Source organism: Pokkaliibacter plantistimulans (genome assembly GCF_003194385.1).
Taxonomy (GTDB): Bacteria; Pseudomonadota; Gammaproteobacteria; order Pseudomonadales; family Balneatricaceae; genus Pokkaliibacter; species Pokkaliibacter plantistimulans.
Genome location: NZ_LAPT01000092.1, coordinates 1 through 51262 on the forward strand (window position 1 = coordinate 1; position 51262 = coordinate 51262).

At 55.7% G+C, this 51262-nt stretch carries 47 protein-coding genes, 1 tRNA gene and 2 pseudogenes; 31 read left to right on the forward strand and 19 right to left on the reverse strand.

Going from position 1 to position 51262, the window contains the following annotated elements:
• Window positions 1–279: 279 nt before the first annotated feature.
• The 4 genes and pseudogenes from WH50_RS27285 to guaB all read right to left on the reverse strand — a co-directional run.
• Window positions 280–849, reverse strand: a pseudogene (locus WH50_RS27285) (IS3 family transposase); the annotation flags it as partial.
• Window positions 846–1118: pseudogene (locus WH50_RS27290) on the reverse strand (transposase); the annotation flags it as partial. The pseudogenes WH50_RS27290 and WH50_RS27285, both read right to left, overlap by 4 nt.
• Window positions 1119–1567: 449 nt before the next feature.
• Window positions 1568–3148, reverse strand: a complete 1581-nt coding sequence (gene guaA / locus WH50_RS18055; RefSeq protein ID WP_104156619.1) for a glutamine-hydrolyzing GMP synthase — start codon at window positions 3146–3148, stop codon at window positions 1568–1570.
• Between the two features lie 181 nt (window positions 3149–3329).
• Window positions 3330–4799, reverse strand: coding sequence for an IMP dehydrogenase (gene guaB / locus WH50_RS18060; protein WP_110188721.1), 1470 nt, complete (start codon window positions 4797–4799; stop codon window positions 3330–3332).
• Window positions 4800–5018: 219 nt separating this feature from the next.
• Between guaB and xseA the strand changes: the two genes are divergently transcribed.
• From xseA to WH50_RS18085, 5 genes are all read left to right on the forward strand, one after another.
• Window positions 5019–6419, forward strand: coding sequence for an exodeoxyribonuclease VII large subunit (gene xseA / locus WH50_RS18065; protein ID WP_110188722.1), 1401 nt, complete (start codon window positions 5019–5021; stop codon window positions 6417–6419).
• A 383-nt stretch (window positions 6420–6802) separates the two neighbouring features.
• A complete protein-coding gene (locus WH50_RS18070) occupies window positions 6803–7111 on the forward strand; it encodes an ArsR/SmtB family transcription factor (protein WP_104156622.1) in 309 nt (102 codons plus the stop codon).
• Window positions 7112–7220: 109 nt separating this feature from the next.
• On the forward strand, window positions 7221–8279 hold the full coding sequence (locus tag WH50_RS18075; RefSeq protein ID WP_110188723.1) for an alkene reductase: 1059 nt from the start codon (window positions 7221–7223) through the stop codon (window positions 8277–8279).
• Between the two features lie 566 nt (window positions 8280–8845).
• Window positions 8846–10282, forward strand: coding sequence for an ATP-binding protein (locus tag WH50_RS18080; protein WP_110188724.1), 1437 nt, complete (start codon window positions 8846–8848; stop codon window positions 10280–10282).
• Window positions 10283–10328: 46 nt separating this feature from the next.
• Complete coding sequence (locus tag WH50_RS18085; protein WP_110188725.1) at window positions 10329–11018, forward strand: response regulator; 690 nt, start codon at window positions 10329–10331, stop codon at window positions 11016–11018.
• Between the two features lie 73 nt (window positions 11019–11091).
• Here WH50_RS18085 and WH50_RS18090 read toward each other — a convergent pair whose 3' ends face one another.
• A complete protein-coding gene (locus WH50_RS18090; protein ID WP_110188726.1) occupies window positions 11092–11856 on the reverse strand; it encodes a DeoR/GlpR family DNA-binding transcription regulator in 765 nt (254 codons plus the stop codon).
• A 183-nt stretch (window positions 11857–12039) separates the two neighbouring features.
• Here WH50_RS18090 and WH50_RS18095 point away from each other — a divergent pair, with 183 nt between their 5' ends.
• The 8 genes from WH50_RS18095 to WH50_RS18130 all read left to right on the forward strand — a co-directional run bounded on the left by WH50_RS18095 (window position 12040) and on the right by WH50_RS18130 (window position 24652).
• Complete coding sequence (locus tag WH50_RS18095) at window positions 12040–13023, forward strand: ABC transporter substrate-binding protein (protein ID WP_110188727.1); 984 nt, start codon at window positions 12040–12042, stop codon at window positions 13021–13023.
• On the forward strand, window positions 13023–14801 hold the full coding sequence (locus WH50_RS18100; RefSeq protein ID WP_243410159.1) for an ABC transporter permease: 1779 nt from the start codon (window positions 13023–13025) through the stop codon (window positions 14799–14801). Before WH50_RS18095 ends, WH50_RS18100 begins: the two co-directional genes overlap by 1 nt.
• Window positions 14789–15895, forward strand: coding sequence for an ABC transporter ATP-binding protein (locus WH50_RS18105; RefSeq protein WP_110188728.1), 1107 nt, complete (start codon window positions 14789–14791; stop codon window positions 15893–15895). The genes WH50_RS18100 and WH50_RS18105 overlap by 13 nt, the downstream gene beginning before the upstream one ends.
• A gap of 13 nt (window positions 15896–15908) precedes the next feature.
• Window positions 15909–16961 (forward strand): MBL fold metallo-hydrolase, encoded by a 1053-nt coding sequence (locus WH50_RS18110; RefSeq protein ID WP_110188729.1) that lies wholly within the window; start codon window positions 15909–15911, stop codon window positions 16959–16961.
• A gap of 86 nt (window positions 16962–17047) precedes the next feature.
• Window positions 17048–17620, forward strand: coding sequence for a histidine phosphatase family protein (locus WH50_RS18115; RefSeq protein WP_110188730.1), 573 nt, complete (start codon window positions 17048–17050; stop codon window positions 17618–17620).
• A 66-nt stretch (window positions 17621–17686) separates the two neighbouring features.
• Window positions 17687–18184 carry a phosphatase domain-containing protein gene (locus tag WH50_RS18120; protein ID WP_279305946.1) on the forward strand — a complete coding sequence of 166 codons (498 nt, stop codon included), beginning with the start codon at window positions 17687–17689 and terminating at the stop codon, window positions 18182–18184.
• Between the two features lie 420 nt (window positions 18185–18604).
• Complete coding sequence (locus WH50_RS18125; RefSeq protein ID WP_110188732.1) at window positions 18605–23431, forward strand: response regulator; 4827 nt, start codon at window positions 18605–18607, stop codon at window positions 23429–23431.
• Between the two features lie 120 nt (window positions 23432–23551).
• On the forward strand, window positions 23552–24652 hold the full coding sequence (locus WH50_RS18130) for a response regulator (protein ID WP_110188733.1): 1101 nt from the start codon (window positions 23552–23554) through the stop codon (window positions 24650–24652).
• A 163-nt stretch (window positions 24653–24815) separates the two neighbouring features.
• Here the strand turns inward: WH50_RS18130 and WH50_RS18135 are convergent, their stop codons facing one another.
• Both WH50_RS18135 and WH50_RS26140 read right to left on the reverse strand, forming a co-directional pair.
• A complete protein-coding gene (locus WH50_RS18135) occupies window positions 24816–25055 on the reverse strand; it encodes a hypothetical protein (protein WP_207780378.1) in 240 nt (79 codons plus the stop codon).
• Window positions 25052–25264: a hypothetical protein gene (locus tag WH50_RS26140; RefSeq protein ID WP_133251364.1), complete on the reverse strand. Its 213-nt coding sequence runs from the start codon at window positions 25262–25264 to the stop codon at window positions 25052–25054. Before WH50_RS26140 ends, WH50_RS18135 begins: the two co-directional genes overlap by 4 nt.
• A 138-nt stretch (window positions 25265–25402) precedes the next feature.
• Between WH50_RS26140 and WH50_RS18140 the strand changes: the two genes are divergently transcribed.
• Complete coding sequence (locus tag WH50_RS18140) at window positions 25403–25840, forward strand: GNAT family N-acetyltransferase (protein ID WP_110188735.1); 438 nt, start codon at window positions 25403–25405, stop codon at window positions 25838–25840.
• On the opposite strand, the gene WH50_RS18145 is transcribed toward WH50_RS18140, so the two are convergent.
• From WH50_RS18145 to WH50_RS18150, 3 genes are read right to left on the reverse strand one after another with little or no spacing between them, the layout of a single operon-like run.
• Entirely contained in the window at window positions 25837–26148 is a 312-nt protein-coding gene (locus tag WH50_RS18145; RefSeq protein WP_110188736.1) for a YqfO family protein, read from the reverse strand. The two genes, WH50_RS18140 and WH50_RS18145, sit on opposite strands and share 4 nt — an antisense overlap.
• A gap of 29 nt (window positions 26149–26177) precedes the next feature.
• The gene (locus tag WH50_RS26395; RefSeq protein WP_165838473.1) at window positions 26178–26315 is read right to left on the reverse strand and encodes a hypothetical protein; all 138 of its coding nucleotides are present in this window, start codon (window positions 26313–26315) and stop codon (window positions 26178–26180) included.
• 13 nt (window positions 26316–26328) lie between these two features.
• Window positions 26329–26976 carry a gamma-glutamylcyclotransferase gene (locus WH50_RS18150; protein WP_207780379.1) on the reverse strand — a complete coding sequence of 216 codons (648 nt, stop codon included), beginning with the start codon at window positions 26974–26976 and terminating at the stop codon, window positions 26329–26331.
• 390 nt (window positions 26977–27366) lie between these two features.
• Here WH50_RS18150 and WH50_RS18155 point away from each other — a divergent pair, with 390 nt between their 5' ends.
• Complete coding sequence (locus tag WH50_RS18155) at window positions 27367–27675, forward strand: hypothetical protein (RefSeq protein WP_133251365.1); 309 nt, start codon at window positions 27367–27369, stop codon at window positions 27673–27675.
• A 4-nt stretch (window positions 27676–27679) separates the two neighbouring features.
• On the opposite strand, the gene WH50_RS18160 is transcribed toward WH50_RS18155, so the two are convergent.
• On the reverse strand, window positions 27680–28156 hold the full coding sequence (locus tag WH50_RS18160; protein ID WP_110188739.1) for a hypothetical protein: 477 nt from the start codon (window positions 28154–28156) through the stop codon (window positions 27680–27682).
• Window positions 28157–28344: 188 nt separating this feature from the next.
• Here WH50_RS18160 and WH50_RS18165 point away from each other — a divergent pair, with 188 nt between their 5' ends.
• A complete protein-coding gene (locus WH50_RS18165) occupies window positions 28345–28908 on the forward strand; it encodes a M48 metallopeptidase family protein (RefSeq protein ID WP_423808469.1) in 564 nt (187 codons plus the stop codon).
• A gap of 8 nt (window positions 28909–28916) precedes the next feature.
• Here WH50_RS18165 and WH50_RS18170 read toward each other — a convergent pair whose 3' ends face one another.
• The 5 genes from WH50_RS18170 to WH50_RS18190 all read right to left on the reverse strand — a co-directional run bounded on the left by WH50_RS18170 (window position 28917) and on the right by WH50_RS18190 (window position 33151).
• Window positions 28917–29315: a hypothetical protein gene (locus WH50_RS18170; protein WP_110188740.1), complete on the reverse strand. Its 399-nt coding sequence runs from the start codon at window positions 29313–29315 to the stop codon at window positions 28917–28919.
• A gap of 36 nt (window positions 29316–29351) precedes the next feature.
• A complete protein-coding gene (locus WH50_RS18175) occupies window positions 29352–30275 on the reverse strand; it encodes a DMT family transporter (RefSeq protein ID WP_110188741.1) in 924 nt (307 codons plus the stop codon).
• A gap of 275 nt (window positions 30276–30550) precedes the next feature.
• Window positions 30551–31417 (reverse strand): co-chaperone DjlA, encoded by an 867-nt coding sequence (gene djlA / locus WH50_RS18180; RefSeq protein ID WP_104156641.1) that lies wholly within the window; start codon window positions 31415–31417, stop codon window positions 30551–30553.
• The gene (gene murU / locus WH50_RS18185; RefSeq protein ID WP_110188742.1) at window positions 31410–32099 is read right to left on the reverse strand and encodes an N-acetylmuramate alpha-1-phosphate uridylyltransferase MurU; all 690 of its coding nucleotides are present in this window, start codon (window positions 32097–32099) and stop codon (window positions 31410–31412) included. Before murU ends, djlA begins: the two co-directional genes overlap by 8 nt.
• Window positions 32096–33151 carry an aminoglycoside phosphotransferase family protein gene (locus tag WH50_RS18190; RefSeq protein ID WP_165838474.1) on the reverse strand — a complete coding sequence of 352 codons (1056 nt, stop codon included), beginning with the start codon at window positions 33149–33151 and terminating at the stop codon, window positions 32096–32098. Before WH50_RS18190 ends, murU begins: the two co-directional genes overlap by 4 nt.
• Window positions 33152–33458: 307 nt before the next feature.
• Between WH50_RS18190 and lptD the strand changes: the two genes are divergently transcribed.
• From lptD to WH50_RS18230, 8 genes are all read left to right on the forward strand, one after another.
• Entirely contained in the window at window positions 33459–36320 is a 2862-nt protein-coding gene (gene lptD, locus WH50_RS18195; protein ID WP_110188744.1) for an LPS assembly protein LptD, read from the forward strand.
• Window positions 36301–37635 (forward strand): peptidylprolyl isomerase, encoded by a 1335-nt coding sequence (locus WH50_RS18200; protein WP_165838475.1) that lies wholly within the window; start codon window positions 36301–36303, stop codon window positions 37633–37635. The genes lptD and WH50_RS18200 overlap by 20 nt, the downstream gene beginning before the upstream one ends.
• Before the next feature lie 13 nt (window positions 37636–37648).
• Window positions 37649–38647 carry a 4-hydroxythreonine-4-phosphate dehydrogenase PdxA gene (pdxA, locus tag WH50_RS18205; RefSeq protein WP_110188746.1) on the forward strand — a complete coding sequence of 333 codons (999 nt, stop codon included), beginning with the start codon at window positions 37649–37651 and terminating at the stop codon, window positions 38645–38647.
• Entirely contained in the window at window positions 38644–39513 is an 870-nt protein-coding gene (gene rsmA, locus WH50_RS18210; RefSeq protein ID WP_110188747.1) for a 16S rRNA (adenine(1518)-N(6)/adenine(1519)-N(6))-dimethyltransferase RsmA, read from the forward strand. The genes pdxA and rsmA overlap by 4 nt, the downstream gene beginning before the upstream one ends.
• Window positions 39510–39890 (forward strand): Co2+/Mg2+ efflux protein ApaG, encoded by a 381-nt coding sequence (gene apaG, locus WH50_RS18215; protein WP_207780380.1) that lies wholly within the window; start codon window positions 39510–39512, stop codon window positions 39888–39890. Before rsmA ends, apaG begins: the two co-directional genes overlap by 4 nt.
• A 178-nt stretch (window positions 39891–40068) precedes the next feature.
• Window positions 40069–40890, forward strand: a complete 822-nt coding sequence (locus WH50_RS18220; RefSeq protein ID WP_110188748.1) for a symmetrical bis(5'-nucleosyl)-tetraphosphatase — start codon at window positions 40069–40071, stop codon at window positions 40888–40890.
• A gap of 79 nt (window positions 40891–40969) precedes the next feature.
• Window positions 40970–41296: a thiosulfate sulfurtransferase GlpE gene (glpE, locus tag WH50_RS18225; RefSeq protein ID WP_110188749.1), complete on the forward strand. Its 327-nt coding sequence runs from the start codon at window positions 40970–40972 to the stop codon at window positions 41294–41296.
• Window positions 41296–42390, forward strand: coding sequence for a tRNA nucleotidyltransferase/poly(A) polymerase-related protein (locus WH50_RS18230; protein ID WP_110188750.1), 1095 nt, complete (start codon window positions 41296–41298; stop codon window positions 42388–42390). The genes glpE and WH50_RS18230 overlap by 1 nt, the downstream gene beginning before the upstream one ends.
• 13 nt (window positions 42391–42403) lie before the next feature.
• On the opposite strand, the gene folK is transcribed toward WH50_RS18230, so the two are convergent.
• Window positions 42404–43009, reverse strand: coding sequence for a 2-amino-4-hydroxy-6-hydroxymethyldihydropteridine diphosphokinase (folK, locus tag WH50_RS18235; protein ID WP_110188751.1), 606 nt, complete (start codon window positions 43007–43009; stop codon window positions 42404–42406).
• A complete protein-coding gene (folB, locus tag WH50_RS18240) occupies window positions 43000–43356 on the reverse strand; it encodes a dihydroneopterin aldolase (protein ID WP_104156653.1) in 357 nt (118 codons plus the stop codon). The genes folK and folB overlap by 10 nt, the downstream gene beginning before the upstream one ends.
• Before the next feature lie 176 nt (window positions 43357–43532).
• On the opposite strand from folB, the gene plsY reads away from it, so the two are divergent.
• Window positions 43533–44108: a glycerol-3-phosphate 1-O-acyltransferase PlsY gene (gene plsY / locus WH50_RS18245; protein WP_243410161.1), complete on the forward strand. Its 576-nt coding sequence runs from the start codon at window positions 43533–43535 to the stop codon at window positions 44106–44108.
• 4 nt (window positions 44109–44112) lie between these two features.
• On the opposite strand, the gene tsaD is transcribed toward plsY, so the two are convergent.
• Entirely contained in the window at window positions 44113–45147 is a 1035-nt protein-coding gene (gene tsaD / locus WH50_RS18250; RefSeq protein ID WP_110188758.1) for a tRNA (adenosine(37)-N6)-threonylcarbamoyltransferase complex transferase subunit TsaD, read from the reverse strand.
• 331 nt (window positions 45148–45478) lie between these two features.
• Between tsaD and rpsU the strand changes: the two genes are divergently transcribed.
• The 6 genes from rpsU to WH50_RS18280 form a co-directional block, all read left to right on the forward strand.
• Complete coding sequence (gene rpsU / locus WH50_RS18255) at window positions 45479–45694, forward strand: 30S ribosomal protein S21 (protein ID WP_104156654.1); 216 nt, start codon at window positions 45479–45481, stop codon at window positions 45692–45694.
• Between the two features lie 175 nt (window positions 45695–45869).
• Window positions 45870–46322: a GatB/YqeY domain-containing protein gene (locus WH50_RS18260; RefSeq protein WP_104156655.1), complete on the forward strand. Its 453-nt coding sequence runs from the start codon at window positions 45870–45872 to the stop codon at window positions 46320–46322.
• 231 nt (window positions 46323–46553) lie between these two features.
• Window positions 46554–48575, forward strand: a complete 2022-nt coding sequence (gene dnaG, locus WH50_RS18265) for a DNA primase (protein ID WP_110188752.1) — start codon at window positions 46554–46556, stop codon at window positions 48573–48575.
• Between the two features lie 198 nt (window positions 48576–48773).
• On the forward strand, window positions 48774–50630 hold the full coding sequence (gene rpoD / locus WH50_RS18270; RefSeq protein WP_110188753.1) for an RNA polymerase sigma factor RpoD: 1857 nt from the start codon (window positions 48774–48776) through the stop codon (window positions 50628–50630).
• Window positions 50631–50773: 143 nt separating this feature from the next.
• Window positions 50774–50849 (forward strand) — tRNA-Ile (locus tag WH50_RS18275).
• Window positions 50850–51047: 198 nt separating this feature from the next.
• On the forward strand, window positions 51048–51262 hold a 215-nt coding region (locus WH50_RS18280), incomplete at its 3' end, for an Arm DNA-binding domain-containing protein (protein ID WP_243410162.1).

A 51262-nucleotide genomic window follows, 5' to 3' on the forward strand; every position in this document is an offset into this window, starting at 1 on the left:
CTATTAACCCAGAGAATGACCCACTTGCTAAAACATCGAATAAGCTAAAACTCCACAACTAAACCTATTTTTTCGTATCTGCCTGCCAGTACCTTACTTAAAGCGGAAGTGTAGTGGCTCAATGATTTCGGACACTCAGTAAAGCGTTATTCTAACGCGCTCAGTGAGGTGCCTTGTTTATGAGCAAACGTCGTCAGTCCTTTACTCCAGAGTTCAAGCTGGAGGCCGCCGCGTTAGTGACCGAGAAAGGCTAGGCGGATTCAACCGGTCGCCGCAACACTGGTCAGAGTGAAACATCAGCTGCTGCGGGCAACCTCGCGACTTGTAGGCCACGCGTAACGCGCGCGTTGTGAGCTGCGAGTCAGGTCGATTGGACAGCGCCCAACCGACGATGCGTCGTGCATACAAATCCATGACGGCTGCCAGGTAGATCCAGCGATTACCCGCCCAGATGTATGTCACATCACCGCACCAAACTTGGTTGGGGCCGCTCACTGTAAATTGCCGATTCAGTGTATTGGCCGCAATGGTGCTTTCATCATCGGCCTTGCGGTAGCGATGCTTGCGACATTGCGAACTGAATAGTCTGGCTTCTTTCATCAGGCGCCCAGCCAGAAAACGGCCAACCTGCACGCCCTGCATTCGCAGCGCTGCCGATAATGTTCTAGCTCCTGCGGAACCTCGACTTTTTGCATGAAGCTCGGTAGCAAGATGACGCAAAGCAATTCGCCTGCGATCAACTCGGCGACGGCGCTTACATGCTTCGTAAACGCTGCTGCGCTGCACATCAAACACCCGGCACAGTTCGGCTCGTGGATACTGCTCACCCAATACCTCGATCAGCGCTACTGATCGAGGGAGTCCGACATCAAGAGAGCGGTAGCCTTTTTTAGGATCTCTTTCTCCCGTTCCAGGCGTCGAACCTGGGCCTCCAGCTCCTGTATGCGTCTTTGCTCAGAAGCCAGGGCCTTGCTGCGTGCCGGCGTAGTGCCGCCTCGCTCACTGCGCAGTTGCTCTACCCAGCGACGCAATGCAGTCGGGCCTACACCTATCGATTTGCAGGCTTCAGGAACGGAGTACCCCTGATCCAAAACCAGGCTGGCTGTTTCGAGTTTGAAATCTGTACTGAATTATCTTCTGGTCACGCAAACACCTCATGGTTGAGGCCAAGCTTAACGCCCTATCGGGGTGTCCAGAATCATTAGAGCCGCAACACTTGTCCTAAGGTTTGAGATTTCGAAAGCTTGGTATCGGTGACATGGCTTCCACTATTTCCATGAAAAAATACCATGCTCTGAAAAGCACGGAAAAATGGGGTCTACCCCCATTAAAACCGGGCCTTTAGGCCAACTCGATACCATGCCAACACTGAAGCAAAGGACATGGTATTGAGCGTCATGCATGGCTTTAGATGCAGTCAATACCCCGTACCATGCCACACAAACACCGTGCTTGGCGATGCAGAACGCTACCCGAATTTGCCAGACCCAAAAAGCCAAAAGCCCGCAATTACACGGGCTTCAGGGCATTTTTTGCTAGATCGTGCCGGGCAGTGCCGGACGCGTGATCATTCCCACTCAATGGTCGCTGGTGGCTTGCTCGATACGTCATAGGTGACACGAGAAACCTGAGCGATTTCGTTGATGATGCGGCTGGAGACGGTTTCCAGCAGCTCATAGGGCAGGTGCGCCCAGCGTGCGGTCATAAAGTCGATGGTTTCTACCGCGCGCAGCGCGATAACGTACTCATAACGACGACCATCACCTACCACACCCACTGATTTCACCGGCAGGAACACGGCAAAAGCCTGGCTGGTCTTGTGGTAGAAGCCTGAGCGATGCAGCTCTTCGATAAAGATCGCATCGGCTTCGCGCAGGATGTCGGCGTATTCTTTCTTCACTTCGCCAAGGATACGCACGCCCAGACCTGGGCCGGGGAACGGGTGACGATAGACCATGTCGTATGGCAGGCCCAGTTCCAGACCGATGCGGCGCACTTCGTCTTTGAACAGTTCACGCAGGGGCTCGACCAGCTCGAACTTCATGTCTTCAGGCAGGCCACCCACGTTGTGGTGAGACTTGATGACATGGGCCTTGCCAGTCTTGGCAGCGGCAGATTCGATCACGTCAGGGTAGATGGTGCCCTGAGCCAGGAACTTAACGTCCTGCAGCTTGGCTGCTTCATCGTCAAACACGTGAATAAAGGTGTTACCGATGATTTTGCGTTTCTTCTCAGGATCCGCTTCGCCCTGCAGCAGGCCCAGGAACTGCTCTTCTGCATTGACGCGGATAACCCGTACGCCCATGTTGTCGGCGAACATTTTCATGACCTGATCGCCTTCGCCTTTGCGCAGCAGACCATGGTCAACGAATACGCAAGTCAGCTGCTCACCAATGGCACGGTGCAGCAGTGCAGCAACAACAGAGGAGTCAACACCGCCTGACAGGCCCAGCAGCACCTTCTGATCACCAACCTTGGCGCGTACCTGAGCAATGGCATCATCGATGATGTTGGCCGCGTTCCACAGCGCTTCGCAGCCGCAGATGTCTTTGATAAAGCGGCTCAGAATGCGGCCACCCTGTTTGGTGTGGGTCACTTCAGGGTGGAACTGCACGCCGTAGAAGTTCTTGGAGGGGTGGCACATGGCAGCAATAGGTGCGCTTTCAGTCGCGGCGACTGTATGGAAACCTTCAGGCAGCTCAACCACTTTGTCGCCGTGGCTCATCCACACGTCCAGCATCAGCGAGCCGTTGTTGGCGATATGGTCTTCGATACCGTCCAGCAGGCGACTTCCGCCTTCAACGATACGTACCTGAGCATAGCCGAACTCACGCTTGTCAGAGCTGGCAACCTTGCCGCCCAGCTGCTCGGCCATGGTCTGCATACCGTAGCAGATGCCCAGCAGGGGGATGCCCATGTCGAACACGCCAGCAGGAGCACGGGGCGAACCCAGCTCAGTCACAGACTCGGGGCCACCGGCAAGGATGATACCTTTAGGGTTGAAGGCACGAATCTCATCTTCGGTCATGTCGAATGGATGAATTTCGCAGTACACACCGATCTCACGAACACGACGCGCGATCAGCTGAGTGTACTGGGAGCCGAAATCGAGAATCAGCATCCGTTGGGCATGAATGTCGACTGCCATAACTTATCTCCACAACTGCCCGATGAGGGCTAGCTGAAAAAGAAAAATGGGGCTGGAAACAGCCCCACCTTTACACTGTCAGAATTTACGACTGAGCAGGCAAACCACTCAGCCCTGAATACGACCCAAGTCACCTGCGCCGGGGCAGCACCTGCATGCCCTCCCCTGCTTTCAGGTGGTATCAACCCATACGGTAGTTGGGTGCTTCCTTGGTGATAGTCACATCGTGTACGTGGCTTTCGTTGATACCGGCATTGGTGATGCGCACAAACTGTGGCTTGGTACGCATTTCATCAATGTTGGCACAACCGGTGTAGCCCATGGAGGAACGCAGGCCACCCATCAGCTGGTGAACCACTGCGGCCAGCGGGCCCTTGCAGGGAACGCGACCTTCGATACCTTCCGGCACCAGCTTTTCAACACCGGCTTTGGCATCCTGGAAGTAACGGTCAGAAGAGCCCTGAGACTGAGACATGGCACCCAGTGAGCCCATGCCACGGTAAGACTTGAAGGTACGGCCCTGGAACAGTTCCACTTCACCGGGCGCTTCATCGGTACCGGCCAGCAGACCGCCGACCATGACCACGCTGGCACCAGCAACGATGGCTTTGGCCAGATCACCAGAGAAACGGATACCGCCGTCAGCAATGACGGGGATACCTTTTTCCTGCATGGCTTCTACCACGTTGGCCACCGCACTGATCTGCGGAACGCCTACGCCAGCGATAATACGGGTAGTACAGATAGAGCCTGGGCCGATACCGACCTTGACGCCGTCAGCACCTGCTTCAGCCAGCGCCAGTGCCGCTTCAGCAGTAGCAATGTTGCCACCGATAACCTGTACCTGCGGGAAGTTTTCCTTGACCCAGCGAACGCGGTCAATAACGCCTTTGGAATGGCCGTGGGCAGTATCCACCACGATCACATCCACACCAGCCTCAACCAGTGCCGCCACGCGGTCACCTGTATCAGCGCCGGTGCCTACCGCAGCGCCTACGCGCAGGCGGCCATCAGCGTCCTTACAGGCATTGGGGAAAGCTTCGGCTTTGTGCATGTCTTTTACGGTACGCATACCGCGCAGACGGAATTCATTGTCGACGACCAGCACTTTTTCGATGCGGTGCTTGCGCAGCAGGCCGATGACCACATCGTGTGCTTCACCTTCTTTTACGGTTACCAGACGCTCTTTGGGCGTCATGATCTTGGTAACAGGCGTATCCAGATTGTCTTCAAAGCGCACGTCACGGCTGGTCACGATACCAACCAGTTCGCCCTTGTCGACCACTGGGAAGCCAGAGAAGCTGTAGCGACGCACCATGGCCAGTACTTCACGCACGGTGGTTTCAGGGCTACAGGTAACGGGATCTTTCACCACACCGCTCTCGAACTTCTTCACTTTGCGGACTTCTTCCGCCTGCAGTTCGATGGTGAGGTTCTTGTGGATGATACCGATGCCGCCTTCCTGAGCCAGAGCAATGGCCAGACGCGCTTCGGTAACGGTATCCATGGCAGCGGACACCAGTGGGATGTTCAGGGTGATTTCACGGGTAAGCCGTGTCTTGAGGGTGACGTCCTTTGGAAGGACATCGGAGTAACCGGGCACCAATAGAACATCGTCAAAGGTGAGTGCTTCTTGAGCGATACGCAACATAGTCCGCCTGCCTGTATATCGAGGAGAGGGATTAAAAGAAGCGCCACATTATATCCCGATTTTCCCGGACGGCACAATCAACATCTGATCAGTTGCTACCCAGAAGACGGCATCCATGTGGGCGGTGAATGTGCCTTCTTGTGTGGTACGACAGCGCTGACTTCAAGTAGTGGCAATGAGCTGGTATGGTCGCCGGGTTGATCTCTCACGGAACCCATCATGTCTACCAGCACCAGTGCCATTCTCACCGTTAGCCAGCTAACCCATCAGGCCCGTCTGATTCTGGAGCAGGGCTTCCCCATGGTGGTGGTTGTCACCGGTGAGATTTCCAATTTCAGCAGCCCCGGCTCCGGCCACTGGTACTTCACCCTCAAGGATCATCAGGCGCAGATTCGCTGTGCCATGTTCCGCAATCGTAATCAGCTTTCCCGCTACCGTCCGCGCAACGGTGAACAGGTCAATCTTTATTGCCGCATCAGCCTGTATGAACCTCGGGGTGACTTTCAGGTCATTGGGGAACGGATAGAGCCTGCAGGGCTTGGCAGCCTGCAACAAGCCTTTGAACAGTTGCAGCAGCGACTCGGGGCCGAGGGGCTGTTCGCCCAGCAGCACAAACAGCCCATACCGACCCAGCCGCAGCAGATTGGTGTGATTACTTCACCGACGGGAGCAGCAGTCAGAGATATCCTGACCGTGCTCAAACGACGTTGCCCGGCCATTCCGGTTGAGCTGTTCCCGGTCGCGGTGCAGGGCAATGAGGCCGCCGGGCAGATTGTTCGTGCTATTCAGCTGGCTAACCAGCTGAATCAGTGTGATGTGCTGATCGTCGGTCGTGGTGGTGGTTCGCTGGAAGACCTGTGGCCGTTTAACGAAGAGATTGTCGCCCGCGCCATCTTCGCCAGCCGTATCCCGGTCATTTCTGCTGTCGGGCATGAGACCGATGTGACCATCAGCGATTTTGTTGCCGATCTGCGCGCCCCTACACCGTCAGCAGCGGCGGAACTGGTCGCCCCCGATCAGCAGGTGTGGGAGCAAAGGTTGACGCAGCTGCAGCGGCGCCTGCGGGATGGCTGGAGCCGACAGTTGCGCTCCCGCCAGCATCTGCTGCAACAGACTCAGCGTCGGCTGCGTGACCCGCGCCAGTATCTGCACACCCAGAAGCAACGACTGGACAACTACGAGCAACGCCTGCAGCGCTTGCAGCAGCGTCATCATGCCCAGCTGCGGCAACGTCTGCAGCAACTGCAGCACCGTCTGGAGTTTCAGGCACCGGCCAGACGCCTTGACCGCCAGCGTCAGCAGCTGCAGGACTTGCAGCAGCGCTTGCAACGCAGCATCAGTGACCGCCTGTTGCAGCAGCAACAGCGGGTTGATCAGTTGACCATGGCAGTCACTGACAGCGGCAATAAAAAGATCAGCACTGCACAGGAGCAGCTGCGCACAGTGATGCAGCAGCTGCATCTGGTCAGCCCGCTTGCCACCCTCGAACGCGGTTACGCCATCCTGCAGGACGAGCGTGGCCAGGTGATTCGCCGCGCCAGCGAAGTCAGGGAAGGTAATCAGCTGCTGGCTCGACTGGCTGAGGGACAACTTCACCTGACCGTTGATAAAAATAAATAAAAACCATTCTCATTAGCATTGACATCACCTCCCTGCTTTGCCACTATGGCCCACAGGAAACGCGATGCAGCTGTATTACACCATGATGTTCATGGCGTGCTGGTCACTGGTCGTTTTCTCTCATCAAAGCTAATCACGGTTCTTAGCCCCGCCCCATCGCGGGGCTTCTTTTTTCCGGCGTTGTATATCCCCTCGCTTACCGACACCTCTGCACGAGCTGCGCTGGCAGACTGCCCGCTGTTCTGCAATGGCCAGGTGCTGACGCCTTCCTCAATAAGAAACACTTAGACACAACTCGCGCCCTTTTAATTTCCAAAATCGACGATATTTATTTCGCCATATCGCGATATAGAGAAATACTCAGACACTGGTGAGCATGCCCCATGAACTCAAGCCCCGATATCGACGCCATCGTCAAGGCACTGGCCCACCCGGTCAGACGCCAGATACTGGCGTGGCTTAAGGAGCCTGAACACTGGTTCGCCACCCAGGCCACTCCACTGGAGCTGGGTGTTTGCGCAGGAATGATCTTCCAGCAGACCGGTCTGTCTCAGTCGACGACTTCAGCCCATCTGGCCGCCTTGCAGCGGGCAGATCTGGTCACGACCCAGAAGATCGGCCAATGGATCTACTTCCGGCGCAATGAACCGGTCATCCAGGCCTTTTTACAAACGTTCAGTGCCACGCTGTGAGCCCGGCACTGAACCATTGATGCGTTACTGAACGAGCGAACACCGAAAGAGGCTCCCCTGTTTCGGTGAAATGATGCTCTTTGATGGTAAGAAACGAGGAAAGTACCCCATGTCCGTATTGTTTGAATCTCTGCAAGTCGGCGCCCTGCAACTCCCCAACCGTATTGTCATGGCACCGCTGACCCGTTGCCGTGCCGATGAAGGCCGGATTCCCAATGCACTGATGGCGGAGTACTACACTCAGCGTGCCAGTGCTGGCCTGATCCTGACCGAAGCCACCTCTGTCACCCCCATGGGCGTGGGTTATCCCAACACTCCGGGGATCTGGAACGAGGCACAGGTACAAGGCTGGCGCCAGGTGACCGAGGCAGTACATGCCAAAGGTGGCCGTATCATGCTGCAGCTGTGGCACGTTGGCCGCATTTCTGACCCCATCTATCTCGACGGCGAATTGCCGGTCGCCCCCAGCGCTGTGCAGCCTGCCGGTCATGTCAGTCTGGTGCGCCCGGAAAAAGCCTTCGTCACTCCGCGCCCGCTGGCTACCGAAGAGCTGCCCGGTATTGTCGAGGCGTATCGTCAGGGTGCCATCAATGCCAAAGCGGCAGGATTTGACGGTGTCGAAGTGCACTCCGCCAACGGCTACCTGCTGGAGCAGTTCCTCGCTACCGGCAGTAACCTGCGCGATGACCAGTATGGTGGCTCGGTAGAAAACCGTGCCCGCCTGCTGATGGAAGTCACCGATGCCGTCATCAGTGTGTGGGGAGCGGATCGCGTGGGCGTTCACCTGTCTCCACGTGGCGATGCACACGATATCAGGCACAGTGATCGCGAAGCGGTGTACTCCTACGTCGCCCGTGAACTTGGCAAACGCAAGATTGCCTTTATCTGTGCCCGCGAAGCTGAGGGTGATGACAGTCTCGGCGCCAAACTGAAAGACCTGTTTGGTGGCGTCTATATTGCCAATGAAAAATTCACCGCCGCCTCCGCTGAAGCGGCCATTGAACGCGGTGTGACCGATGCAGTTGCCTTTGGCGTACCCTATATTGCCAACCCTGACCTGCCTGAGCGCTTTGCACAGGGAGCAGCGCTGAACGCACCCGATACCAGCACGTTCTATGGTGCCGGTGCAGAGGGCTATACCAGCTACCCAACGCTGGGTGCCAGCTGAGAAGCGGATTACGGTCCAGCCCGTTCAGCCGGGTGCAACACAAAAATTAAATGAAAATTATTATCATTAGCATTGACAGGAAAAGACTAGCTCCCTAGTATGCGTCGTCAGGGAACGCAATTACCCATGCCTCCACCCCTTCAGCAAGTTCGCTTGCTGCACATAGCCCGGCGGTCATAGGTTGTTTTCTCTCATCAAAGCTAATCACGGTTCTTAGCCCCGCTCTTGCGGGGCTTCTTTTTTCTGGTCCGCACCGTTTTCTGACGCAGTGTGCGGACGGCGCCAGCAAGTTTCACATTCCTTTCCTCATCCCCTCATTTCATCCTGTATGATGCACGACAACACATACTCGCCCGACCTTTCCCCCAATATGGAACGATTTGCAGATTTGTCGGTCAGATACGCCATCGGTAGGTTCCTGACTGCACATTTGTCTGAGCTTCACGGCCCCCTTAAAGCGCTCTGGTAGCTGTACTACGCGCGGAACCTCAGCAAGTCACAGAGGGTGGCCGCGCAGCAAGCCTGGGCATGATGACCGACCGATCAATCCTTTTCAGCGACGCGCCATGATCAACAGTCTGAAACTCAAAGTATTTCTGGTCCTGCTGGCGACCATCGCCGCTGTCGTGATGACAGCCTTTGTCGTATTCCAGTGGAGTTTTCAGCGCGGCTTTATCGACTATCTGCATTCACAGGAGCAGAGCCGCATCCAGCAGGTCACTCAGGAAGCCTGCCTGCTCTACAAACAGAGCAACTCCTGGACGCCGGTGGTAGACAATGCCGCCCTGTGGCGCCGCGTGCGCTACGCGGGCAATGTCGATGCCGACATTATCGTCAAGGCGCTGGACGACTATGAAAGCCGCACCAATGAGCCCCTGCCAGACTGGAGCAATGCCAGCCTCAATGACGGCGACACCCCCTTCGAAGCACGTCTTTCACTCTATGACCCACAAAAGAACTGGCTGACCGGCAGCAGCAATAACGAGCGCCCGTCAGACTTTTATCCCATCAGTTGTGAACACAAGCTGACAGGTTTTATCGGCGTGGTCATGAAGCCGGAAATGCTGCATATGCGCGATCAGGCTTTTACTGAGGAACAGACTCAGAGTTTTGTCATCCTTGCGCTGGTGACCGTGTTTATTGCGACGCTGGTGGCCTGGCCTGTGGCCCAGCGCCTGACCCGGCCCCTCAAGGCCCTGAGTAACGCCAGCCATAAACTGGCTAACGGCGAATACTCCATCCGCCTGAACAACCGCTCCAAAGATGAAATTGGCCGTCTGGCCAAGGACTTCAACCGCATGGCGCAGACCCTGCAGGAAAACGAAGAAGGCCGGCGTCGCTGGATGGCGGGGATCGCCCATGAGCTGCGGACACCGCTGGCCATCCTGCAAGGTGAGATCGAAGCCATTCAGGACGGCATCCGCCCTCTCAATCAGCAGAGTCTGGCATCACTTCACCATGAGACTCAGCAGCTCAAACGCCTGGTGGATGACCTGTACGAACTCGCGCTCAGTGACCGTGGCGTGGTCAGCTACCGCATGGAAGATATTGATCTGGTTGAATGTCTGGAACAAAGTGTGGAATCGAGCCGGCACAGCTTCGAAGAGAAGAATCTCGATCTGAGCCTCGATGTGGGCACCATTACCCATATTCCACTGAAAGCCGACTACCGCCGCCTGAGCCAGCTGTTTACCAATCTACTCAGCAACTCGACGCGCTATACCGACGCTCCCGGGCAATGTCGGGTCAGTGTGGCGGTCGCGGACGACTGGGCAGAGATTAACGTGATGGACAGCAGCCCCGGTGTCGAGCCGGAAAACCTGCCACGCATGTTTGAACGATTTTTCCGTGGTGAAGGTTCGCGTAACCGCGCCTACGGCGGCGCCGGCCTTGGGCTGAGTATCTGCCACAACATTGTGGAGGCTCATGGCGGCACAATTGAGTCACGCCCCTCACCCCTGGGGGGAGTATGGATACATGTGAAGCTCCCGCTGGATACCTGAATTACTGCAGAAACGACTATTTACTTAACTTGATTGGAGTGACGGGATGCCAAACAAAATTCTGGTCGTCGAAGATGAACCCAAGCTGGCCCAGCTACTGACTGACTATCTCAGCAGCTCAGGGTATGACTGCCGCCACATCGACAACGGTGATGAGGTGGAGGCCTGGGTCAAGGCCAACAGCCCTGACGTGATTCTGCTCGACATCATGCTACCCGGCAAAGACGGTCTGAGCCTGTGCCGTGATATCCGCATGTTCAGCAGCGTGCCCATCATCATGGTGACAGCACGCGTGGAAGAGATTGATCGTCTGATCGGTCTGGAAATGGGTGCCGATGACTATATCTGCAAACCCTTCAGCCCGCGCGAAGTGGTAGCCCGCGTCAAGGCCATTCTGCGTCGCCAGTCGCTGCTGGCCGAACCCAACAGCAGCGAAGCCCAGGAGTCCATCCTGACGCTGGACCCGCACAGCATGCGCGCAACCCATCAGGGCCGCCATGTGGAGCTGACGCAGGTGGAATTCCAGCTGCTGTCGGTGCTGTACCAGTCACCCGGCCGTATCTTTACCCGTGAGCAGATCATGCAGCGTATCTATGGCGATCACCGTATCGTCAGCGACCGTACCATCGACAGCCACATCAAGAAGCTGCGTCGCAAGATCGAGCAGCTGATCCCCAATACCCTGCTGATTCAGTCAGTCTACGGTGCCGGTTACCGTTTCGACCTGCCCGGTTAAGCCATACCACACGCCTGTCACGGCGGAGTTAAACAGCTCCGCCGAACAACTGCCCTCATTACCCAGCCTATTTTCAGTCTGTACCGGCGACCCGCCAGCGGTCGGCAGCAATAACCTGCTGCAACACGCCCGGTGCCGGCTGATCACAGATCACCAGATCAAAATCCGTGATATGCCCAACCTGACAGGTCGCCTCCTTCCCCATCTTGGTACTGTCTACCGCCAGAATACGGATACGGCAGCTCGCCAGCAGGGCTTCACGTGCCAGTACCTCATCGTCGTTGTAGTCGTACAGCGCGCCATCTGCGCCGATGCCTCCCACCGACACCACGCCGACATCGGCCCGATAGCGCTGGAAGAAACGTAACGCTTCGCCGCCGATCACATCCTGATCACGCTTGCGTACCCGCCCACCGGCGATGGTCAGTTCACAATCGGGATGCAGGCACAGATAGCGCAGCGCGTGCAGGTTATTGGTCAGCACATGCAGACCACGATGTTCCATCAACCCGCGGGCAACCTGCTCCACCGTGGTGCCAGTACCAAGAAACACCACCTGATAGTCCTCCAGCTGAGCCGCCACCGCCTGACCAATGCGCTGCTTACCCTCAATATTGAGAATTTCCCGCTGCTCAAAACTGATATTTTCGCGGCTGGGAAAGGGCGCCACCTGCCCGTGACGACGCAACAACAGCCCTTGTTCAGTCAGCCCGCGGATATCACTGCGCAGGGTCTGAATCGACACCCCGAACTGCTCCGCCAGCAGCTCCACACTGAGAGGGCCGGACTGGTTCACCTGATCGACGATGGCCCGTCGGCGCTGTTCCAGTGTCAACATCTGCTATCCCTCATCTCCTCAAGACTGTCTTTATATAAAACGAAAACAATTAACCAATCAAACGAAAGATAACATTCATAAAAATGTAAAAACCCTTCGCTAACCTCAGCAACGAAAGATGACAATACCACCCTGCAACCATTGAACCGGCCCTTTGCGTGCCTGCTTCCGGGAGTGATAGACATGTCCATTCGTTACGTAACCGCCCTGACTCTGGCTCTGTGTGCCAGCACCAGCCTGTCGGCCCAGGCTCAGGACACCCTGGTGCTCTATACCAGCCAGCCCAACACTGATGCACAGTCCACCGTCGATGCCTTCAAAAAGGCCAATCCTGATATCGATGTGGAATGGGTGCGCGATGGTACTACCAAACTGATGACAAAGCTGCGTGCGGAAATGGCTGCTGATGCCGCCAAGGCCGATGTGTTGCTGATCGCTGACAGCGTGTCGATGGAATCGCTGAAGCAGGATGGCCAGTTGCAGCCTTACCTCAGCGCCGAGCGCAGCCACTATGATCCAGCCCTGTACGACAAGGAAGGCTACTACTACGGCACCAAGCTGATCACCACGGGTATCGCCTACAACACCAAGGCCGCCATGCAGCCCGCCTCATGGAGCGATTTGGCCAAGCCCGAAGCTAAGGGTCAGGTAGCCATGCCGAGCCCTCTGTATTCCGGTGCCGCACTGATTCATCTGGCAGCACTGACCAACGACAAGACCTTTGGCTGGGACTATTACAAGGCGCTGAAAAACAACGACACCATGGCCCAGGGTGGTAATGGCGGCGTGCTCAAGGCGCTGGCCTCCGGCACCAAGAGCTACGGCATGCTGGTGGACTACATGGCGATCCGTGAGAAGGCCAAGGGTGCCCCCATCGATTTCGTCTTCCCCAAAGAAGGGGTGAGCATGGTTACTGAGCCGGTCGCGATTCTGAAGCAGGCCAAACATCTGGCCGCCGCGAAGAAGTTTGTCGACTTCGTGCTGTCGCAACAGGGCCAGCAACTGGTGCTGAGCCAGGGTTATATTCCTGCCCACAATGACATGCCCGTCCCCGAAGGCTTCCCCGCGCGTGCCAGTATCAAACTGCTGCCCTTCGATGCCGCACTGGCGCTGAAACAGGCCGAGCAGGATAAAACCGAGTTCGCTGATATCTTTGGCGCCCAGTAATGATGACGGATCGTCCTTCAGGCGCTCTCGCCGCTCCCGCGACCACCGGTCGCGGGAGCGGCCTGCTGCTCGGGTGGTGTCGACGCAACCCGTCGGCAACCGCCAGCCAGCAGGTGCTGCTTTATGCACTGTTGCTGATCATTCTGCTGCTCAGCGTATTGCCAAGCCTGCGTTTGCTATGGCAAGCCCTGCAAGGCTGGCAGCAGGGCCTGGATGCCCCCTTTATCAGAATGCTGCGCAGTGCGGCGACCTGGACAGCGCTGGAGCACAGCCTCTATACCAGCCTGCTGGGCACCGCACTGGCCCTGTTGCTCGGGGGGCTGTTCGCCCTGATTCTCACCCTGACCGATGTGCGCGGCCGCAGTCTGTGGGTTTTCCTGTTCATGCTGCCGATGATGATTCCACCGCAGGTAACCGCGTTGAGCTGGCTGCAGTTATCCGGCCCGGCCAGCCCGTTACTCAACACCCTCGGCATTGCCCCGCCGCTGGGCAGCCCGCAACCGCTGTACTCCGCCGAGGGAGTTGCCCTGTTGCTGGGTATTCAGCACGCGCCGCTGGTGTTTCTGGCATTACGTACCCATTTGCTGGCCATTCCTCGTGAACTGATTGAGGCCGCCCGCCTCAGCGGCGCCCATCAGCGCCGGGTCCTGTGGGATATCCTGCTGCCCCTGTGTCGTGGCGGCCTGTGGACCGGCGCGGCCATCGCCTTTGTTTCCTGTCTGGGCAACTTCGGCATTCCTGCCATGCTCGGCATCCCGGCTTCTTACTACGTCCTGCCAACGCTGATCTATCAGAAGATGGCCAGCTTTGGCGCCGACATGCTCAGTGATGTCGCCAGCCTGTCGGTGCTGATCGGCGTGGTCGCGCTTACAGGCGTCGCCCTGCAAAACCGGATTCAGCGTCAGCAGGCGCTGCCACTGCTGGGCATGGCCGGACGGGCACTGGACTTCCAGCTGGGACGCTGGCGCCCGTGGACGGAGCTGGCGTTAGCGCTGATTCTGCTGTTGATTCTGCTGCTGCCACTGCTGGCCCTGATCACCAGCTCGCTGGTCCCCGCACTGGGTGTACCGCTGAACTGGCACAGCCTGACTTTTGCTGCCTATCAGGAAATGCTCAGCCATCAGGGCGCAACGCTGCGCGCGCTGGGTAACAGCCTGCTGCTGTCGACCGTGGCGGCCCTGCTATTGATGCTGATCAGCCTGCCACTGGCCTATCTGCTGGCACGCCGCCAAAGTCCGCTCATACACTGGCTGCATGCGGCAATCGATGTGCCCTATGCCCTGCCGGGCGTGGTGCTGGCCATTGCCTGTATTCTGCTGTTCGCCCGCCCCCTGCCCTGGCTGAATATCAGCCTGTACGGCAGTCTTGGCATCATTCTGGTGGCGTATCTCGCTCGTTTTCTGGCCGTCAGCCTGAAACCCGTGCACAGCTCCATGCTGCAACTGGACCCGGCTCTGGAAGAAGCTGCACAACTGGCCGGGGCCGGATTGCTGCAGCGTCTGTTCAGTATTGTGTTGCCGCTGCTGGCGCCCTCTGCCTTTGCAGGCTGCCTGCTGGTATTTCTTACCGCCGTCAATGAACTGACCGTCTCCGCGCTGTTGTGGAGTGCAGGCAATGAAACCCTCGGTGTACTGATCTTCAATCTTGACGAAAGCGGAGACGCGGTATTGGCATCAGCGGTGGCAGTGATGATCGTCGCGCTGGTCGCTGCCCTGATGACCGTGCTCAACCTGCTTGGCCGTTATCTGCCACAAGGAGTGATTCCATGGCAACGCTGATCCCCTCTTCGGATTTACCGGCTCGGGGCCTGCGCCTGCATGGCGTGCACAAGGAGTTTGCCGGACAGACAGTAGTTGACAATCTCAATCTGGAGATCGAGGAAGGCAGCTTTGTTGCCCTGCTCGGCCCCAGCGGCTGTGGCAAGACCACGACACTGCGCATGATTGCCGGTTTCGACACCCTGAGCTCAGGCCGTATCAGTCTTGGCTCAACTGTACTGGCCAGTGACCATCAGCAGCTGCCGCCGGAGCTGCGCAACATGAGCATGGTGTTTCAGTCCTATGCCCTGTGGCCTCACATGACGGTGGCTGACAACGTCGGCTACCCACTCAAGCTCAAGGGCTACAAAGGCAGCGACTATCAGCGCCGGGTACGCGAAGCCCTTGCCACCGTGCAGATGGAGCCCTACGCCCAGCGACGCCCGCAGGACCTCAGTGGCGGCCAGCGCCAGCGTGTTGCCCTGGCGCGCTGCCTGGCGTCAGAACCCAGAGTCGTGCTGCTGGATGAGCCACTGGCCAACCTCGATCGCCATTTGCGCGCCTCGATGGAAGACAGCTTTCGTGACTTTCATCGTCGCACCGGTGCCACATTTATTTACGTCACCCATGATCAGGCCGAAGCCATGGCACTGGCCGACCGCATTGCCGTCATGCATAAAGGACAGCTGGTGCAGTGGGACGCGCCGGAAGCGCTCTATCAGCGTCCGCAAAATGCCTGGGTAGCAGGCTTTATTGGTCAGGGCAGTGTAGTGCGTTTGCCACTGAGCAGCAGTGAACGCCTGCTGTCCTCTGCTCAGGTGCAGCAGGCGCTAGCAGCCCTGCAGAACAAGCCCTCTGCGACAGAGGAGGTGCTGATTCGCCCCCAGCATGTTGAGCTTGATCCCGCTGGGGTGCCGGCTACCGTGACTCATTGCGTGTTCAAGGGCGAACGCTACCAGTTTGTCTTGCAGCTGCAGGACGGTCAGAGCCTTCAGGCTTACCACTGGCAGGGCCTGCCCACAGGTGCACAGATCGCGATCACTGTCCGGCAGGGCTGGCGTCTGCAGGAACAACCTGCAGGCAGCACTCGCCCCACTCTGGCCAGCGTGGCCTGAGAGCAGCACAACGATGAGCACCAGAATTCAGATACTCAGCGGCTTTGATGCCAAGGCACCTGCCGCCATCCTGATCAGCACACCCAAGGTACGCCTGCTGCTGGATGCCGGTGGGCCGTTGCAGGCTGACCAGCCCTGTGACTGGTTTGCAGGCATTGAGGCTGACGCCCTGATCCTCAGCCACGATCATGTCGATCATATCGGCAGTGTCGGGCAGTTGCCGTCCATGCAGGTCTACGCCACCGCCCCTGTTGCAACCCAGCTGCCGGGGGGCTGCCTGCACCGGCTGTTACCCGCGCAGGGTGACATCGACATCGGCGGTATACGCCTGCGCTGTGGCCGGGCCGGGCATTCGCTGGGTGGGGTGTGGCTGCACCTTGAGCTGGCGGGCGGACTGTTCTACAGCGGTGATTTTTCGCTGGAGTCGCAACTCTATCCCTTCGATGTGCCACCGCCTGCAGCCACCGCCCTGCTCGATGCGTCCTATGGTAGTTACCAGACGCCGCAGCAGCATTGCCTTGAAACACTGCAAGCCTTGTTCGCCGAACCCTGTCTGTTCCCGGTGCCGCCCAGCGGCCGGGCCATTGAAATGGCACTGTGGTTTGACGCTCTGGGCCTGACCAGCTGGTCGATGGACAACGCCTGCTATCAGGCACTGCTGACACTGCTTCAGCAGCCCGCCGGGCTGTTTGCCCCCGGCACCTATGCCCGCTTGCAGCAACTGGCGATGCAGTACCGCGGTTTCGATGATCAGGCCCAGCTGCTGCTGGCGGCTGACCCGGAAGGCCTGAGTGGTGAGGCCGGGCGACTGATTGCTGACCCCGACTGTCGCCATCAGGTGATCTATACCGGCTATCTGCCGCCCGCAGCTCAGGCCGCCGTTGAGGAGGGTCGTGCCCGTTTTGCCCGCTGGAATGTTCACCCCCGCCAGCAGGATGTGCTGTGGCTGGCCGAACAACTGCAGGCCCGTCGGGTAATGCCGTTGTTCACCCCCCTGCAGCGCGCGCACTGGCAAGCCCAGCTGGGTGAGCGCCTCTGGCTGCAGCATGACTTCATACTGGAGTGACTCTCTACCGGAATGCCCCTAACCGGAATGACTTAGTACTGGATTGAGCGCTGGCTCAATGCACTCAATCGATAAGGAATAGCGTGATGCCCCTTTCTTTACCCGCCTTGCTGGCCAGACCCTTTGTATTTGTCCGCCATGGTGAAACCGCTCCCAACCGGCAGGGCATCATCGCCGGTAGCACAGACGTCCCGTTGAACGCTGAAGGTGAGCAGCAGGCGCGCAGTGCCAGTGTGCTGGTCAGCCAGCAACACTGGTCAGTGGTGGCCGTCAGCCCGATGCTACGTGCTCGCCAGACTGCCAGCCTGTTGCTGCCCGATGCCTCGCACCACTTGATCGATGATCTGCGCGAACGCCATTGGGGTCAGCTGGAAGGGCAGCCCCTGGCGGCGTTGCCCCCCTATGAACAGACACCACCGGGCGGCGAGTCCTGGTCGGCTTTCCAGCTGCGGGTACTGCAGAGCCTCAACCTGCTGCTGACACAGTATGAGTTGCCGCTGATAGTGGCTCACTCCGGCATCTTCCGGGTCATTCGTCAGGCAATAAGTGGCACGCCTTATGGTGAGCGCATTGGCAATGTCCAGCCCCTGCTGATCCAGCCTGATAGTCAGGGAGGCTGGCAGCTCCTTTCTCTGACACCAACGATAACTACTTCCTAACAGGCTGTTCACAATCTGAACGCCGACTGGCAACAACGCTCTTTCGTTTTAATCAGGAGACTCATTTTGAATGCATCGACGACTGTCTCTGCAGCATCTTCAAATGCAATGACACTGCGCGACTGTGTACTGGTAGATGTGGATGGCACTCTCGCCACCTTCGACCCCGAAGCCGTGCGCCATTGGGTACTGGGAGAGGAGAAGCACTGGGACCCCTTCTTCGAATTTATGGCCGATGCGCCTCCCGTCACGCCTATCGTGCAGCTGGTCAAACTGCTGCAGGGCAGTGGTCAGGCGATTGTCATCTGTACCGGGCGCCCCGAGTCACATCGTCAGGCCACCCTCGACTGGCTGGACCTTCATGGTATTCCTTACGATGCGGTCTATCTGCGGCCATTGCAGACTGATCATTGGTGCGATGAGGAAGTGAAAAGCCATCTGCTGGAACAGATCGGCAGTGATGGTTTCCAGCCCTGGCTGGTCATTGATGATCGTGATGGTGTCGTCGCTAACTGGCGGAAACTGGGGCTGACCTGCCTGCAGTGTGCTCCGGGCGCCTTTTAAACAGCCTTTGTTTATCTAAATTCATCTAACCGTCTAAACCCATCCAATAAGTGACAAGGTATGCGCGATGCGTGCCTTGTCAGGGCTTTTATAGAAATAATGCTGCTTAAGTGGCATTCCCCTGATCCATACTGCACTCGCAAAATCCTCTACTACACTTACATCCTGACTTACGCTTATCCTGATCATAGGTTTCCACGCAGCGTCTTGTGGCTGACACAGAAAGCGGAACCGCTGTAAACGAGTCGACACTTAGACTCACGCAGGCTTCGTAACTCGCTGATTTTAAATTGTGAATGGAATCTATCGACACAGAGAATACGGGACATCGCCCCAGAACACGTTCTGAGACACACTGCATGCAGAACAGGTACAGCACTCCTGCAGGGATTCGAGCAGTAAACGGATGAAAGAGACAGCATGAGCATACAACGCCTACTGGAAATCACGCTGGTACCCCTGGTGGTACTGCTATTTGCCTCCATCATGATGATGCGCAATATCACTGATAATCAGCAGAGTATTGCCTCTTTCTCCAACCAGCGTGGTCAGACACAGCGAGCAGGCGAAGATATTCGTAACCGCTCACAGGATCTCACCCGGCTGGCACGCAGCTATATCAACAGTACAGAGCCTGCTATCAAACAGCGTTATCAGCAGCTGCTGGCCACTACCATTCAGGATCACAATGACAGCGGGCGCCGCGGCCTGAGTGATCAGGAACAGCAACTGCTGGCCACGGCCTGGGATCAACTGCTGAAGCTGACCGAAATCGAGCAACATGCTTTCAGCATTGCCGAAGGGCAGGTCAAGGGACAAGGCAAACAGGAAGCCATGGAGCTGGTGCTGGACGGCCCCTATCAGGCGGCCACGGATGCCATCAATGACGCGGTGGATGACCTCAACCACAGTCTGGCCGCACGTATGCAGGATGACTTCCAGCATCTCACCAACGATACGCAGAACAAGAGCCAGGTGGTGCTGGCCACGTTGATTGGCCTGACCCTGTTACTGCTGTTGATCTATCTGGGTGCCATTCGCTTCATCAGCCGCCCGCTGGCGCTGTTGCGCGATTCGATTCTGCGCATTGCTGATGGCCAGTTACAGGAAGTGATCCCCTACCAGACCCGCAATAACGAAATGGGCGCCATGGCCAAAGGCATCGTGCGTCTGCAGCAGGTGTATCAGGCGATGGAGACCCAGCAATGGGTCAAACACCATGTCGCCAGTATCGGCTCAGCCATGCAGCAGGCCGATAACTTTACCCAGCTGGCGCAACGCCTGCTGACCGGCGTGGCACCGCTGCTCAATACCGGTCATGCCGCTTTTTACCTGCATGAAGAAGACGAGCGGCGGTTACGGCTGATGGGCGGTTACGGTATCAGCGAGCGTAAATCCCTGAACCAGTCCTTTGATATTGGCGAGGGATTGGTCGGCCAGTGCGCGCTGGAAATGAATACCATCACCCTCACCCGACCACCACAGGATTACATCCTGATCCGCTCAGGGACAGGAGAGGCCATTCCCACTGCGATACGGGTGATTCCGGTCAGCCTCAATAATCGCCTGCTGGGGGTGCTGGAGCTGGCCACTCATGAAGAATTCAGTGAGCGCACATCCGCGCTGCTGGATGCCCTGCTGCCCGTCATGGCGATGAGTCTTGAAATTCTTGAGCGTACCCAGAAAACCCGCCAGCTACTGGAAGCCACTCAGGCGCAGGCACGGCAAATGGAAGAGCAGGCTCGCCATCTTGAGGAGCAGACCGTCGAGCTGGAAGCACAGCAGGAACAGCTGGCAGAAACCGAAGCCTGGTATCGCCGCCTGATTGAATCGTCACCCAGCGGCATGCTGGTGATCAACGACAACGGCAGTATCGAACTGGTCAACCCTCTGGCCGAGCATATCTTTGGTTACAGTGATGGTGAGCTGCTGGGTCGACCGGCTGAAGTTGTTGTTCCGGCGCTACTGGAAGAGCTGAGCGGCAAGGCAGGTTCCGGCAGCGGTAAAGCTATCAACAAATGGCGCCGCTTCTTTGCCGACCAGGACAGTGATGACCTGTCCGCCCATGACAGCCTGGGTCTGCACAAACAGGGCCATCAGGTGGCGCTGGAGATTGCCCTCAATCGCCTGCCCAGCCTTGGCGGGCGTGGTCTGTGTGCCTGCGTATCCATTGTCGATATCAGCAGTCGCAAGGCCATGGAAGAGCATATCCAGCACGTCAATCGTATGTCTGACAAGGCACTGGAGCTGACCAATGCTGGCTACTGGCACATCCCCCTGAATGGTCGCAACGATTTCAATTCCTCTCCGCGCAATGATGACCTTTGCGGTATCAGCAATGACAGCGATGATCTGTGCCATCGGCTGGAACAGGACTGGCTGGCCAATATCGCTGCGGTTGATGACGCCATTGCCGCCCAGGTGCGCCAGGCGCTGGAGGATGCTCGCGAGGACCGGGCCACGGGCATGGATATCACCTACCCCTATCGCCGCCCCAGTGATGGTCGACAGGTTTGGCTGCATTCGGTTGGCTTTATCAGCCGTGATGCCCGGCAGAAACCCTGTGATATCTACGGCGTCACGCAGGACGTGACCGAGCAGTTCCAGGCACGTCAGCAGCTCAATGAACAGCTGGCGTTCCAGCACGTCCTTTTCGATACTGTGCCCTACCCGGTGTTTTATCTGGATGCCAAAGGGCACTTCCTCGGTTTCAACCAGGCCTATGAGCGCCATTTCGCCGTGCAACGCGATACGTTGCTTGGCCATGCCATGGCCGAGCTGAGTTTTATTGATGAGGAAGAGCGCGAGCGTTGTGCTGCAGAGTGTCACGAGCTGATCTGTAGCGCAGGCCATGTACAGCGTGAAATCACGGTGCGCTTCAGTGACGGCCACCCCCATCAGACTCTCTACCTGGCGTCCGGCTTTACCCTGCAGGATGGCAGCCCCGGCGGTCTGGTCGGTACCTACGTAGATATCTCCGAGCAGAAGGAGGCTCAGCGCCTGATCGCGGAAGCCAAGGAAGAAGCCGATGCAGCGAGCAAAGCCAAGGGCGACTTCCTGGCTAACATGAGCCACGAAATCCGTACGCCGATGAATGCCATCATCGGCATGTCACACCTTGCTCTGAAAACCGAGCTGAGCCCCCGTCAGCGAGACTATCTGAAAAAGATCCAGCAGTCCGGTCAGCATCTGCTCGGCATCATCAATGACATCCTCGACTTCTCCAAAATCGAGGCGGGCAAACTGTATGTGGAACACACCAGCCTCGATCTCTACAACGTGCTCGACAATGTGGCCAACCTGATCAGTGAAAAAGCCGAAGCCAAAGGCCTGGAGCTGATCTTTGATATTGCGCAGGATGTGCCCAATGCCCTGATTGGCGACCCTCTGCGTCTGGGACAGATTCTGATTAACTATGCCAACAACGCGGTGAAGTTTACCGAAGAAGGCGAGATTCAGATCGTGGTGCAGTGTCTGGAAGATACCGAGCAGGATGTGCTGCTGCGGTTTGCTGTGCAGGACACCGGCATCGGCATCAAGGAGGAGCAGATGCAGCGTCTGTTCCAGAGCTTCCAGCAGGCCGACACCTCAACCACCCGACGTTACGGCGGCACCGGACTAGGGCTGGCGATCTGCAAACGGCTAGCTGAGCTGATGGGGGGCGCTGTGGGTGTCGACAGCACCTTCGGCCAGGGCTCAACCTTCTGGTTCACCGCCCGACTGGGCAAGGACAGTAGCCGCCAGCATCTGGCTATTCCTGATGTCCGTGGTCGGCGGGTGCTGGTGGTGGATGACAACGACAATGCCAGAGCCGTGCTCAACGACATGCTGGAAAACCTGCAGTTCCGCGTCGATGCCGTCGCTTCTGGCCGCGAAGCCCTCAATGCCGTCCGCGATGCCGCACAGGCCGGTCAGCCTTACGATCTGATCTTCCTCGACTGGCAGATGCCGGACATGGACGGCAGTGAAACGGCCCGTCATATCCAGACACTGGAGCTGCGCAACAAACCACATCTGGTGATGGTCACCGGCTATGGCCGGGAGGAAATTCTCAAGCGCGCCGAACAGGTCGGTATCGGCGATGTGCTGATCAAGCCACTCAACCCCTCCATGCTGTTTGACACCATCATTCGTCTGTTCGGTGTGGATCGTGCGGACATCGCTCACGAGCGGCAGGAACTCAGCCACAGCATGCCTGATCTTGGCCGTCTGAAAGGCAAGCGCATCCTGCTGGTAGAAGACAACGAGCTCAATCAGGAAGTGGCGTATGAGCTACTCAGTGAAATCGGTCTGGTGGTAGAGATTGCCGCCGATGGCAAAATTGCCCTCGACAAGGTGCAGCAGCAGCCTTACGACCTGGTGCTGATGGACATGCAGATGCCGGTGATGGATGGCCTTGAGTCTACCCGTGCTATTCGTGCCCTGCCCGCCTTCGCCAAACTCCCCATCGTAGCCATGACGGCCAACGCCATGCAGCGGGATCGCGAACAATGCCTGGAAGCAGGTATGAACGATCATCTGGCCAAACCTATTGAGCCGGAGTTGTTATGGCACACCCTGCTGCAGTGGATCCCCGCTACCGTCAGCGATATTGCCAGCCAGTCTACTGGTGCCACCATGTTGGGCCATCCCAAGGGGGTTGAACCACCTAAGCTTCCGGAGATTGCCGGGCTGGACACCAGACTGGGTATGCGCAGAGTCATGGGGAAAGCCGAGCTCTACCTGAAAATGCTCAACAAGTTTCTGGACAGCCAGTCACTGTCAATCAGCCAGCTTCAGGAAGCCCTGTTGTTGCAGCAAAGAGAAACAGCGCAGCGCATTGCCCATACCTTGAAGAGTACCAGTGGTAACATTGGCGCCACTGCGCTGGAAAGCGTGGCTGCCGAACTGGAGATGCTGCTGAGCGAGCAACTGATCAACACGGACCATATTGCGCTGGCACGTGCAAAGACGCTCCATAGCCAGCTCATCAGCGAGCTGAAGCGCAGTCTTCATCACGATGAGACGCCTGAACAGAGCCTGCACTCTGTCAGTGAACAACGTGAAGCGCTTGAGCATCTGCAGAGGCTGCTGGCTGACAATGACGCAGAAGCATCGGACTATCTGGAGCGCTGTAACGATCAACTGCGTGCCGCGCTGGGCGCGCGTTTTCGCGACGTTCAGAACGCCGTACTGGCCTTTGACTTCGAGACAGCACTTGCCACACTGCAGCAGCGAGTCCAGACCAATGACTTCAGCAATAAATAAATGCACTGCGCTGTGTGCGGCCAAGCCCCTTGAACACAGCCGTGCCGAACAGATATCAACGGCTTCCCGTCAGGCATTTTGCCCTGCGGCCGAAACCAAATACGGAAAATGGAGTACCCCATGACGGGAAGTCGAACCGGTGAACGCGACACTATTCTGGTAGTGGACGACACCCCGGACAATCTCACCCTGATGGCAGCGTTGCTGAAGGATACCTATAAGGTGAAGGTCGCCAATCATGGTGAACGTGGTTTGCGTATTGCCACAGCGGCCCCTCATCCTGATCTGATCCTGCTGGACATCATGATGCCGGACATGGACGGCTACGAGGTCTGCCGTCAGCTCAAGGCAAACCCTGAAACGGCGGATATCCCGGTCATATTTCTGACAGCAAAAGCGGAAATGGAAGACGAGCAGCTGGGTCTGGAGCTCGGTGCCGTTGACTACATTACCAAACCCATCAGTCCGCCGATTGTACTGGCGAGGGTAAAAACCCATCTGACCCTCAAAGCCAGTGCCGACTTCCTGCGCGATCAAAATGCCTTTCTGGAGCGGGAGGTCAACCGCAGAACCGAAGAGGTGCATGCAATTCAGGACGTGACCATCATGGCACTGGCATCACTGGCAGAAACCCGAGACAACGAGACTGGGAACCATATCCGCCGTACCCAGCACTATGTCAAAGCGCTGGCCGAACAGCTGAAGGACAACCCGCGCTTTGCAGCCACGCTGACAGACAAGAATATCGATTTACTGTTCAAGTCCGCACCGCTGCATGATATCGGCAAGGTAGGCATTCCAGACCCCATTTTGCTCAAGCCAGGCCGCTACGAGCCAAGCGAGTTTGAAATCATGAAGGCGCACCCTGAAAAGGGGCGAGATGTGATTATCAATGCAGAGCAGGCATTAGGCCGAGAGGTACCCTTTCTGACCTTCGCCAAGGAAATTGCCTATTCTCATCATGAAAAATGGGATGGCTCTGGCTACCCTCAACAGCTCAAAGGCGATGATATTCCGGTGGCGGCACGGCTGATGGCACTGGCCGATGTGTATGACGCACTGATCAACAAGCGCATCTATAAACCCGCCATGCCGCACGAGCAGGTACGAGACATTATCGTCGAAGGCCGTGGCAAGCATTTTGATCCCGATGTTGTTGATGCCTTCCTGACAATACAACAGCAATTTATCGGGATATCGAAACGGTTCTCTGATCAGTGAGGTTTTTATCTTGCTATCGAGGCTCAGCATGGAGAGGCGAAGTAAGTCCCGGTAAGACGATGGGGGTCTGCGAGCAAACTGTTGTCGCTCTGTCTGAATGATTGAATGACTGGCAAGAAGAACCAAAGGGTCTTCTTGCCAGTCTTGCTGCCCAAACCACCGTTTACTCTTCCGTTTCTGGTGCCGCCGTCTCTCCGCTTTCTGCAACGTCGGCAATCCGCTCTCCTTGCAGATGAGCCAGGCGATTCTCTAGCGCCTCCAACTGCTCCTCAAGCTTGTCTTGCAACGCTTCATCATCTCTCTCAACTGCCCATTCAAGACGCTTCTCGACCTGAGCAATCTGCTCTTCCAGACGCATTACCTCCCAACGCATGGCTGTCTTCTCTCCCAACCAATGAGTCACCAGGATTTCCCCCAGCCTGAACCTTCAGACTGGGGATTGACAGAATATAGACCGTTCCAGACACAGGTGCGCGCCTGTATCTTTTGATGAAAATTGCCACTTTCTAAATATTGTTTTCCAAAGCTGAAGGCAACCGTTTTTTTACAGTTACACGCCCCCTGCGGCAGGCAAATAGGAGAAGAAGACATCTTTAATACTATCTGGCTCATAAACCATGACCTTGAACTGCCTGGCAAGCACACAGCGCCATCACCAACTACACTTGTGGTGACTTACTCAGTGCAACATGAACCGTTACCTGTCCCTTTCCACACTGTACCTGTCACGATCAGGAGCTACAGGAATCCATGCATATCCGCCAAGCTATTCCTGACGATGCCGCAGCGCTGGCGCGTCTCTGTATTCACCTGGGCTCACCTGCAGATAACGAATTGCTTACCTCGAGAATGATTCGCCTCTGTGCGATGGCCGATCATCAAATCTGGGTAGCCTGCACACCTACCGGACATCTCTGTGGCTGGCTGCACATCGCTATCGTGTTTTCGCTGGATTGTGGCAGGCAGGCATTGATTCAAGGTCTGGGAGTTGAAGCGCCCTATCAGGGACAGGGGACAGGACGCAAACTGCTGCAACATGCAGAAGGCTGGATCATTCAGCAGCATTGCTCTGTCCTGCTGGGTTCAGCTGACGCCCATCAGGAGGGTCGGCAGCTGTTCTTTCAAGCGGAAGGATTTCAGTGTCAGAACAATCAATTTATCTATCGCAAATCGCTGCTCCGGCATTAAAACGAAGCCAGCGGCCAGACCTCATAGGCCACTTCATCGTAGGGGTGAGCCTGCTTTAGTGCAGTCACGGCGTCAGCAATCACTGCATCCGCAGCGACCAGCTCAACCCGCCACTCCTCCACCTGCTGCAGACGCCCTTCATCACCGATGAAGGGCTGACTGCCCGCCAGAGGACGAAACTGCCCCACCCCCTTGAGTTGAAAGCAGCAGGCTTCATAGTTGCCAATACGACCAGCCCCCGTGGCAAAAACAGCATCTTTGACTTGTTGCAGATGACTCTCAGGGACAAAAAATACCAGCTTGTACATGACTTGACCTTTCCTCTTACAGGCGGTCATCAGCTCCCCGCCAGATGACTCATTTGCAGCATCAGCAATATAAACAGCCCAACCACGACCAGTACCAGCCAGCGCAATGTCATGCAGGTGGCACAGGGCTTCTTTCGGGCTTTGCTGCCATTCCGTTTCGTCGTCATAGCCACTCCTTCATTACGTCTGCAGGCTCCTCACCAGCTCGCCGCAGTCAGTACGAGCAAAATCAGTACAAGACAGTGTTTGAGCCTGTTGCAGAATAGTCTGCAGATGACGACTGGGCAGCCCCCGTGCCTCCAGTTCAGACAGGGTAGCGGCAAGATAATCCAGACTACGCCCACTCTTCCCCACTGCACGAGCAACAGCCAACGCGGCCTTGTCAGGCGTGAGCGCTCCCGCATACTGGTGGTGGGTTTTATCCACAACAAAACACAGGGCATGTTGTCGCCCCTGATCGGTATGCACCCACAGATAGCGAGGCTGATACACAGCCGTTGTCAGCTCACGCTCCGCCAGATAACTCAGCACCTGCCATTGTGTGGCTTCATCAACTCGATAAACCCGCCCACGGCAACAACCGCCCTGATCAAGTCCGAACACCAACCCGGGCTGATCGGGAGTACCACGATGCACATGGGACCATACGCACAGTGAGCGATGGTAGCCATACAGCAGCGCTTCATGCGCCTCGATAAAGGGAAAATCCGGCCGCCAGATCAGTGAGCCGTAACCAAATACCCACAGACTACCGGACGGTGGCTGTGCAATGTGGGCTTCCTGGCAGCGGTGGGTGCCGGAATGTGACATCGCCGTTGAGAACGTCATAACCTGTTAGCGCTGTGAAAGTGAATCGGTAGTGAGAATGGCAGCAATTTATCTGCCAATGCGATCGTATACCGGCACTAAATCATTCCTCAATGCGGGGCTCGCCGAGATTGATCCCCGGCGTTACTCTGCTACCTTAACGAAGTGGCCTGCCGATATACGCACCAATGTTCTTTGTCTGCCCCGTGCACGATGTGCCAGGCATCGGCCACCCGGTGTTGAATCAACCGCCGAAATGATCGATGAGGCCCACAAGTTTGTGACTACCGTTGAGATCAAGAACATTCAGGTGACTCCAGATTGTCGGCCACCATGCCAGAGGGAGTGCTCCACAAGGCAGTCTGTTCCAAAAAGCAGTCTGCGTGACTCATCACAAGGAAACCGTGCCTAGTGTCCAGCCCAGCCAAGATATTGCTCACCCGCGCTCTTCCTCTACTACTAGGCCTGTTGTTGCTGGCGACCAGCATGGCTCATCGGATCATTGCCTTGCATCAGACTCCCAGCCCGGTACTGCTCAGCATTGAGATGATACTGTGGCTGGCCATGGCCGCTTTTGCACTGATGCTCCTGCTGGCCAGTGTCTATCAGGCCATAAAGGGCAAGGGGCGATCCGCCCGACGCAATCTGCTGATCCTGTTTGGCTGTCTCATTCTCAGCAGCTCCGCATGGGCCATCTGCCCGCCAGCGACCCTGTTCTGACAGGTCACTGGGTCGACAAACCGCCGATCTCATCAGGGCATTTGACGTGCCGGGGAAAGGCATCAGCACTTTTGTACAACGCCACATTGACCCCATCGATCAGCCACTGCCCTTGCTCGCGCAAGTACTCCAGACTAAAGGTCATGGGCTCATCATTGATATCGTAACCGTTAACCAGCAGGCAATGCCTGGCACTCCCGGCTGCGCTCTCATGATGTGCCACTTCATGTTTCATATAGGTGGGAAACCAAAGCTGGTCACGGGCATCCTGATGAGCCCCTGCCACATCGACGATACGACGGCTGAAGTACTGTGGATATTCCTTGTCCGCCTGCTCCGCCTGGACTACTGCGACATACTGTCGGTAACGCTGGTAGAGAGACTCGGTGGAGTCAGGCCTGGTTGCTTTCGGCACCGTTGCACTGCAACCCACCAGCGTGACCAGTAGCCCTCCTGCAATAGCTGAGGTCAATATCCGCATCCTTTGCACTCCTTTTCCCATAGTAGTGGTTTTCCGTAGTGATGCTTTTCCGTAGTGATGCTTTTCCGTAGTGATGCTTTTCCGTAGTGATGCTTTTCCGTAGTGATAGTCATTGCCCTTTTCGTCTTTCATCCTGAACCGGTGATCCCAATGACGACGTGTAGGGCAACGAAAGCTGTCCTGTTATCATGGAGCCCTTCGACCAGCACAACAACCCAACCTGCTCAATCAACAACACCCGTCACATGACTACACTACGCTACCTGAACGGCTATCCTGACCACCTGCTGCAACAAGTCCGCACGCTGATCGACCGTCAGCAGTTAGGTAGCTGGCTGAATCAACGTTATCCCGATGGCCACGATGTCATCAGTGACCGCGCACTGTACGACTATACGCAAGAGCTGAAAAGTCGCTATCTGCGTACCGCTCCTCCCATTAGCAAAGTCTGTTACGACAGCAAGATAAATGTGCTGCAGCATGCTCTGGGATTACATACCAGCATTTCCCGCATCCAGGGTGGCAAGCTGAAGAACAAGAAGGAAATTCGGATTGCAGCGCTGTTTCGCAAAGCCCCGATGGCGTTCTTGCGCGTGATCGTAGTGCATGAGTTGGCTCATCTGCGTGAGCGTGATCACAACAAGGCGTTTTACCAGCTTTGTCTGCACATGGAACCTCACTATCACCAGCTGGAGTTCGATATGCGGCTTTATCTGACCCATCAGGAGCTGCTGACGGGGTCAGCTGTGTAACCCTGACGTTATTGCAAGTCTGGAGGCAGCACCTGCTGTCTGGCAGCAAATGAGTCCAGCAATGCGGTAGAGTAACGCGCAGCAACCAGCTCTTTACCCTGAGAAAGTAACTCCGGATGAGCCTCCAATAACTGTTGCCAGGTTGTATAAAGCCCGCTGCGCTGCCTCTCGTCCACCAGCCTTAACATCGCATCGGTCAAAGTAGCATGATACAGATCAGGCACACCCAGATGGGTGGCATAGCGGCGAATCCCTTCCGCCAGCCGGCCGAAAGTCAACTCGTAATCAGCCTCCAGCTGTAGCAGAAGCCATGCCAGACGCAGATGGTTGCGATGCTTGAACTGCTCTGCTGGCAACTCAAGCTCCTCAAAGGCCTGCAGGAATAGCTGATCTTCGTTACTGATCATGTGAGGCTCCTCATCAAATAAATACCAATAGGTTTTTTATATTTTGCTCTTGCCACGCAGCAGGGTCGCCAGCTGCCGCCAACGGTTAACAATCAGGGCAAGGAAAATCAGTGAACATCCCAGCAGCTGGTTCCGACTCATTGCTTCGCCATACCAGAGGGCAGCCATCACTGCCGTCCACACAGGCTCCATCATCATAACCAGGGCAGCCCGGGAAGCCGTGGTCTGGCCCTGAGCATAAATCTGTAAAAAAAAGCGCAGGCTGGTGGCGATCAATACACTGGCGAAAAACCATCCCCACATCGCAACTGTCGTGCTCTGCGGCCAGCTTTCGATTAACAGGGACAGGATCATGTTGATCGCACCAACCACTGCCAGCTGGATTGCAACCAGCTGCATGACAGGCAAGCTCGCCGCATAGCGAGTATTAAGATTAAATAGGATGGCGAATAATAGTGCAGACAACAGAAACCAGATATGCGCCAACTCAAGATCAAAACCTCTGTCCCACGCCAGACAGACCACACCGATCAGAGCGATCAGCAACGCCAGCCAGACACTCAACGGCGAGCGTTGTCGATACATGAACCAGCCCACTACCGGTACCAGCAGCACACCAAAACAGGCCAGAAATGCCCCAACGCCAATCTGCGTTGCATGACTGAGGCCGAACACCCAGCACACCATCGCTAACGACATCAGGCCGCCAGTCACCAGGGCACGCAGCCAGTTACGTGCACTGGTGCGCTGCATGTAGCGCCACCCGACGATCACCAGTATCAGGCTGGCCAACAAGAATCGCAGACCAATAAAGAGGAGCGGGGGCCAGCTGGCAACAGCCTCCTTGGAGAAGATCCACCCCAAGCCAGCCAGAAAGGTGACACCAAATAAAATACCATCAGCCCGAGCCGCCTGGGCGGGGTCAGGTTGAGCAGTCAAAGCAGCTTGGGAGGAAGACATAGTCTGGCCTGAGGTCGTACACATGGGGCTGGCGCTAACGCCAAACAGAGAAGGTGTTACAACTAACAGCAACGTAACAGGGTGGCTATTCTCAGTTCAATCCCCCTGTCTGGCAAGGGCTACCGATGGCACCAGTGAGTCGCGTCATAGAGGTAAACAGAAGATACACAGATTCTCTGAGTCAGGAGAGACTGCCGCAGTCAGTACAAAAACCATTGCGGCTTTTGCGCTACGATACTGCGGCCTCAAAGGCGTCTGCCAATAGACACTCAGGGCTATTTCAGTCCACGTGCCTCTTTGACACGCTCATAGGCGGCCTGGATTTCCTGCGTTTTTTCCTTGGCCAGCTGAATCATTTCATCCGGCAAGCCTTTGGATACCAGCTTATCGGGATGATGCTGACTCATTAGTCGACGATAGGCCTGCTTCAGCTCCTGATCGCTTGCTTCAGCGGTCACACCGAGCACACCATAAGCTTCCTGCAGGCCTGCAGCGGCAGAGCGTTGCTGCCCCCATTGCTGGAATTGCTCCTGATAGCCCTGCTGTTGCTGTCCACGCTGGCGATGCCACTGAAAAAAGGCCTGCTCAGCCTGCATCCTGCGGATCAACGACTGAAACTCATCGACGCCGATACGTAACTGGCTACACACCTTATCCAGGACTTCCACTTCTCCCTGAGTGATCTGTCCGTCGATCATCGCCGTTTGCAGCTGGATTTCCAGAAATATCTGGCGCAGAGAAAAACTACGCGACATGCTGAATACCAGTGGTTCCAGCACGGCATGCAGGTCAGTTTGCGGTTCCTTCCCCTGATTGAAAAACCGGATTGCCTCCTGTCGCTGTGCATCATTGAGACGCATGCGATCCATGACCGATTTAGCGAAAGCGATCTCGGTTTCCGTCACACGACCATCGGCCTTGGCCAGACGTCCCATGACGGTAAAGGTAGCAACAAAGAAAGCACGCTGCACCTCCAGATGGCTGCCCGGCCCACTGCTCTTACGCAGTTGTTTATCGAGCCAGTAACCTACTGCAGCACCAAACAATGCTCCCACAGGGCCACCCCAGGGCAAACCAATCAGTCCACCCACAATCAGACCTGTACGATGACGGCTCAACTTTTCCAACCAGACATCACTCACCGGTGGTATTCCTTACCCTCACTTCCAGAGCTGCCAGCCGCTCAGGAGTGCCTACATCGGTCCAGTCCCCCTGATAAAGCTCACCACTGATGCGGTTTTCCAGCATGGCCAGTCGCAACAGCGGCGCCAATTGAAAACGCTCAGACTCGCCAAAACAATAGGTAAACAGTACAGGATGTAACACACTGACGCCGGCGAAGGTACAGGTCTCTCCAAGCTCCTTGTCAGCGTAGATGCGCCCTTCGAACAGAGCAAAATCCCCCTCAGGGTTATGCTCAGGGTTCGGCACCAGTACCAGATGTGCCATGTCATCGTCTTGCAAAGCATTCTTCAGCTTAGCGAAGTCGCAATCAATCCAGACATCGCCATTGATGACAATAAAGGGCTCTTCACCCAGCAAAGGCAGCGCTTTATAAATACCGCCACCGGTTTCCAGCGGCTCATCCTCAGCAGAGTAGCTGATACTGACACCAAACTGACTACCATCCCCCAGGGCCAGCACCAATTGCTCCCCCAACCAGGAATGGTTAATCACGATCTCTGTAATCCCTGCAGCGGCCAGTCGTTCAAGATGGTGAACGATGAGAGGCTTGCCCGCTATCGGCAATAACGGCTTGGGCAACTGCTCGGTCAACGGACGCATCCGCTCTCCCTTTCCTGCCGCCAATATCATTGCTTTCATGTCGTTAAGTCCTTCTGGGCTTCCACACTGATCGAACTACACTCTCGCAGAGCAGGCACTACCTGATCAAGTAGCAGTTGGGCAAAGGGCTCAAATTCGGCATAACACTGCGCCTGCTCCAGAACGTAACCCAATGTCCTTGGAATATCATGCAAGTAGGCTGATTTGCCGTCGCGCAAATGCAGTCTGGCAAAGATGCCGATAGCCTTGAGATGACGCTGCATCCCTGTCAGATCCAGCCAGCGCTGCCATTCCGTCAGACTGACCTCCTGCAAAACGGACGGCTGCTGTTGCCTCAGCAGGTCATAGGCGTATTCACTCCAGCACCTCACCTGTGAGACTGGCCAGCGCAGATAACAGTCCCGTATCAGCGACACCACATCATAGCTGACCGGACCACGCACAGCGCCCTGAAAGTCGATCAGTCCCAGATGTCCCTCCGTCAGACACATCAGGTTGCGCGAATGGAAGTCGCGGTGAATACATACCTGGGGCTGCTCCAGCATTGCTTGAACCAGATGCTGACAGAGCTCTCTCCAGACATGTTGCGTTTTCGATGTCCCAGACAAGTGCAGCAAACCGCGATAGAACCACTCAGCAAAGATTTCCAGCTCACGCTCCAGCATTACCCTATCGTAACAAGGCAGAGGATAGTCCTGGCAATCGTCAATCTGTTGCAAACTGGGTAGAAGTGCCAATGCTTGCTGATACCAGCCATCCACTGTGGCGGCACTCAGCCGGTCTCGCAGCATGACATCGCCAAAATCCTCTACCAGCAAAAAGCCCTGATCGAAGTCGGCAGCCAGGATTTCTGGCAAACGCATCCCCTTTTCCCGCCAATGACGGGCCAACGCCACAAATGCCGGGTTATTTTCCTGGGCCGGGGGTGCATCCACCGCAATGATTGTCGTGCCGTCTTCCCTTATCACCCGGTAATACTTTCGAAAACTGGCATCACCCGACACCAGCTGCCACTGCCAGGATGCAGGCCACGCCTGATTACCACTCTGCGTTTCCGCAACCCATGACTGTAATTGATCAAGCCGGGCCACCCTGCCACTCCTCTGGTTTGCATAAAAGGGATGCATTATTATGCCTGCTTTTAAGACTCTGTCGTCACCCCACTGCATGCGCTGCAGGGCATAGCCCGCGTGCGTCATCGGGTATGGATTGCCTGCTGTCTGCTCCGGCTTGATCGGACCTGGCACCAGCGAAGGCGATAGCGCTGACCTTACAGTATTTGTTGTTACATAACTGACAACGAACTGCGTTGGACAGGTGATAAAGTGCGATTGCCACGGCCCTGCTCCAATAAACTTGCTCAGCGCTGTCCGACACTTTTGACTGAATGGAACCGGCATGACAGCCAGACATCACTTTGTGAAAACTCCCCTGGTCCTCGCCATCGGTGCCGTGATTGTACTGATGAAGCAAGGGCAGGCCTATGCTGCCACTCCAGCGCCTGCGGACTCGACTGAGGCAGGCTGGAATTGCAGCCAGACAGCAAATGGTCGTTGGGACTGCAACCCGTCAGCCCAGGCTGACAGCCCTCCCGCCCTTGAGCCAGCTGTGCCCGCGAAGGTTACTGAAGCCGATGAAGAGGCTGTGCAGGCTCAGCTCGCACCTCTAGACAGTCAGAGCAGCCAGCCCTCTCAGCACACTGAGACGGACGCAGTACAAGAGCCTGCCAGAGAGGCGGCAGCTCCTATGGACACGTCAGAGTCAGCGGCTCCCGCAGATACCGCGAAAGCTCCAGACTCGTCCTCCAGGGCAGAGGCAGGCACATCCAGCCCCGCTGCAACCTATGTTGCCAGCCAGGCCAAAACCAGCGAGACAGTAACAGACAACCCTTCCTCGTTGCAGGACGCCGGACTGGCTGGCAGTCAGTCCGCAGCGGTCGCTCAAGGCTGGCCGATTGAGAACAAACCTGCCGCAGGCAGTGCGATTCCTACCCCATACTCTTATCTGGACTGGTATCAGAACCCAAAGGGGGTGGATCCGACCAATCACTGTGAGGGTTTCTATCAGGAACCCAGCTTCACTGCGAATGACCTCAAACAGCCACAAGAGCATCAGCAGGTTTATGTACTTGCCAATCGCAGTAGCACCCGTCTCGGCGATGACAGCGAACTTTATGGCCCCGTTTACGTGCGCCAGGGAGCGCAACGGGTCGCTGCTGATTATGCCAAATACGATCAAGCCAATGGCGAAGTCCATCTGCAAGGTAACTTGCGTTACCGTCAGCCGGGCATGCTGGTGGTCGGCCAGAGCGGTGATGTGAACCTCAACTCCTCTGCCAGCACTATGCACGACGTCCAGTTCGTTCAGTACGGACTTCATCTGCGCGGTGTCGCTGCATCGCTGAGCAATAACGAGAAAGAACAGCGGACTGAATTGAGCAGTGCCTATTTCACCCGGTGTGAACCTGGCAATGACAGCTGGACCCTGCACGGCAGCAGTATTGTCCTGCACAAGGATGAAGGTTATGGCGAAGCCTACAATGCCACCTTACGGGTCGCTGATGTTCCTATTCTCTACTTGCCGTGGTTTTCCTTTCCGATCTCGGATAAGCGCAAAAGCGGTTTCCTCTACCCCGACTTCAGCGTCAACTCCAAGGATGGTATCGAGATCGCTACGCCCTACTACCTGAACCTGGCACCGAATTACGACGCCACCATCACCCCACGCCTGATAGAGAAGCGCGGACTGCTAACCGAAGCTGAATTCAGATACATGAACGACTGGTCATATAACACTTTTAGTGGTGCCTATATGCCACATGACCAGATTGCCGATAAGACTCGTTGGTTGTTGGGCATCGACCACAAGGGTAATCCATCACCACAGCTGTATACTCGGGTGTATGCTACAAAAGTGGGTGATATCGATTACCAGAAAGACCTGTCCGTCGATTTATCAGTAGAAAAGGACACCCACCTGGATCAGGTCGGAGAGGTTCGCTACTACGGCGACAACTGGAATGCCGGAGCGCGGGTCAAGTATTATCAGACGCTGGACGACACCATAGCCAATCCTTACCAGGAGTCACCGCACTTCGATGTATCCGGCAGCGTGCCCAACTCAGTTCAAAATCTGGGCTTGGGCTACAGCTTCCAGACCACCAATTTCACCCGTAAACAGGACAAGTTAAGTGGTATAGACAAGGCCACCGGCCTGCGAACTGTGGCTCAGGCCAATGCCAGCTACAATCTGGTGCGCCCCTGGGGCTTTGTCCGCGGCAGCACCCGCCTGAACCAGCGTTTCTACTCTCTGGACAACATGCCCACCGGGTATGCCGACAGCGATCAGTTCACTATTCCTACCGCTACGCTGGATACCGGCCTGGTCATGGAGCGTCAGTATGACTTCCGTGATGAGAGTTTCACCCAGACTCTGGAGCCTCGCCTGTTCTACACCTATACCCCTTATCAGGATCAGTCCAGGCTACCGCTGTTTGATACGGATGAGCTGACCTTTAACTACGATCAGCTTTGGCGTGACTACCGGTTCACCGGTCAGGATCGCATCGGTGACATGAATCAAGTATCAGCAGGCTTGACCTCACGCTTCTACGAAGATGATGGCAGTCAGCGGGCGATGCTCGGTCTTGGCCAGACGTTCTACTTCCAGGATCGCAAGGTACGACTTGAAGAAGATGATGAGACGCTCACCTCATCAACCTCCCCGATTGCTAGCCGCGGCGAGTTCCAGATCAACCAGCGCCTGTCGCTGCTGGCAGACGCGGTGTGGAGCCCGCAACAGAGCGTACTGAGTGACAGTGGCGTGACACTCCGTTACCAAAGCGATATCGACCACATTATCAACCTGCGTTTGCGCAAGTTTTACGAAGATGACCCGGAAAGCAGCAGTTTCAATCGGGATGACTTCCAGTATCAAACCGACATGTCAGTCATCTGGCCGATCAGTGCCCAGTACTCACTGCTCGCACGCTGGAACCGGGACATTGAAGAAAGCCGTACGCTGGAAACCATGCTGGGCGTGGAATATGAAAACTGCTGCTGGCGTGTGCGCGCTTTGCAGCGCAACTGGTACGATGGCGACGCGGAGGATGATGAGCGTCGTAAAAGCGGTGTATTCCTGCAGTTCACCCTCAAAGGACTGGCCGGTTTCAATACTGGCTTTGGTGACAATGGTAGTAATACCTCTTCCATTCTCGAAGAAATTACAGGATTCGAAGAACGTGAAAGCAACAACAAATAAGCGCAGCGCGCTGCGTCATTTCCGTCATCTGTTTTTGCTCGGAGCCGTTATCACTCCTGTCTGCTGGGCTGCTTCGGCAGCCAAGCCTGCCCAACCTGCTGCCGCCGTTGACCGGCAACTGGATGGTGTAGCGGCCATCGTTGATGATGATGTCGTACTGAATAGCGAACTGGATCGCCGTATTCGCATGGTGCAGCAGCGCTTCAAAGATAAACAGCTGCCCCCCTATGACCAGCTACGTCATCAGGTCCTGGAGCAACTGGCCATGGAGCGCCTGCAATTGTCGCTGGCTAAACAGCGCGGCATCCGCATCAGTGATAACGAGCTGAATGCGGCCCTGACCAAAACAGCCGCGGCCAATAACATGGATTTGCTGCAGTTCAAGAACGCGCTGGAAGCAGAAGGTACCTCTTTTGATGGTTTCCGCGAAGAAGTGCGTAATACCATCACTATCCAGAAACTGCAGCAGCAGGCCGTCAACAGCCGCATTCACATTTCTGATTCAGAAGTGAAGCAACTGATGCAGAATCCCAACTCTGCCTTCGGCTCACTGAAGTTTCACTTGCATCACATCCTGATCCCGATACCAGAGACCCCCTCCCCCAAGCAGATTGACGAAGCCCAGGCCAAAGCTAGGCAGGTGTATGAGGACGCCAAAAAAGGCGCCGACTTCGACCAGCTCGCACTGGCTTATTCCAGTAGCCAGACGGCATTGGAAGGGGGTGATATGGGCTGGAAATCCACTGCCGAGCTGCCGAGTATTTTCACCGATGTTGTCCCCACTATGGGGGTAGGCGATGTTGCCGGACCGATCCGTAGCGCCAGCGGCTTCCATATCGTCAAGCTGGTCGATCGTCAGGGCGCTCCCAATACCGTGATCGAGCAGACTCATGCCCGTCATATTCTGCTTACCCCTTCAGCCATTCGTGACGAAGCTCAGACCAAGGCGCTGGCAGATCGCCTGCGTCAGCGCATCAACAATGGCGAAGACTTTGCCAAGCTGGCCAAGGAGTATACCGACGATCTGGGCTCGAAGGTGTCTGGTGGTGATCTCAACTGGGTCAACCCTGGCCAGACCGTACCCGCCTTTGAGCAGGCCATGAACCAGCTGCAGCCCGGTGAAATCAGCCAACCCATTCATACCGAGTTCGGCTGGCATATCATCCAGGTACTGGAGCGCCGCAAGGAAGACATGAGTAAAAACATGCTGGAGGCTGAAGCTCGCAACATTCTGCGTAAACGTCGCTATGAGGAAGAACTGCAGAACTGGCTACGTGAAATTCAGGCAGAGGCCTATATTGACTACAAGTACTGAGTTCCAGCACGGCATGACAGCCCCGCTGAAGGCCCCTATGGTGATCACTGCCGGCGAACCTGCTGGCATTGGTCCTGATCTGGTCCTGATGCTGGCACAGCAGCCACGCCAGCATCCCTGGCTGGTGATTGTCGACCCCGAGTTATTGCGGCAACGAGCGATTCAACTGCATCTGCCTATTGAAATAGTACAGTGGCAGGCCGGCGATACCGTGCCACAGGCTGCGGGGGTACTTGGGGTCATAGCTGAACATCTCACTTCACCATGCCGCACCGGTGAGTTAAGCACGACCAATGCCTCCTATGTGCTGCGCACACTTGAGCGCGCCACTCAGGGTTGCCTGCAGGGCTGTTACAGCGCCATGATCACGGCCCCTGTTCACAAGGGGGTGATCAATGATGCGGGCATTGCTTTCAGTGGACACACCGAATTCCTGCAGGAGCTGTGCAAGGTCCCCAAAGTGGTGATGATGCTGGCTACACAGGGCTTGAAAGTAGCGCTGGCGACGACACATTTACCGTTACGTGCGGTGGCCGACGCCATTACGGCACCATTGCTGGAGGAAGTGATCGGCATTCTGGATCAGGACCTGCGTATCTGGTTTGGGCTGGCATCGCCACGTATTCTGGTGTGCGGGCTCAACCCTCATGCAGGAGAGGGCGGACACCTGGGGCGAGAAGAGATCGACGTGATCGAACCATGCCTCGAGCGACTGCGCCAGCAGGGTCTACAACTGATCGGGCCGCTGCCTGCGGACACGTTGTTCACAGACAAACACCTGCAACAGGCTGACGCTGTGCTGGCGATGTATCACGATCAGGGCTTACCCGTGCTTAAATACAAAGGCTTTGGCCAGGCCGTTAACATAACGCTGGGCCTGCCCATTATTCGAACCTCCGTAGATCACGGCACGGCGCTGGATCTGGCAGGAACAGGACGCGCCGATGCCGGTAGTCTGGCGACGGCACTGCAATACGCTGCCCACATGGCAGCTATCAAAGAGCATTTATGACATCGAAACACTCTGGGACGCACAAGAACCCCGGCTTTCAGGCCCGCAAGCGCTTCGGCCAAAACTTTCTGCATGACGCCGGTATCATCGGCCGCATCATTCGTGCTATCAATCCTCAGCCCGGCCAGCGTATTGTCGAAATCGGCCCGGGCATGGGAGCACTGACTCAGGACCTGATTGCGGCTGCCGGACAGCTGGATGTGGTCGAGCTTGACCGCGATCTGATCCCGATTCTGCGAACCAACCTGTTTCGCCATCTGGACACGCTGAGAGTACACGAGGCCGATGCGCTGAAATTCGATTTTTCCAGTCTGCTTCATGAGCCCGCTGAACAGCTGCGGGTTGTTGGTAACCTTCCCTACAACATATCGACTCCGCTGATTTTCCATCTGCTGTCCTATCAGAGCCGCATCAAGGACATGCACTTCATGCTGCAAAAGGAAGTGGTGGAGCGGATGGCAGCAGGGCCAGGTGACAACAATTACGGTCGCCTGAGTATCATGACCCAGTATTACTGCCAGGTTGTGCCCTTGTTCCTGGTCGGGCCCGGTGCTTTTAACCCGCCCCCCAAGGTCGACTCAGCTATTGTGCGTCTGGCGCCTTACACAGAGCTGCCACACCCGGCACAATCTCTGCCAGCTCTGGATTTGGTGGTGCGCACGGCCTTCAGCCAGCGACGCAAAACCCTGCGCAACACGCTCAAACCTCTGCTGGAGGCGTCACATATTGAATCTCTGGGAATTAACCCGGGAGATCGCCCCGAGCATCTGAGCCTGCAGGATTACGTTCGCCTCAGTGACCTGTACTTTCAGCTCCACCCCACGCCAGTCACTGATACCACTGACGGATCAGGAGCAGCAGAATGAGTACAGAGATGCCCCCCATCACGGTAGATGTGGAAACGCAGTACCTGAGCGACCAATCGGTGCCCGAAGAAAACCGTTTCGTCTTCAGCTATACCATCACCATCCACAATACGGGTCTGCAAGCTGCGCAACTGCTGAACCGCCACTGGATTATCACGGATGGCAACCAGCAGATTCAGGAAGTCAAAGGCAAGGGTGTGGTCGGTGAACAACCACTGATAGCCCCCGGCAGCAGCTATCAGTACAGCAGTGGCTGCGTGCTGGCGACAGCTGTTGGCAGCATGCGTGGTTATTACGAAATGAAAGGCGAAAATGGACAGCTGTTCCAGGCCCCCATCCCAGCCTTTACTCTGGCCAAACCCATGGCATTGCATTAAACCCACAGCAACTTTAAACCCACAGCACCTTTGGCAAGGCAACATTCTTGCATTGAGCAGAGCGTAGCCTTGCATTAACCTGCCACGGTAAGCTCGCAAGCAAAATGGCTGCGACTTCACATGATGCTCAGACAACCTCACTGGTGATTGATTAACTCTTTATCTCTGCAGGAGTTGCATGGCCACCTACGTTATTGGTGACATTCAGGGCTGCTATCAGGAACTGATGGCGCTGCTTGACCTTATTCAGTTTTCCGCCTCAGACCGGCTGTGGCTGACCGGGGATCTGGTCAATCGCGGTCCAGGTTCTCTGGCAACATTGAGGGCGATCAAGCAACTCGACAGCCAGGTGATTACGGTACTTGGTAACCATGACCTGCATCTGCTGGCGGTCGCCTATGGCCATGGCACCTGCAAGCGCGGTGATACTATTGATGACATTCTTGCTGCGCCGGACTGCGATGAACTCCTGGACTGGCTGCGTTATCGTCCACTGCTGCATCTGGAAGAGCGCAAGGTACTGGTTCATGCAGGCCTGCCACCAATCTGGTCCGCAGATGATGCCCAGAGCTTCGCTCACGAAGTCGAAGCCGTACTGCGCAGCGACGACTACCTGCGCTACTTCGCCAACATGTACGGCAATCAGCCCGATTGCTGGCGCGAGCATCTGAGTGGCCCCGCCCGCTGGCGCATCATTACCAACTATCTGACCCGTATGCGCTTTGTCGGCCCGCGAGGCGAGCTGGAACTCAAGAGCAAAAGCGAGCTGAATGCAGCGCCAGCAGGCTATCGTGCCTGGTTCTACTACCCCAATCCGGAATGGGCAGGATACCGCATATACTTTGGCCACTGGGCTGCACTGGTAGGCCATACCGGCATGCATGACGTATTCGCCCTCGACACGGGATGCGTCTGGGGCAATTCCCTTACCGCTCTGCGCCTCGAAGACCAACGCTTGTTCAGTGTACCGAGTCGCCAACCCCGAACTATCGAAAACTAACCGACCTCAGCTTCATCCGCATTCCGTGTCACCGTCAGTGGCACAAAGGTCGTAGCCAGACTTTGCAGGAGCCACCCGCATGAACAACTTCACTCGTATTTCCCCCAGCCAGGCCAAGGACATGATTGGCAACGGAGCACAGGTCGCGGATATTCGTGACCCGGTATCCTACAGCAATGGCCATATTCCCGGTGCTTCGGCACTGAGTAATGAAAACCTGCAACACTTTCTGGAAAGCGCTGACCCGGATCATCCCCTGATCGTCGTGTGCTATCACGGACACAGCAGCCAGAGCGCCGCCAGCTTTCTTGCCAATCACGGTTTTGAACAGGTTTACAGCATGGATGGCGGCTTTGAAGAGTGGCGCACACTGTTTCCTGCCGACATTGCCACAGGTAACAGCTGATGCAGATCTATCTGGTCGGCGGAGCCGTACGGGACACATTGCTTGGTCGCCCCGTACTGGAGCGGGACTGGGTCGTGGTCGGTGCAACAGCGGAACAGATGCTGTCATTGGGTTATACCCAGGTAGGCAAGGATTTCCCCGTATTTCTGCACCCTCACAGCCATGAGGAGTACGCCCTTGCTCGCACCGAGCGCAAGTCAGGGCGTGGCTATACCGGCTTTGTCTGCCACGCCAGCCCTGATGTCAGTCTGGAAGAAGATCTCGCCCGTCGAGACCTGACCATCAATGCCATGGCCATGGATGACCAGGGTCATATTGTCGATCCTTATGGTGGTCAGTCCGATCTGCAGCTTCGTCAGCTCCGTCATGTCTCCCCTGCGTTCAGCGAAGATCCGCTGCGTATCTTACGCGTTGCCCGCTTTGCTGCCCGCTATGCCGAACTGGGCTTTCAGGTAGCGCCTGCAACCAATGAGTTGATGCGCAGTATCAGTGCCTCCGGCGAGCTGGAAAGCTTAGTGCCAGAGCGCATCTGGAAAGAAATGAGCCGAGCCTTGATGGAGCCGAAACCGCAATGCTTTTTCCAGGTTCTGGCAACGGCCAATGCTCTCAGCGGTATTCTGCCGGGACTCTGCGACTGGCCCGACACGGGCGATGATCTATTGCAGCACGCAGTTACTGCGCAACTGCCGCTGGCTTGTCGCTATGCCTTGCTGAGCTTGTTGAGCGAACAGCCTGAACGCTGGGCTGAACATCTGAAAGTCCCCAATGAGGAGCGACAGCTGGCACAGTTGCTGCGGCGTCAAGGCTCTGCCTGCTTACAGGCGGACAATGCAGAAGACTGGCTGACGGTTCTGGAGGGGTGTGATGCGCTGCGGCGGCCGGAGCGTTTTGCTCAGTTTCTGGCATGCCTGCCAACACTCGCCGTATTCCACGGGCAGCCGGCACCCGCGGCTAACGCTATGCAGAATTGGCAAATGCGCCTGGCGCATATCAAAGCGGTAGATGTTGCCCCACTGCTTGCACTGGGACTTAAAGGCAAAGATCTGGCTCAGCGCATTCGCAGTGAGCGACTGGCTATCTTACAAAGCCACTAGCGAAATGAGTTGATCAGTCGTTACTTGTGAGCGGCTGCCAAAGCTCGCCCGGCATATCAGCAGGCAAAACCATGGCAGCAGTTTCAGGCCAGATAACGCTGCCTTGCTGGGAAATGACCCGCCCTTGCCACTGATAGTCTACGGTCCAGATACGCTGCTCGGTATCACTAAACTGCCGCCAACAGGTCTGATAGTCATCAGCGCTCCCCGGATGGGGCATCGCTCCCGCCACCTCGGCCATGGGCAGGAGCATGTGGGCGTAACTCAACAAATCCTTGCGCGGCAGGCTGAGCGTCGCAAAGCGCCCATGCCAGTCAGCATAGGTGAGAATATCGATGTCCAGGGTACGCGAACTGAACTTCACGGCATCACTGGGGCGACCATGACGCAACTCAATCTCACGCAGCCTGGCTGCCAGAGCATCCAGCGGTAGTTCAGTGGTGAAGCCAACCACCATGTTGAAAAACGCAGGGCCGTTAAAGCCCACAGCCGGGCTTTCATACACAGATGACAACAGCAAATCACCAAAATGCTGCTGTAACTCGTCCAGACCTTGAGCAAGGTGAAACTCACGCTGCTGATTGGAGCCCAGACTGACAAATACGCTGATCAACGCCACTCACCCCGCTCAATTTCCACTCCCACTTCAGCGGCGCTGATCACTGCACCAGGCTTCGCTACCCGAACGCGTATCCACGGCAAGCGAAACTCACGCATGAGCAAATGGGCTACTTCTTCTGCCAGGGTTTCCACTAACTGAAACTCACTGCCGCCGACAAACTCGTGCAGGCGATCAGCGACCTCCTTGTAGCTTGGTGTGCAGTTGATATCGTCACCACTGGCTGCAGGGCGAATATCCGTCCCCAGATCCAGATCCAGTAACAGACGCTGTCTGATCTCCCGCTCCCAGTCGAACACACCGATAAGGGTTTCGATCGCCAGACCACGAATAAATACTTTGTCCATGCCCATCCTCAGATGACGTTTGTGCGACTGGCACGTATGCTAGGCCCTGAACTGACGCCAACACGAGCCTTGCTGTAGCCAGAAGGCCCCCATCAGCAGCCACGAGCTTAAAGTCGTGGCAACTGCAAGGGACTGACACAGCACCCTGACCACAATAACTGGCCGAGGACATCACCTTGCCCGAACTCCTGGTCTTAGCCGCCTTGCTTATCCTGGCCTACCTGCTTGGCTCGATGAACTCAGCCATTTTGATCTGTCGTTGTTTTAACTTGCCAGACCCACGCCAACATGGCTCCGGTAATCCAGGCGCGACCAATGTTTTACGCCTGGGGGGCAAGCTGCCTGCCCTGCTGACCCTTTGTGGCGATGTCAGCAAGGGTGTCATCCCCACGATAACCGCCGACTACTTGCATTTTTTACCATTGGGCCTGAGTTTAGTGGCCCTGGCTGCCGTAATGGGTCATCTGTTCCCAGTGTTTTTTGGTTTTGCCGGTGGGAAAGGCGTAGCGACAGCCTTCGGCAGCATATTAGCAATCAGCCTGCCTCTGGCTGTCAGCTTGTTACTTTGCTGGCTGGCAGGGGCCCGAGTGCTGCAACGCTCCTCAGGTGGAGCGCTTTGTGCGGCCTTAGCAGCACCGGTTCTAAGCTACTGGCTGGCACCAGCCTATCTGCCGTTGATGCTGGCATTATGCGCTATCTTGATGTTCCGTCATGGCGACAACTGGCGCAGCTGGCATCTGCCACCCAAATAGCAGCTCAGCCAGCAGAGGGCGGCGTCAACTCACTCAGTGGCCAACGTGGACGAACCTGCACCTGCAAATCCTGTCGTTCCCCCGCCAGCAGCCGCTGGCAGCCCGCGTAGGCGATCATGGCGCCATTATCGGTACAAAACCTTGGCCGAGCATAAAACACTTCGCCCTGCATGGGGCGTAAAGCAGCTTCCAGTCGTTCACGCAGCGCCTTGTTAGCACTGACACCACCGGCAATGACCAGACGTTTCAAACGTGCTTCCTGTAAAGCGCGCTTACATTTGATGACCAGTGTGTCCACCACAGCATCCTGAAATGCCCAGCAGATATCGGCCTGGGTTTGCGGCTCCAACACTCCCTGCTGCTGATGATCAGTTACCGTATTTAGCACCGATGTTTTCAGTCCGCTGAAGCTGAAATCAAGCCCTGGCCGGTTGGTCATGGGTCGGGGAAAAGTGAAGCGACCAGCAACGCCCTGCTCTGCCAATGCAGCAACACGAGGTCCGCCAGGATAGCCCAGCCCCAACATCTTGGCAGTCTTATCGAATGCCTCGCCGGCAGCATCATCCAAAGACTCGCCCATCAAACGGTAACGGCCGATACCATCGACCCTCACCAATTGGGTATGCCCACCAGACACCAGCAACGCCAGGAAAGGGAAAGTGGGAGGATTATCTTCCAGCATCGGCGCCAGCAGGTGTCCCTCCATGTGATGCACACCGATAGCAGGGACACCCCAGGCCATTGCCAGACTGCGGGCGGTGGATGCACCGACAAGCAGGGCACCAATTAAGCCCGGGCCGGCGGTATAGGCCACACCATCTATCTGACCGCGGGGTAAACCTGCCTGAGCAAATACTTCACTGACCAGCGGTAACAACTTGCGTACGTGATCTCGCGAAGCCAGTTCCGGAACCACACCGCCAAACTCGGCATGCATTTCCACCTGAGAAAATAACGCATCGCCCAACAAGCCATGCTCTGAATCAAAAATCGCCACCCCTGTTTCATCACAGGAGGTTTCGATACCTAGTACACGCATGAGTTGGCCCAAAAAACCGTAAATAGATAGATAGAAGGAAGCGCCAGAACCATATCAATGACGGCCTGAGCGCGCCTCGCATGGCAACGGAGTAAATCCAGGAAGGGGTTCACGCCGAATAGCAGGGCGTTATCATACCAGCACCCTATGGGGAGCCAAAGGCACTTGTCACGAGATTAATACGCGCACTTACAGCAACTGAGGTAGTGGGAAAACAAGTTTAACAACAAGAGCAACAGCCAAGAGTTTACAGTTAGGGCTGAGGCATCTAGAATAACCGCGCCCGTTTCTGGGCGTTATTTTTTTAAACCAACCATACGAAGGAAGTTAAATGCCTAGCGTAAAAGTTAAAGATAACGAGCCGTTTGACGTAGCCCTGCGTCGTTTCAAGCGTTCCTGCGAAAAAGCAGGTGTTCTGGCTGAAGTTCGTCGCCGCGAATGCTACGAAAAGCCCACTACTATCCGTAAGCGTGAAGCTGCCGCTGCTGTTAAGCGTCACCTGAAAAAGCTGTCTCGCGAACAGCGTCGCATGCAGCGCCTGTACTAAGTTACAGCTGCAAGCAAGCCTGTCCCGCTGCAGGTGACAGATGCCTAGCGAAGCAAGGCGAAAGCCAAGCATACCGCAGCGACTGAATGTCGTTGGCAACATAGATACTTCAGTCGTTCCGGCCAACTGCCGAACGGCCTGATGACAGAATTCACCCCAATGTGTGGATATGGGCATGTCAGATACCGGATTGAAACACAGCATCACTGAAGCAATGAAAGCAGCGATGCGTGCACGTGACCAGAAACGCCTGGGCACCATCCGTCTGATGCTGGCAGACATTAAACGCATTGAAGTTGACGAACGAATCGAACTTGATGACGCCCGCATTCTTGCCGTGCTGGACAAAATGCAGAAGCAGCGTCGCGATTCCATTGAGCAGTTTGCTCAAGCCGGTCGCCAGGACCTAGTCGACATTGAGACCGCCGAAATGGAGGTGATCCAAACTTTTCTTCCAGCACCTTTCACCGATGAAGAACTGGAAATACTTATCGAGCAAGCTATCACTGAGTCCGGCGCTGAATCCGCCAAAGACATGGGCAAAGTGATGGGGCTGCTGAAACAGCGTGCCCAGGGCCGTGCCGATATGACAGCTATCAATAAAAAGGTGAAAGCACGCTTGGGCTAAAATGTCCCGGAGCGTATACCACAGCGCCACAGTGAATCTTATCAGTTGATAATTTTTTACTTATCAACCGCTATCTGCAGCCAGCAATATTGTACGTAAGGCTGGCTGCTGCTAGTTTCTTTGATGCTTAGCCATCTGAGATTAAGCCTTATATAGCTTGGCAAGTGCACTTGCAAAGCTGATTTGAGGCTCAGTTATCTCGCCCACTACCGAGCAGCACCGCCTAACATCATGGCAGGAAAAATTCCTCAACGTTTTATCGATGACTTGTTATCGCGCACCGATATTGTCGATGTCATTGATGAGCGCGTGCCGCTGAAAAAGACAGGTAAAAACTACTCAGCCTGCTGTCCGTTCCATCAGGAAAAGTCCCCATCGTTCTCTGTCAGCCCCGACAAACAGTTCTACTACTGCTTTGGCTGTGGCGCTTCTGGCAACGCGCTTGGCTTTATCATGGAGTATGACCGCGTCGAATTTCGTGGCGCAGTCGAGACATTGGCACAGCGTGCCGGGCTTGAAATCCCAACGGAAGCCCAGGACAACGACAGCAAGGAAGACAAGCAGACACCCATTCTGGCCATACTGGAAGAGGTCGCCGAGTGGTATAGCCTGCAGCTGAAGGAGCACCTTCAACGCGATAAAGCGATCAGCTATCTGCGTAAGCGCGGCCTCACCGGGCAAACAGCCAAAGCATTTGGCATAGGCTTTGCGCCGCCTGGCTGGGATAACGTACTGTCCCGTTTTGGCACCACGGCAGCCCGACGTCAGGCACTGATTGACGCGGGACTGCTGATCGACAAGCCTGAAGAAGGCAGGTGTTATGACCGTTTCCGCGACCGCATCATGTTCCCCATACGCAACAGCAAGGGCAAGATCATCGGTTTTGGCGGTCGGGTATTGACCAATGAAAAACCTAAGTACCTGAACTCACCGGAGACTCCCGTTTTCCATAAGAATCAGGAACTGTATGGCCTCTATGAGGCGCGCAAGTACTGTAAACGACTGGAACGCTTCGTCATTGTCGAAGGCTACATGGATGTAGTGATGCTAGGCCAACATGGCCTGCACGAGGCCGTTGCAACTCTGGGTACGGCGACTAGCGATACTCATCTGCGCACCCTCTTCCGCCGCGTGGAAGAAATTGTATTCTGCTTCGATGGCGATGAAGCGGGGCGTAAAGCTGCCGAGCGCGCACTCATGACCGTGCTACCACTAATGGAAGATGGTCGGCAGGCCCGCTTCCTTTTCCTTCCTGATGGTGAAGATCCCGACAGTCTGATCCAACAGGAAGGCCTTGAGGCATTCCAACGCCGCCTGAATCGGGCACAAAGCTTCTCTGATTTCCTTTTTGATCACCTCCAGGGCGGAGAGGTGCCAGACACTGCTGAAGCCAAAGCAATGCTGAGCAAGCGTGCACTACCACTGATTGCCCAGATTAAAGAAGGCATCCTCAAGCAGCTGCTGATGGATAATCTGGCCCATCTCACTGGCATGGACAGCCAACGCTTGCAGCAATGGCTGGAACACGATCAGCCTGCCCCCATCAAAGACATCAACGCTTATCAGGAGCCTGCCTGGGACGAGGCCCATCCAGCAGAATACGCTGACTATGCGCCAATAGGCATGCCTGCAGCAGATGACAATGAGTTTGGCTATCCACCCTATTACACCGAAGATGAAGAGGCCTTCTCCTCTCCAATGCCATTAACTGGTAAAAAGGAATGGAAGAAAAAAGGCGGTAAAAAGCAAAAAGGGGAATGGAAAAAATCAGCTGCAAAACACGAAAAAGAAGAACCCATAGGCAAGGTCGTGCGCATGACCCCTTGCCGAGCAGCGGTGCTGACTCTCATTCGCAGCCCAGAAGCCTTGGCCGATCTTGATATCGACCTCAACTATCTGCACTCCTTTGCCGATAGCGAAATTCATTTCCTGCTGGAACTGATCACCTATTTGCGACATCAACCAGAAGCAGGATTTGCAGATCTCGCTGCACATTTTGACTTTGCCAATAACCCAAGTTGCCGATTCCTCAATCAGCTGTCAGAAATCAGCTATCAGGCTGATGCCGATGACGGACAACGCTACTTGCGCAGCAATCTCATACGATTACAGATTGATGCAATTCAGCAGCAATATGAGTCATTGCAGGAAAAGCTTCTCAAGCAGATCCGCTTTACTGAAGAAGAGAAACAACAGTACCGGGATTTGCAGCCAAAACGGTTGGAGCTGCAACAACTTCTCAAGGGTCAATAATCAAATAACCCTTGAAAAAACGGCGACTTGGCACAATTAAGCTACAATACTTGCCTGACCCCCTCCAGAGTCAGATAAAGTTCACCTCTTGTGATACAGGCTGGAACTGGGAGCCGCACCCTTCTGGCACAAAAAACCGTCTATAGGTTATAATATGCGGCTTTGTTCCTCACTCGCGTCACGTTCTATAGGGTATCTATGGCCGGAAGTTCACAACAGTCCCGTCTGAAAGAGCTCATTGCCAAAGGCAAGGAGCAGGGCTACCTCACATACGCAGAAGTCAATGACCACCTACCGGAGGATATTTCTGATCCGGATCAGGTGGAAGATATCATCCGAATGATTAATGACATGGGTATTGCGGTGGTAGAAGAAGCCCCCGATGCCGATTCATTGATGATGAGCGACAACGAAGCTGATGACGCTGCTGCAGAAGAAGCAGTCGCTGTGCTCGCAGCCGTCGAAGGTGAAGTGGGACGCACCACTGACCCGGTTCGTATGTACATGCGCGAGATGGGTACAGTCGAACTGCTGACGCGTGAAGGCGAGATCGTTATCGCCAAGCGTATTGAGGAAGGTATCCGTGAGGTAATGTCAGCCCTCGTCTACTATCCCGGCTCTGTAGCCGAGGTGCTGGCCAATTATGAACAGGCACAGGAAGAAGGCGGTCGCCTCAGTGATCTGTTCAGCGGCTACATTGATGCGGACGACAGCGAGTACTCTCTGGTTGAAGTTGAAGACGTTGACCTGGAAATGGAAGACGAAGAAGGCGACGACAGCGATGATGAAGAGGAAGAAGAAGGAGAGGGAAATGGTGACGACACCAAGGATGAGGGCGAGAAAGGTCCTGATCCTGAAGAAGCCAAGCTGCGCTTCGGTGAAATCATCGAACAGTTTGAACTGACCACTGTTACCCTTGTACAACTTGGCCGCGGAGCAGCCGACAGCCAGGCAGCTTTGCAGCGTCTTGGCGAGCTGTTTGCCCCCATCAAGCTTGTCCCACGCATTTTCGACAAACTGGTCAATCGCGTACGCCTTGCTGTGGATCGAATCCGCGAGCAAGAACGCAATATCATGACCATCTGTACCCGTAAGGCTCGTATGCCCCGTAAGGACTTCATCAAGATGTTCCCGGGCAACGAAATCAATCCTGAGTGGATTGAAGGCCTGATTGCGGCAGAAAAGCCTTACTCCAAAGGTATAACCCTCAATAAAGAAGACCTGCTACGGTGTCAGCGTAAGCTGCGTCAGATTCAGGAAGAGGTCGGCCTGGAGCTGGCTGAGATTAAAGAGGTCAACCGTCGCATTTCTATCGGTGAAGCTCGTGCTCGCCGTGCCAAGAAAGAAATGGTTGAAGCTAACCTGCGTCTGGTTATCTCCATTGCCAAGAAATATACCAACCGCGGCCTGCAGTTCCTTGACCTGATTCAGGAAGGCAACATCGGCTTGATGAAAGCTGTAGACAAGTTTGAGTATCGTCGCGGTTACAAATTTTCTACTTATGCTACCTGGTGGATACGTCAAGCCATCACCCGCTCGATTGCCGACCAGGCACGCACAATCCGTATTCCCGTACACATGATTGAGACCATCAACAAGCTCAATCGTATTTCTCGTCAGATGCTTCAGGAAATGGGCCGTGAACCCACCCCAGAGGAGCTTGGCGAGCGTATGGATATGCCGGAAGACAAGATTCGCAAGGTACTGAAGATCGCCAAAGAGCCGATCTCCATGGAAACGCCTATCGGTGATGATGAAGACTCGTCACTGGGCGACTTCATTGAAGACACTAACCTGTCTTCCCCCATGGACTCAGCAACATCTGAAGGCCTGCGAGAAGCAACCCGTGAGGTACTGGCTAGCTTGACCGCCAGAGAAGCGAAGGTGCTGCGCATGCGCTTCGGTATCGACATGAACACTGACCACACCCTTGAAGAAGTGGGTAAACAGTTCGATGTTACCCGTGAGCGTATTCGTCAGATCGAAGCCAAAGCACTGCGTAAACTTCGCCATCCTACTCGTTCAGAGCACCTGCGTTCGTTCCTCGACGAGTAATCGCTAAGCACGAAATGCAGAACAAAAACCCACCCTGGTGGGTTTTTGTGCATTTAGCCTGCTTATATCGTAAAAAAATCAACAGTTTAGTATTAAAGAGTGTTGGCACTGCTGCACTGCATCGGTATAATCGCTGCCGTTTCGGGCCTATAGCTCAGCGGTTAGAGCAGGGGACTCATAATCCCTTGGTCGTAGGTTCAAATCCTACTGGGCCCACCATATACCTGTTTATAGCTGTCTCTATCTGTCTATGAACACCCCTCAAGAGCCCGCCATATGCGGGCTTTGTTGTCTCTGGCTGTCTCTCCCTGTCTATCCCTATCATTGAAATTTTTGTATGCCTATGTGTATTCTCAGGTCTGATTTGAACCGGAGGCATACAAGCTCATGAAGCGTTCAGATATCAAGCGTCGGCCCATGTCTGACACAACTTTGTCAGGACTTGAACCGGAAACCGGGGTCTATCGAGAGCTGGACGGCAACGGCCTGTACATCAAGGTGAAGCCTTCGGGTGCCAAGTCTTGGGAGCTGCGTTACAAGAAGCCCGATGGAAAGTGGTCATGGGTTGGCCTGGGTGGATACCCTAACGTCAGTGCCTCCCTTGCGAGAAGGAAAGCCTCTGAGCTGAGGGC

Bases quoted from the DNA above. Each gene is read 5' to 3' on its own strand.
- guaA (WP_104156619.1), bottom strand. From the start codon at position 3,148: ATGGCAGTCGACATTCATGCCCAACGGATGCTGATTCTCGATTTCGGC.
- guaB (WP_110188721.1), bottom strand. From the start codon at position 4,799: ATGTTGCGTATCGCTCAAGAAGCACTCACCTTTGACGATGTTCTATTG.
- xseA (WP_110188722.1), top strand. From the start codon at position 5,019: ATGTCTACCAGCACCAGTGCCATTCTCACCGTTAGCCAGCTAACCCAT.
- WH50_RS18070 (WP_104156622.1), top strand. From the start codon at position 6,803: ATGAACTCAAGCCCCGATATCGACGCCATCGTCAAGGCACTGGCCCAC.
- WH50_RS18075 (WP_110188723.1), top strand. From the start codon at position 7,221: ATGTCCGTATTGTTTGAATCTCTGCAAGTCGGCGCCCTGCAACTCCCC.
- WH50_RS18080 (WP_110188724.1), top strand. From the start codon at position 8,846: ATGATCAACAGTCTGAAACTCAAAGTATTTCTGGTCCTGCTGGCGACC.
- WH50_RS18085 (WP_110188725.1), top strand. From the start codon at position 10,329: ATGCCAAACAAAATTCTGGTCGTCGAAGATGAACCCAAGCTGGCCCAG.
- WH50_RS18090 (WP_110188726.1), bottom strand. From the start codon at position 11,856: ATGTTGACACTGGAACAGCGCCGACGGGCCATCGTCGATCAGGTGAAC.
- WH50_RS18095 (WP_110188727.1), top strand. From the start codon at position 12,040: ATGTCCATTCGTTACGTAACCGCCCTGACTCTGGCTCTGTGTGCCAGC.
- WH50_RS18100 (WP_243410159.1), top strand. From the start codon at position 13,023: ATGATGACGGATCGTCCTTCAGGCGCTCTCGCCGCTCCCGCGACCACC.
- WH50_RS18105 (WP_110188728.1), top strand. From the start codon at position 14,789: ATGGCAACGCTGATCCCCTCTTCGGATTTACCGGCTCGGGGCCTGCGC.
- WH50_RS18110 (WP_110188729.1), top strand. From the start codon at position 15,909: ATGAGCACCAGAATTCAGATACTCAGCGGCTTTGATGCCAAGGCACCT.
- WH50_RS18115 (WP_110188730.1), top strand. From the start codon at position 17,048: ATGCCCCTTTCTTTACCCGCCTTGCTGGCCAGACCCTTTGTATTTGTC.
- WH50_RS18125 (WP_110188732.1), top strand. From the start codon at position 18,605: ATGAGCATACAACGCCTACTGGAAATCACGCTGGTACCCCTGGTGGTA.
- WH50_RS18130 (WP_110188733.1), top strand. From the start codon at position 23,552: ATGACGGGAAGTCGAACCGGTGAACGCGACACTATTCTGGTAGTGGAC.
- WH50_RS26140 (WP_133251364.1), bottom strand. From the start codon at position 25,264: ATGAGCCAGATAGTATTAAAGATGTCTTCTTCTCCTATTTGCCTGCCG.
- WH50_RS18140 (WP_110188735.1), top strand. From the start codon at position 25,403: ATGCATATCCGCCAAGCTATTCCTGACGATGCCGCAGCGCTGGCGCGT.
- WH50_RS18145 (WP_110188736.1), bottom strand. From the start codon at position 26,148: ATGTACAAGCTGGTATTTTTTGTCCCTGAGAGTCATCTGCAACAAGTC.
- WH50_RS26395 (WP_165838473.1), bottom strand. From the start codon at position 26,315: ATGACGACGAAACGGAATGGCAGCAAAGCCCGAAAGAAGCCCTGTGCC.
- WH50_RS18150 (WP_207780379.1), bottom strand. From the start codon at position 26,976: ATGACGTTCTCAACGGCGATGTCACATTCCGGCACCCACCGCTGCCAG.
- WH50_RS18160 (WP_110188739.1), bottom strand. From the start codon at position 28,156: ATGCGGATATTGACCTCAGCTATTGCAGGAGGGCTACTGGTCACGCTG.
- WH50_RS18165 (WP_423808469.1), top strand. From the start codon at position 28,345: ATGGAGCCCTTCGACCAGCACAACAACCCAACCTGCTCAATCAACAAC.
- WH50_RS18170 (WP_110188740.1), bottom strand. From the start codon at position 29,315: ATGATCAGTAACGAAGATCAGCTATTCCTGCAGGCCTTTGAGGAGCTT.
- WH50_RS18175 (WP_110188741.1), bottom strand. From the start codon at position 30,275: ATGTCTTCCTCCCAAGCTGCTTTGACTGCTCAACCTGACCCCGCCCAG.
- murU (WP_110188742.1), bottom strand. From the start codon at position 32,099: ATGAAAGCAATGATATTGGCGGCAGGAAAGGGAGAGCGGATGCGTCCG.
- lptD (WP_110188744.1), top strand. From the start codon at position 33,459: ATGACAGCCAGACATCACTTTGTGAAAACTCCCCTGGTCCTCGCCATC.
- pdxA (WP_110188746.1), top strand. From the start codon at position 37,649: ATGACAGCCCCGCTGAAGGCCCCTATGGTGATCACTGCCGGCGAACCT.
- rsmA (WP_110188747.1), top strand. From the start codon at position 38,644: ATGACATCGAAACACTCTGGGACGCACAAGAACCCCGGCTTTCAGGCC.
- apaG (WP_207780380.1), top strand. From the start codon at position 39,510: ATGAGTACAGAGATGCCCCCCATCACGGTAGATGTGGAAACGCAGTAC.
- WH50_RS18220 (WP_110188748.1), top strand. From the start codon at position 40,069: ATGGCCACCTACGTTATTGGTGACATTCAGGGCTGCTATCAGGAACTG.
- glpE (WP_110188749.1), top strand. From the start codon at position 40,970: ATGAACAACTTCACTCGTATTTCCCCCAGCCAGGCCAAGGACATGATT.
- WH50_RS18230 (WP_110188750.1), top strand. From the start codon at position 41,296: ATGCAGATCTATCTGGTCGGCGGAGCCGTACGGGACACATTGCTTGGT.
- folB (WP_104156653.1), bottom strand. From the start codon at position 43,356: ATGGACAAAGTATTTATTCGTGGTCTGGCGATCGAAACCCTTATCGGT.
- tsaD (WP_110188758.1), bottom strand. From the start codon at position 45,147: ATGCGTGTACTAGGTATCGAAACCTCCTGTGATGAAACAGGGGTGGCG.
- rpsU (WP_104156654.1), top strand. From the start codon at position 45,479: ATGCCTAGCGTAAAAGTTAAAGATAACGAGCCGTTTGACGTAGCCCTG.
- WH50_RS18260 (WP_104156655.1), top strand. From the start codon at position 45,870: ATGTCAGATACCGGATTGAAACACAGCATCACTGAAGCAATGAAAGCA.
- dnaG (WP_110188752.1), top strand. From the start codon at position 46,554: ATGGCAGGAAAAATTCCTCAACGTTTTATCGATGACTTGTTATCGCGC.
- rpoD (WP_110188753.1), top strand. From the start codon at position 48,774: ATGGCCGGAAGTTCACAACAGTCCCGTCTGAAAGAGCTCATTGCCAAA.